Source organism: Flavobacterium sp. NRK F7 (genome assembly GCF_024054195.1).
Lineage (GTDB): Bacteria > Bacteroidota > Bacteroidia > Flavobacteriales > Flavobacteriaceae > Flavobacterium.
In genome coordinates this window covers 3,037,800-3,095,470 of record NZ_JAMXLB010000001.1, presented here as the reverse complement: position 1 = coordinate 3,095,470, position 57,671 = coordinate 3,037,800, and the positions used below count along the sequence as shown (strand labels likewise).

Annotated in this window: 54 protein-coding genes (2 of these 54 cut by a window edge); 28 read left to right on the top strand and 26 right to left on the bottom strand. The window is 31.5% G+C overall.

Going from position 1 to position 57,671, the window contains the following annotated elements; all coding sequences use genetic code 11:
* On the top strand, positions 1 to 297 hold the final stretch of the coding sequence (locus tag NHF47_RS13960; protein WP_252765513.1) for a hypothetical protein. It extends 885 nt beyond the left edge of the window; the window shows 297 of its 1,182 coding nt (coding positions 886-1,182); the start codon falls outside the window, past its left edge; the stop codon is at positions 295 to 297.
* Between the two features lie 54 nt (positions 298 to 351).
* Here the strand turns inward: NHF47_RS13960 and NHF47_RS13955 are convergent, their stop codons facing one another.
* Positions 352 to 891, bottom strand: a complete 540-nt coding sequence (locus tag NHF47_RS13955; protein WP_252765512.1) for a hypothetical protein — start codon at positions 889 to 891, stop codon at positions 352 to 354.
* A 169-nt stretch (positions 892 to 1,060) separates the two neighbouring features.
* Entirely contained in the window at positions 1,061 to 3,685 is a 2,625-nt protein-coding gene (locus NHF47_RS13950; protein ID WP_252765511.1) for a TonB-dependent receptor domain-containing protein, read from the bottom strand.
* Between the two features lie 165 nt (positions 3,686 to 3,850).
* Here NHF47_RS13950 and ychF point away from each other — a divergent pair, with 165 nt between their 5' ends.
* The 4 genes from ychF (at position 3,851) to NHF47_RS13930 (ending at position 7,146) form a co-directional block, all read left to right on the top strand.
* Positions 3,851 to 4,945 (top strand): redox-regulated ATPase YchF, encoded by a 1,095-nt coding sequence (gene ychF / locus NHF47_RS13945; RefSeq protein WP_140998738.1) that lies wholly within the window; start codon positions 3,851 to 3,853, stop codon positions 4,943 to 4,945.
* A 105-nt stretch (positions 4,946 to 5,050) separates the two neighbouring features.
* Positions 5,051 to 5,710 carry a response regulator transcription factor gene (locus NHF47_RS13940; protein ID WP_252765510.1) on the top strand — a complete coding sequence of 220 codons (660 nt, stop codon included), beginning with the start codon at positions 5,051 to 5,053 and terminating at the stop codon, positions 5,708 to 5,710.
* A gap of 68 nt (positions 5,711 to 5,778) precedes the next feature.
* The gene (locus NHF47_RS13935; RefSeq protein WP_252765509.1) at positions 5,779 to 6,258 is read left to right on the top strand and encodes a hypothetical protein; all 480 of its coding nucleotides are present in this window, start codon (positions 5,779 to 5,781) and stop codon (positions 6,256 to 6,258) included.
* A gap of 201 nt (positions 6,259 to 6,459) precedes the next feature.
* Positions 6,460 to 7,146 carry a TIGR02117 family protein gene (locus NHF47_RS13930; protein WP_252765508.1) on the top strand — a complete coding sequence of 229 codons (687 nt, stop codon included), beginning with the start codon at positions 6,460 to 6,462 and terminating at the stop codon, positions 7,144 to 7,146.
* A 16-nt stretch (positions 7,147 to 7,162) separates the two neighbouring features.
* Here the strand turns inward: NHF47_RS13930 and NHF47_RS13925 are convergent, their stop codons facing one another.
* Positions 7,163 to 7,732: a hypothetical protein gene (locus tag NHF47_RS13925; RefSeq protein ID WP_252765507.1), complete on the bottom strand. Its 570-nt coding sequence runs from the start codon at positions 7,730 to 7,732 to the stop codon at positions 7,163 to 7,165.
* Positions 7,733 to 7,898: 166 nt separating this feature from the next.
* Here NHF47_RS13925 and NHF47_RS13920 point away from each other — a divergent pair, with 166 nt between their 5' ends.
* The 4 genes from NHF47_RS13920 (at position 7,899) to NHF47_RS13905 (ending at position 14,311) form a co-directional block, all read left to right on the top strand.
* The gene (locus NHF47_RS13920) at positions 7,899 to 8,771 is read left to right on the top strand and encodes a winged helix-turn-helix domain-containing protein (protein WP_252765506.1); all 873 of its coding nucleotides are present in this window, start codon (positions 7,899 to 7,901) and stop codon (positions 8,769 to 8,771) included.
* 270 nt (positions 8,772 to 9,041) lie between these two features.
* The gene (locus tag NHF47_RS13915; protein WP_159777716.1) at positions 9,042 to 10,898 is read left to right on the top strand and encodes a DNA topoisomerase IV subunit B; all 1,857 of its coding nucleotides are present in this window, start codon (positions 9,042 to 9,044) and stop codon (positions 10,896 to 10,898) included.
* Positions 10,899 to 10,968: 70 nt separating this feature from the next.
* The gene (locus NHF47_RS13910) at positions 10,969 to 11,574 is read left to right on the top strand and encodes a hypothetical protein (protein WP_252765505.1); all 606 of its coding nucleotides are present in this window, start codon (positions 10,969 to 10,971) and stop codon (positions 11,572 to 11,574) included.
* A gap of 40 nt (positions 11,575 to 11,614) precedes the next feature.
* Positions 11,615 to 14,311, top strand: coding sequence for a DNA gyrase/topoisomerase IV subunit A (locus tag NHF47_RS13905; RefSeq protein ID WP_252765504.1), 2,697 nt, complete (start codon positions 11,615 to 11,617; stop codon positions 14,309 to 14,311).
* A 49-nt stretch (positions 14,312 to 14,360) separates the two neighbouring features.
* On the opposite strand, the gene NHF47_RS13900 is transcribed toward NHF47_RS13905, so the two are convergent.
* Positions 14,361 to 16,223, bottom strand: a complete 1,863-nt coding sequence (locus NHF47_RS13900; RefSeq protein ID WP_252765503.1) for a serine hydrolase — start codon at positions 16,221 to 16,223, stop codon at positions 14,361 to 14,363.
* Between the two features lie 214 nt (positions 16,224 to 16,437).
* Between NHF47_RS13900 and NHF47_RS13895 the strand changes: the two genes are divergently transcribed.
* From NHF47_RS13895 to NHF47_RS13855, 9 genes are all read left to right on the top strand, one after another.
* Complete coding sequence (locus NHF47_RS13895; RefSeq protein WP_252765502.1) at positions 16,438 to 16,800, top strand: hypothetical protein; 363 nt, start codon at positions 16,438 to 16,440, stop codon at positions 16,798 to 16,800.
* An 87-nt stretch (positions 16,801 to 16,887) separates the two neighbouring features.
* Complete coding sequence (locus tag NHF47_RS13890) at positions 16,888 to 17,721, top strand: DUF3347 domain-containing protein (protein WP_252765501.1); 834 nt, start codon at positions 16,888 to 16,890, stop codon at positions 17,719 to 17,721.
* Between the two features lie 94 nt (positions 17,722 to 17,815).
* Positions 17,816 to 18,295 carry a DUF305 domain-containing protein gene (locus NHF47_RS13885; RefSeq protein ID WP_252765500.1) on the top strand — a complete coding sequence of 160 codons (480 nt, stop codon included), beginning with the start codon at positions 17,816 to 17,818 and terminating at the stop codon, positions 18,293 to 18,295.
* A 3-nt stretch (positions 18,296 to 18,298) separates the two neighbouring features.
* Positions 18,299 to 18,862 carry an AraC family transcriptional regulator gene (locus NHF47_RS13880; RefSeq protein ID WP_252765499.1) on the top strand — a complete coding sequence of 188 codons (564 nt, stop codon included), beginning with the start codon at positions 18,299 to 18,301 and terminating at the stop codon, positions 18,860 to 18,862.
* 80 nt (positions 18,863 to 18,942) lie between these two features.
* Positions 18,943 to 21,459, top strand: a complete 2,517-nt coding sequence (locus NHF47_RS13875) for a heavy metal translocating P-type ATPase (RefSeq protein ID WP_252765498.1) — start codon at positions 18,943 to 18,945, stop codon at positions 21,457 to 21,459.
* A 4-nt stretch (positions 21,460 to 21,463) separates the two neighbouring features.
* Entirely contained in the window at positions 21,464 to 22,471 is a 1,008-nt protein-coding gene (locus NHF47_RS13870; RefSeq protein WP_252765497.1) for a DNA topoisomerase IB, read from the top strand.
* A gap of 24 nt (positions 22,472 to 22,495) precedes the next feature.
* Positions 22,496 to 24,757, top strand: coding sequence for a multicopper oxidase domain-containing protein (locus tag NHF47_RS13865; protein WP_252765496.1), 2,262 nt, complete (start codon positions 22,496 to 22,498; stop codon positions 24,755 to 24,757).
* 159 nt (positions 24,758 to 24,916) lie between these two features.
* Positions 24,917 to 26,362, top strand: a complete 1,446-nt coding sequence (locus NHF47_RS13860) for an alkaline phosphatase PhoX (RefSeq protein ID WP_252765495.1) — start codon at positions 24,917 to 24,919, stop codon at positions 26,360 to 26,362.
* Between the two features lie 64 nt (positions 26,363 to 26,426).
* Positions 26,427 to 28,157 carry a cytochrome-c peroxidase gene (locus NHF47_RS13855; protein WP_252765494.1) on the top strand — a complete coding sequence of 577 codons (1,731 nt, stop codon included), beginning with the start codon at positions 26,427 to 26,429 and terminating at the stop codon, positions 28,155 to 28,157.
* A 47-nt stretch (positions 28,158 to 28,204) separates the two neighbouring features.
* Here NHF47_RS13855 and NHF47_RS13850 read toward each other — a convergent pair whose 3' ends face one another.
* From NHF47_RS13850 to NHF47_RS13810, 9 genes are all read right to left on the bottom strand, one after another.
* Positions 28,205 to 29,059, bottom strand: a complete 855-nt coding sequence (locus NHF47_RS13850; RefSeq protein ID WP_252765493.1) for a TerC family protein — start codon at positions 29,057 to 29,059, stop codon at positions 28,205 to 28,207.
* A gap of 51 nt (positions 29,060 to 29,110) precedes the next feature.
* Entirely contained in the window at positions 29,111 to 29,494 is a 384-nt protein-coding gene (locus NHF47_RS13845; protein WP_252765492.1) for a DNA topoisomerase IV, read from the bottom strand.
* 28 nt (positions 29,495 to 29,522) lie between these two features.
* Positions 29,523 to 30,104 carry a DUF1572 family protein gene (locus NHF47_RS13840; protein WP_252765491.1) on the bottom strand — a complete coding sequence of 194 codons (582 nt, stop codon included), beginning with the start codon at positions 30,102 to 30,104 and terminating at the stop codon, positions 29,523 to 29,525.
* Positions 30,091 to 30,318 carry a DUF6095 family protein gene (locus NHF47_RS13835; RefSeq protein ID WP_252765490.1) on the bottom strand — a complete coding sequence of 76 codons (228 nt, stop codon included), beginning with the start codon at positions 30,316 to 30,318 and terminating at the stop codon, positions 30,091 to 30,093. The genes NHF47_RS13840 and NHF47_RS13835 overlap by 14 nt, the downstream gene beginning before the upstream one ends.
* Before the next feature lie 4 nt (positions 30,319 to 30,322).
* Positions 30,323 to 31,027 (bottom strand): hypothetical protein, encoded by a 705-nt coding sequence (locus NHF47_RS13830; RefSeq protein WP_252765489.1) that lies wholly within the window; start codon positions 31,025 to 31,027, stop codon positions 30,323 to 30,325.
* Between the two features lie 2 nt (positions 31,028 to 31,029).
* On the bottom strand, positions 31,030 to 31,494 hold the full coding sequence (locus NHF47_RS13825) for a hypothetical protein (protein WP_252765488.1): 465 nt from the start codon (positions 31,492 to 31,494) through the stop codon (positions 31,030 to 31,032).
* Positions 31,495 to 31,505: 11 nt separating this feature from the next.
* Positions 31,506 to 32,318, bottom strand: a complete 813-nt coding sequence (gene murQ, locus NHF47_RS13820; protein ID WP_252765487.1) for an N-acetylmuramic acid 6-phosphate etherase — start codon at positions 32,316 to 32,318, stop codon at positions 31,506 to 31,508.
* A gap of 75 nt (positions 32,319 to 32,393) precedes the next feature.
* Entirely contained in the window at positions 32,394 to 33,104 is a 711-nt protein-coding gene (locus NHF47_RS13815; protein WP_252765486.1) for a ZIP family metal transporter, read from the bottom strand.
* Complete coding sequence (locus NHF47_RS13810) at positions 33,104 to 33,847, bottom strand: cyclopropane-fatty-acyl-phospholipid synthase family protein (protein WP_252765485.1); 744 nt, start codon at positions 33,845 to 33,847, stop codon at positions 33,104 to 33,106. Before NHF47_RS13810 ends, NHF47_RS13815 begins: the two co-directional genes overlap by 1 nt.
* Before the next feature lie 174 nt (positions 33,848 to 34,021).
* On the opposite strand from NHF47_RS13810, the gene NHF47_RS13805 reads away from it, so the two are divergent.
* The 3 genes from NHF47_RS13805 to NHF47_RS13795 all read left to right on the top strand — a co-directional run bounded on the left by NHF47_RS13805 (position 34,022) and on the right by NHF47_RS13795 (position 36,130).
* Positions 34,022 to 35,173: a class I SAM-dependent RNA methyltransferase gene (locus NHF47_RS13805; RefSeq protein ID WP_374670179.1), complete on the top strand. Its 1,152-nt coding sequence runs from the start codon at positions 34,022 to 34,024 to the stop codon at positions 35,171 to 35,173.
* A gap of 11 nt (positions 35,174 to 35,184) precedes the next feature.
* Entirely contained in the window at positions 35,185 to 35,418 is a 234-nt protein-coding gene (locus NHF47_RS13800; RefSeq protein ID WP_252765483.1) for a hypothetical protein, read from the top strand.
* Positions 35,419 to 35,521: 103 nt separating this feature from the next.
* On the top strand, positions 35,522 to 36,130 hold the full coding sequence (locus NHF47_RS13795; RefSeq protein WP_252765482.1) for a hypothetical protein: 609 nt from the start codon (positions 35,522 to 35,524) through the stop codon (positions 36,128 to 36,130).
* A gap of 45 nt (positions 36,131 to 36,175) precedes the next feature.
* On the opposite strand, the gene NHF47_RS13790 is transcribed toward NHF47_RS13795, so the two are convergent.
* Entirely contained in the window at positions 36,176 to 36,457 is a 282-nt protein-coding gene (locus NHF47_RS13790) for an N-acetyltransferase (protein WP_252765481.1), read from the bottom strand.
* Positions 36,458 to 36,659: 202 nt separating this feature from the next.
* Between NHF47_RS13790 and NHF47_RS13785 the strand changes: the two genes are divergently transcribed.
* A complete protein-coding gene (locus tag NHF47_RS13785; RefSeq protein ID WP_252765480.1) occupies positions 36,660 to 37,331 on the top strand; it encodes an alpha/beta hydrolase in 672 nt (223 codons plus the stop codon).
* A 3-nt stretch (positions 37,332 to 37,334) separates the two neighbouring features.
* Positions 37,335 to 38,237: a lytic transglycosylase domain-containing protein gene (locus NHF47_RS13780; protein ID WP_252765479.1), complete on the top strand. Its 903-nt coding sequence runs from the start codon at positions 37,335 to 37,337 to the stop codon at positions 38,235 to 38,237.
* A gap of 55 nt (positions 38,238 to 38,292) precedes the next feature.
* Here the strand turns inward: NHF47_RS13780 and NHF47_RS13775 are convergent, their stop codons facing one another.
* Positions 38,293 to 38,808, bottom strand: coding sequence for a DUF2892 domain-containing protein (locus NHF47_RS13775; protein WP_140998703.1), 516 nt, complete (start codon positions 38,806 to 38,808; stop codon positions 38,293 to 38,295).
* A gap of 164 nt (positions 38,809 to 38,972) precedes the next feature.
* Between NHF47_RS13775 and rpmH the strand changes: the two genes are divergently transcribed.
* Both rpmH and carB read left to right on the top strand, forming a co-directional pair.
* Positions 38,973 to 39,134 carry a 50S ribosomal protein L34 gene (gene rpmH, locus NHF47_RS13770; protein WP_008464848.1) on the top strand — a complete coding sequence of 54 codons (162 nt, stop codon included), beginning with the start codon at positions 38,973 to 38,975 and terminating at the stop codon, positions 39,132 to 39,134.
* Between the two features lie 259 nt (positions 39,135 to 39,393).
* On the top strand, positions 39,394 to 42,246 hold the full coding sequence (gene carB / locus NHF47_RS13765; protein WP_252765478.1) for a carbamoyl-phosphate synthase large subunit: 2,853 nt from the start codon (positions 39,394 to 39,396) through the stop codon (positions 42,244 to 42,246).
* A 36-nt stretch (positions 42,247 to 42,282) separates the two neighbouring features.
* Here carB and NHF47_RS13760 read toward each other — a convergent pair whose 3' ends face one another.
* From NHF47_RS13760 to NHF47_RS13730, 7 genes are all read right to left on the bottom strand, one after another.
* Complete coding sequence (locus tag NHF47_RS13760; protein WP_252765477.1) at positions 42,283 to 42,966, bottom strand: hypothetical protein; 684 nt, start codon at positions 42,964 to 42,966, stop codon at positions 42,283 to 42,285.
* A 204-nt stretch (positions 42,967 to 43,170) separates the two neighbouring features.
* Positions 43,171 to 43,689 (bottom strand): hypothetical protein, encoded by a 519-nt coding sequence (locus NHF47_RS13755; protein WP_252765476.1) that lies wholly within the window; start codon positions 43,687 to 43,689, stop codon positions 43,171 to 43,173.
* Positions 43,690 to 43,892: 203 nt separating this feature from the next.
* Positions 43,893 to 44,291 (bottom strand): response regulator, encoded by a 399-nt coding sequence (locus NHF47_RS13750; protein ID WP_252765475.1) that lies wholly within the window; start codon positions 44,289 to 44,291, stop codon positions 43,893 to 43,895.
* Positions 44,288 to 45,775 (bottom strand): PAS domain-containing sensor histidine kinase, encoded by a 1,488-nt coding sequence (locus tag NHF47_RS13745; protein ID WP_252765474.1) that lies wholly within the window; start codon positions 45,773 to 45,775, stop codon positions 44,288 to 44,290. The genes NHF47_RS13750 and NHF47_RS13745 overlap by 4 nt, the downstream gene beginning before the upstream one ends.
* A 231-nt stretch (positions 45,776 to 46,006) precedes the next feature.
* On the bottom strand, positions 46,007 to 46,645 hold the full coding sequence (locus NHF47_RS13740) for a hypothetical protein (protein WP_252765473.1): 639 nt from the start codon (positions 46,643 to 46,645) through the stop codon (positions 46,007 to 46,009).
* A 435-nt stretch (positions 46,646 to 47,080) separates the two neighbouring features.
* Positions 47,081 to 48,187: an acyltransferase family protein gene (locus NHF47_RS13735; RefSeq protein ID WP_252765472.1), complete on the bottom strand. Its 1,107-nt coding sequence runs from the start codon at positions 48,185 to 48,187 to the stop codon at positions 47,081 to 47,083.
* Positions 48,188 to 48,318: 131 nt separating this feature from the next.
* Entirely contained in the window at positions 48,319 to 49,185 is an 867-nt protein-coding gene (locus NHF47_RS13730) for a LytTR family DNA-binding domain-containing protein (protein ID WP_252765471.1), read from the bottom strand.
* Positions 49,186 to 49,418: 233 nt separating this feature from the next.
* Between NHF47_RS13730 and NHF47_RS13725 the strand changes: the two genes are divergently transcribed.
* Entirely contained in the window at positions 49,419 to 52,415 is a 2,997-nt protein-coding gene (locus NHF47_RS13725) for a T9SS-dependent choice-of-anchor J family protein (RefSeq protein ID WP_252765470.1), read from the top strand.
* 52 nt (positions 52,416 to 52,467) lie between these two features.
* Here NHF47_RS13725 and NHF47_RS13720 read toward each other — a convergent pair whose 3' ends face one another.
* Positions 52,468 to 53,232 carry an NYN domain-containing protein gene (locus NHF47_RS13720; protein ID WP_252765469.1) on the bottom strand — a complete coding sequence of 255 codons (765 nt, stop codon included), beginning with the start codon at positions 53,230 to 53,232 and terminating at the stop codon, positions 52,468 to 52,470.
* Positions 53,233 to 53,330: 98 nt separating this feature from the next.
* Here NHF47_RS13720 and NHF47_RS13715 point away from each other — a divergent pair, with 98 nt between their 5' ends.
* Positions 53,331 to 54,290 carry an ion channel gene (locus tag NHF47_RS13715; RefSeq protein ID WP_252765468.1) on the top strand — a complete coding sequence of 320 codons (960 nt, stop codon included), beginning with the start codon at positions 53,331 to 53,333 and terminating at the stop codon, positions 54,288 to 54,290.
* Position 54,291: 1 nt separating this feature from the next.
* On the opposite strand, the gene NHF47_RS13710 is transcribed toward NHF47_RS13715, so the two are convergent.
* Together NHF47_RS13710 and NHF47_RS13705 are read right to left on the bottom strand one after the other, a co-directional pair.
* Positions 54,292 to 54,675 (bottom strand): VOC family protein, encoded by a 384-nt coding sequence (locus NHF47_RS13710; protein WP_252765467.1) that lies wholly within the window; start codon positions 54,673 to 54,675, stop codon positions 54,292 to 54,294.
* 53 nt (positions 54,676 to 54,728) lie between these two features.
* Positions 54,729 to 55,751 carry a M28 family metallopeptidase gene (locus NHF47_RS13705; protein WP_252765466.1) on the bottom strand — a complete coding sequence of 341 codons (1,023 nt, stop codon included), beginning with the start codon at positions 55,749 to 55,751 and terminating at the stop codon, positions 54,729 to 54,731.
* Between the two features lie 149 nt (positions 55,752 to 55,900).
* On the opposite strand from NHF47_RS13705, the gene NHF47_RS13700 reads away from it, so the two are divergent.
* Positions 55,901 to 56,653 carry a sulfite exporter TauE/SafE family protein gene (locus NHF47_RS13700; protein WP_252765465.1) on the top strand — a complete coding sequence of 251 codons (753 nt, stop codon included), beginning with the start codon at positions 55,901 to 55,903 and terminating at the stop codon, positions 56,651 to 56,653.
* A gap of 2 nt (positions 56,654 to 56,655) precedes the next feature.
* On the opposite strand, the gene ribB is transcribed toward NHF47_RS13700, so the two are convergent.
* Positions 56,656 to 57,671: the 3' portion of a 3,4-dihydroxy-2-butanone-4-phosphate synthase gene (gene ribB / locus NHF47_RS13695; RefSeq protein WP_252765464.1), read on the bottom strand. The gene runs 118 nt beyond the window's last position; the window shows 1,016 of its 1,134 coding nt (coding positions 119-1,134); the start codon falls outside the window, past its right edge — the gene reads right to left on this strand; the stop codon is at positions 56,656 to 56,658.

Below are 57,671 nucleotides of genomic sequence, written 5' to 3'. Positions count from 1 at the left end.
AGGGTAAAAGGAAATGAAGAGTATTATTTAGTATATGCTAAAGAAGAAATTGGTTTTTTAGCGAAACAAGATAAAGAAATGATAAAAACAGAAGTGAGAAATTATTTTGTAACCAATAAATTTACTAAACGATTGTTCACTTATGACGCAAAAGAAGTCTTTAAAGATAAAACCTTGTTAAACCGTTCTAATACTATTCTTACTGATTTTTGGAATATAGACTCTGGTTTGGTTTTAACGCAAGAAGAACAAGACTTTATTGATAGTTTAACTGGGGCATACGAAGAAACACAATAAAAAAAGCGAATCAAACGATTCGCTTTTTTTATTCTATGTATTATGGATTAAATTTTATCTTTGAACTACAAATTTTTCCATTGTAATTTTATCATTTTTGTAATCAAAAGTTTCTAAAATTAGATTACCATCTGCATCAAAATAACCAAAAGATACTTTGTCATCGCTTCTGTAAATATAATTGTTGTTAGAAGTTTTTCTTAAAACTCCAGCTTCAGTATTGGATGGGTTTAACATAGTATATCCATTACCTTTTTGAATAATTTGATATTTTTTTCCATTTTCACTATTGTAGTATGCAGAACGATCTACATCTACATATTTTGTTTCTCCGTCAACTTTTACTTTAGTAGTTTTGGTAACATCTACTTTGGCTTCCTCTTTCATTGGAATGTTAATTCCTTTTTGTTCTGACATTTCAAGTTCTACATTTTGAACTTCTTTTGTTTCAACAGTTTTTACAATTTTCTTTTCTCCTTTCGAATCTTTTACAGTCGTTACTACTGTTTCAGTTTCCTTTTGCACGTTTTTATTTTGAGCCGATATCGATAAAGTGGCTACTAAAAATACCGATGTTAAAAATAGATTTTTCATGATTTCATTTTTTAATGTTATGGTACAAAGCTACTATGAACTCATGCTATATGTGTTACATCATTTTTTGGGCTTTTTATATAATTATTAGATTGGTACTATCTTTCTTACCTGTAATAAAAAAGGTTACTTCATAGAAGTAACCTTTTAAATAGTTATGGGAAAGTTTTTAAAAATCGAAACCTAATCTTGCATAATAATAGGCGCCACTAAAACCCATTTGTACAGAATCCCAGTATCCTCCAGCTTCCGTGTCTCCAATTTCATCTTGCTTATCTGGATACACGTTTAATAAATTATTGCTACCAATAGATAGTTTTAGGTTTTTAGTAAATTGATATCCTAATGTAACATCTGTAACAATTTTTGCATCATATACATCATCTTCATTGGAGTAATCTACTAAAACTACTTTGCTAAAACGAGTAAAAGCGAGTCCGCTGTCAAACTTATTCTTTTTATACGTAAGATTTAATGCAAACTTGTTGGAAGGGGCAGAAGCTAGTAGAAATGCTTTTTCTCTCTTACCAAAAAAAGTTTCTTCATCTAAAGTGCCATTGTTTACACGATCAATTTTCATGTCATTTATATTACCCACTAAAGTTGCGGTATACAAAGCATTTCCAATGTTTTTTTTCCAAGCAATAACTAAATCCAAGCCCAATGTTTTTGTGTCTACTCCATTCGCAAAAAACTGTGCTTCAGAAACGCCAATATTTAAAGCTGAGGCATCAAAATAACCAGTTAAAATGATACGGTCTTTTACATCTATTAGGTAACCGTCAATAGTAGTGGTGAAATCGCCAAAATTTGCCGTTACTCCTAAAGAGCTATTTATGGCTTTCTCTTGGTTTAATTTTTCAATTCCAAAAGCTCTGGTAACCGGACTATTATTTGGGGATAACAATACTTCTGTCGCACCAGAGGAATTAAAATTGGTAAACCTTAAATTATAATAAATTTGAGCTAAAGAAGGGGCTCTAAATCCTGAACTTACAGAACCTCTTAGATTAATTTTATCGGTAAGTTTCAATCGAGAAGCTATTTTACCATTTATAGTGGACCCAAAATCACTATAGTTTTCAAAACGTAAGGCACCACTTACTAAAAATGACTGTGTTACATCTAGTTCCGAATCAACATATAAAGAAATGTTACTTCTGTCTTTAACTAATTCATTGGCTAAACTGTAGCCTGGAAAACCTTGTGAACCACCCGGTCTTGGATTTCCTGAAATAGGATCCACTGGAATAGTTTGGTTAGCAGGGTCTGTTACCACTTGTCCGTTCACATCATAAGTTGCATAAGAGCCTTCTTCTCCAGCAAAAATGCTAAATTGTTCTGTACGGTATTCCGCTCCAAAAGCGAAGTTTAATCCTTCTAAGATTGTTTCGTAATTTTTTGAAAAGTCAAAATTTAAAGTGTTTTGGCTTAAACTATGTCCTCCTGCATCGAACTCTGTAGGAGAAGCTTCTTCTAAAGAAGCATTTAAGGTTCCTTTTATAGTATAATGAAAAAGGTTTTTACCAAAAGTATTACTGATATCGATATTCCAGCCATTATTGGTTTTGGTCTTTATTCCTGCTGCAATTGAAGTATCAAAAATTACTGAAGTAATTCTTGGTGTAAATCCTCCAGGATAAATGTTTTCTACCACTCTTTCACCATCATTTCTAGTAAAAGCATAGGCGTCGGTATTTCTATAATTCCTACCTCCAAAGACATATAGTTCGGTGCGATCTGACAGTTGGGTAGCGATGTTTCCAAAAAAATTAAAACCATTAATTTCAGCTTCACCAAAACCTTTTCTAAAATCATATCCAGGGCGTAAGGTTTTATTTTTATCTAAATATTCTAAAGTAAAATTTGCAAAACCTTTTTCACCGAGTTTTACTCCATAATTAGTAGCTACTTTTAAAGATTCGCCATCTAATTTTTTGTCTTTTCCAAAAGAATTTCCGTTACCATTTTCATCCAAACGATATCCTTCGGTATTAGGTGTGCCAGGTAAAAAATCTCCTTTTGCATTGGTATTGTAAGCGCCATAGGTAATATTCCCAGAAACCCCTTCTGTATTGTCTTTTAATACAATATTAATTACTCCAGCAATGGCATCAGAGCCGTATTGCGCAGAAGCACCATCTCTCAGGATTTCGATTCGCTTAATTGCGTTTGCAGGTATGGCATTTAAATCAGTTCCAGTGTTTCCTCTTCCACGAGTTCCAAAGAGATTAATTAATGAGGATTGATGCCTTCTTTTTCCGTTGATTAATACTAACGTTTGATCAGGTCCTAATCCTCTTAAAGAAGCAGGGTCTACGTGATCAGCACCATCTGAACCCGATTGTTTGTTTGCATTAAAGGAAGGGGCTACATATTGTAGTAATTGGTTAATTTCAATTTTACCACTTTGGGTAGTTACGTCTTTTACATCAATAACATCGATAGCTACAGCCGATTCGGTGACGGTTCTTTTAGGGCTTCTTGAACCTACAATTTGAACTTCTTGTAATTGCTGTCCTTCCATTAAAATAACATCAATAATACTAGTTTCGGTAGTTTTTTCAGTTGTTTTAAATCCGATGTAGCTAAAAACTAATAATGCACCTTCGTTTACGGTAATGTTATATTTACCACTAAAATCAGTTACCACACCATTTGAAGTGTTTTTTTCAATAACGTTTACCCCAATAATAGGCTCACCAAATTCGTCAGTTACAGTTCCAGAGATTTCTTTCTGAGAAAAGAGCAATTGAAATCCTGTAAACATTAATAATAATGTTAGTTTTTTCATAAAAATCTGTTTATTTGTTTGTAAGTGTAAATATAGTTTAAAAAAAACGGAATTCTTTTTTGTAATTGAAATAATAAATTATTAAAATAAGCGCAACTTTGAGACTTTATAACTTTTAAAGTATATTTGCAAACTTTAAAATGAATTAGTTATAAAAAATATACTATGAAAGCAGGAATTGTAGGCTTACCTAACGTTGGAAAATCAACACTATTTAATTGTTTATCAAATGCTAAAGCACAAAGTGCTAACTTCCCATTTTGTACAATTGAACCTAACATTGGTGTTGTAAATGTGCCTGATCCAAGAATTGTTCGTTTGGAAGAATTGGTGAAACCAGAACGGGTGCAAATGGCAACTGTTGATATTGTAGATATTGCAGGATTAGTAAAAGGAGCAAGTAAAGGTGAAGGGTTAGGAAATCAATTTCTCGGAAATATTAGAGAATGTAATGCGATTATTCATGTATTGCGTTGTTTCGATAATGATAATATTGTACATGTTGATGGAAATGTAAATCCGATTCGTGATAAAGAAACAATAGACATTGAATTGCAATTGAAAGATCTTGAGACAGTTGAAAAAAGATTAGAAAAAACCAATCGTGCTGCTAAAACTGGAAATAAAGAAGCTCAGGCAGAAAAAGCCTTATTGGATCGTATCAGAGAAACCTTATTGCAAGGTAAATCGGCTCGTACCGTTGTGGCTCAAAATCAAGATGAAGCGGAATTAATGGAAGAATTTCAGTTGATTACTTTAAAGCCTGTTTTATATGTGTGTAATGTGGATGAAGCATCAGCCGTTTCAGGAAATAAATATGTTGAACAAGTAAAAGAGTTAGTAAAAGACGAAAATGCAGAGGTGATTGTTCTTTCTGTAGGTGCAGAAGCCGATATTACTGAATTAGAAAGTTATGAAGAACGTCAAATGTTTTTACAAGACATGGGATTATCTGAACCAGGTTCTGCAGTTTTAATTCGTGCCGCTTATAAATTGTTAAACTTACAAACCTATTTTACGGCTGGAGTGAAAGAAGTAAGAGCTTGGACTATAAAAATTGGAGATACAGCTCCTAAAGCAGCAGGAGTTATTCATACCGATTTTGAAAAAGGATTTATTAGAGCAGAGGTTATTTCTTTTGAAGATTATTCCAATTATGGTTCAGAAGCGAAAGTAAAAGAAGCAGGAAAATTAAGAGTGGAAGGAAAGGAATATATTGTAAAAGATGGAGATGTAATGCATTTTAGATTTAATGTATAATGTCTAAATTTATTTAGATTTTAAAATAATTTAAGAAATTATATAGGTAAAACCGTTGTAGTGATACAGCGGTTTTTTATATTTGTTAAAATTATCTTAAAAACTATGAATGCTATTCAGAGACAATTAATAATAGATATTCATAAAGTGGCTGATGCTATTCCAGGTGTTGTCATTATCAATGATGTGGCTACTAGAAAGGTCGTTTATATGTCTCAAAAGGGCTTAGATAATTTTGAGATTACTCTAGAAGAACTTGAAAAATTAGGGAGTACCTATTATTATAAATATTTTAACGAAGAGGAAGCAGGTAGAAATTATTTGGATTATTTACAATTTATAGCCAAAAATGATATTTCCCAAACCCTTACTTATTTTCAACAAGTACGAAAAAATAACAACGAACCTTGGGTTTGGTATTTATCGGTTAATAAAATAATACTTCAAGAAAACGGATTACCGTCTTTAGTTTTGACATTGGCACAACCCGTTAGTGAATTAACCAGTGTAGTGAATCGTTTGGATAAATTGATGGAAGAACATTTATTTTTGAAAGAGAGCCTTCATAAATTTTCTTTAATTAGCGAAAGAGAAAAACAAGTTTTAAAACTTTTAGCATTAGGGAAAACCAATGATGAAATTGCTAAAACCTTATTTATTTCTATAAATACTGCAAAAACCCATCGAAAAAAAATAAAGGAAAAATTAAAAGCAGAAACTACTATAGAACTTCATAAATATGCTAGTGCTTTTCGTTTAATATGAAAATCATCACTTGTGGGTATTGTTTTTAAAAATATTGAAACTTACATTTAATTATAAAATGATTCAATATGAGAAAAAAATTACTTATTACCACTTTATTTCTTAGTTTTCAAATGCAATTTCAAGCACAAGAAGCTTTTAATGGAAAACTAAAAATAGCTACAGGAATAATTAGTGAAATTACGTATTATAATGTAGCAGAATTGATGAAAGATTTTAATTATGAGTTTGCTGGAAATTTTGAGAGCGTCTACAATAAAAACTTCGTAAAGCCCGATAATTCAGTTGAAAAAGCAGACTTTATGCGATTTTATTTTTGTGAAGAAACAGAAATGCTTAAAATGATTTATGTTCAATTTGATAGGGAACATTTCTTGGAAGCTGTAGATCAACTCACAAAAAATGGCTATCAAAGCAAGAAATTTCAGTTTATGAAATTTACGAACCCTTTACGTTGGGCTAAAGATACTAACTCATCTCCATTTCGTTTCATTACTGTCGACAGTAGCAACGCAATTTGTGTACTTTACTTTGGAATTAAGAGTTAGAGAGGAAAATTTTAATAAAAGTGTCATTTCATTGTTTTTTTTAAAATCTTAGTATGAAAGCTAATCTTTTATTATTCGAAGGATATATTTATAGGTTAACAATTAAAATAAATTATCTATTAAAACACACTTCACTTAAAATATTATTTTTAAAGTATAGTGTGTTTTTTTAGTTTAGTTTTGTGAAAAAATATTCGAATAATGAATGTAATCAAAAAAGCGATACGCTCCATTTTAAAAATTATCCTTGGTTTAGCAGTTTTTCTATTGTTGTATGCATTGATTATTTTTATTACTTCAATTATTCCTGTGAATAAGAATAAATCTCTAAAAACTCATAATAACATTCCTGTTTATATACTTTCTAATGGAGTACATACAGATATTGTTCTACCTTTAAATAATAGTATTAAAAACTGGTCCACCTCCATTTCCTATTTGGATACCAAAGCGCAAGATAGTACGAGAAACTTAATTGCTTTTGGATGGGGAGATAAAGGGTTTTATTTAGACACGCCCACTTGGGCCGATTTAAAAACGTCAACAGCTATAAAAGCAGTGACAGGAATGAGTTCTTCTGCAATGCATATCACGTTCTATAAAGAATTAGAAGAGAATGAAAATTGTAAAAAAATAGTTATTACAGATGAAGATTACAAACTATTAATTGGATACATAGAAGATAGTTTTGCTGTAAATGGAGATCAAAAAATACAACGTATTGGAACGCATTCGTATGGAAAATATGATGTTTTTTATGAAGCGAAAGGCAGTTACAGTTTGTTTTACACTTGCAATACTTGGGCGAACCAAGCCTTAAAGTCGGGTAATCAAAAGGCAGCGCTTTGGACAGTTTTAGATAAAGGCATTTTTTATCATTATGAATAAAATTTTGTACTTTTATTTAACATTTATCGATTTCAAACTTTACAATACCTTTTTCTGATTTAATCATAACTGGAATTTTTTCTAAAGAGCATCGAGGTTCAATAGTAAACTGAATATATCCTCTTACCATAAAATCTTTTGAAGTCTTTATTTCTAACTGTTGTTTGTAATACGTATTTACACGAATCCAATCGGGTATGCTATTACTATTTGATTCTGAATCAACTTGTTTAACGTGAAGTGGTGTTTCAATAAGATTGCTTTTTAATGAAAAGAAAGGAGTATCATCAATAAAGAAAGTAAATTTACCCTTGAAATCTTTGTTACTATTGGAAGAAGCGTAATACGCATTGTTGTAGAGTAGCATTTGAATTTCTAAATTATAACTATCCTTACTTGTTTGATAAATGGCTAATTTTACTTCATATGGATTGGGTGCTTGATTTGGACCAAAATTAAATATTGAATCTTTTTGAGATTTTATTTCTTTACTAGGAACTGTTGCTAAAGTAACTTCTTTTTTGGTTTGATCTATTTTACAGCTAAACAATAATAATAAACAGCAGCAAGATAATAATGGTTTCATTTTTTATTTTTTTAAGAGTGATTAAAAATAAATCAACCTAAAGTTATACTAGATTGATTGACACTGTAAAACTAGAATTCTATGGAACCAAAAATGTCAAAAAAGTGTCAAAAAAGTGTCAATAGCTGTAAAATTTCATAAAATTATATGTTATTTGCATCCCATTATGAATAATGATACCTCTTATTTCTATAAAATTTTAATCGTAATAGGATTCCTTCTAAGTTTTGTTTCTTGTACAAAGGAATCTAAAGAAGATACTTCTGCTTTGGTAAAAGTGGCTTTACGCGATGTGGGTCATCACTTATTATTAAGTAATCAAGATACAATATCTGTAATAAAACCAGTAGTTGCTTTAGATAGTTTTGAATACCAATTGTCGTTTGAAGAACAAGTAACGATACAACCTGATAGTTTGGTAACCTTCATTAAAAATAGTTTTTTAAAAGCCAATTTACCACAAAATTATTTAGTTGAAGTAATTCAATGTAAAGATAGAGCAGTAGCTTATAGTTACCAAATGAAGCATAATATAGAGAAAAGCATTATTCCATGCGGTGGAAGACAATTAAAAACAGGTTGTTATCATGTAAATGTTCGATTTACAAAAAAAAATGATAAAAAAAGTAATTCTGATTTTTGTATTTGGCTTCTATATGGTTTCTTTTTCGGAGTTTTTGGAGTTGTGGTACTTTTTTATTTCAAGCTCAAACCTAAAGTTGTTCCTGTTGATGATGTTGAAAACTATACAGCTATTGGACAATATAAATTTTACCCAGAGCAAAACAAATTAATTAGAGATACTCTTACCGTAAATCTTTCTAAAAAAGAATGCGAGTTGTTGCTTTTATTTACCTCACAACCTAATGAAATTATCAAAAGAGAAGAATTAACTAAAAAAGTGTGGGAAGACCACGGTGTATTTGTTGGTAGAAGTTTGGACACCTATATTTCTAAACTACGAATTAAATTAAAAGAGGATACTTCTATTAAATTAATTAATATTCATGGCGTAGGATATAAGTTGGAGATAGATTAGATAAAAATGCATTTAAAAAGAAATAAATGGATTTTTTAATTACTTATTAATTCTATTTTAAATTACTTTAAACTTATAAAAACATTTGGAACGTTTATCTTTTGTCAAATTTCTACTTTTATAATTCAAAGGGACAGCTTACAATACTCTAAGTCATAACTGAAAATAGAAAACACACAATTTCTTAACCCTTTTGTCAATAACTTATAAAATACAGACTTTCATTTTTTAAAGAGAAATAGTATATTGCACAAAATCCAAAATCTGTTTATGCTAGAGCAAAATCAATATACCGAAGACAATATTCGTTCACTCGACTGGAAAGAGCACATCCGTATGCGTCCTGGTATGTACATTGGAAAGTTGGGAGACGGTTCTTCTCCAGACGACGGAATTTATATCTTACTCAAAGAAGTTATCGACAACTGTATCGATGAATTTGTTATGGGTGCTGGGAAAACCATTGAGGTAACCATAAAAGATAAATTAGTGACCGTGCGTGATTATGGTCGCGGTATTCCTCTAGGAAAAGTGGTAGACGTAGTTTCTAAAATGAATACTGGTGGTAAATACGATTCCAAAGCCTTTAAAAAATCGGTAGGTTTAAATGGTGTGGGTACCAAAGCGGTAAATGCCTTGTCCAACTACTTTAGAGTGGAATCGGTACGTGATAATCAACAAAAAGCAGCAGAATTTTCCGCGGGTAATTTAACAACGGAAGAAGAAGTAGTTGAAACGACAAAACGCAAGGGAACTAAAGTTTCATTTGTTGCTGATGAGACTATTTTTAAGAATTATAAGTATCGTAATGAATACATCATTAAAATGCTTAAAAATTATTGTTATTTAAATCGTGGTTTAACGATTTATTACAATGGGGAGAAATTTGTATCGGAGCATGGATTAAAAGATTTGCTAGACGAAAACATTGCTGAAGAAGATATGGTGTATCCAATTATTCATCTGGAAGGCAATGATATTGAAATCGCCTTAACGCATAGTAAATCGCAATATTCAGAAGAATATCATTCGTTTGTAAACGGACAAAATACCACTCAAGGAGGAACGCATTTAGGTGCTTTTCGGGAAGCCATTGTAAAAACAATTAAAGAATTTTACAATAAAAATTTTGAAGCTTCCGATATCCGTAAATCCATTGTTTCTGCCATTTCTGTAAAAGTAGAAGAACCGGTTTTCGAATCCCAAACCAAAACCAAACTAGGTTCTACCGATGTGGGACCAAAAGGACCTACAGTGCGTACGTTTGTCAATGATTTTGTAAAAACGAAACTAGATAATTTCTTACATAAAAATCCGGAAACGGCAGACGCTTTGTTGCGTAAGATTTTACAAGCAGAACGCGAAAGAAAAGAACTTTCGGGTATTCGTAAGTTGGCTAAAGACAGAGCTAAAAAAGCCAGTTTACATAATAAAAAACTACGTGATTGTCGCGTGCATTTAACCGATGCTAAAAATCCAAGAAGTTTAGAAAGTACGCTTTTTATTACGGAGGGAGATTCGGCTTCTGGATCGATTACGAAATCGAGAGATGTAAATACACAAGCGGTTTTTAGTTTGCGCGGAAAACCTTTGAATTCGTATGGAATGACCAAAAAAATTGTGTACGAAAACGAAGAATTCAATTTGTTGCAAGCTGCTTTAAACATTGAAGAAGATATGGGTGATTTGCGTTATAATAATATTGTTATTGCAACCGATGCCGATGTCGATGGAATGCACATTCGCTTGTTATTAATCACCTTCTTTTTACAATTCTTTCCCGAATTAATAAAAGACGGTCATTTGTATATTTTGCAAACGCCATTATTCCGTGTGCGAAACAAAAAAGAGACCATTTATTGTTATACAGATGAAGAAAGGGTTAATGCGATTGAAAAATTAAAACCAAAACCAGAAATTACTCGATTCAAAGGATTGGGAGAAATTTCACCCGACGAGTTCAAACATTTTATTGGAGACGATATTCGTTTAGACCCTGTTATGCTGGATAAAGCTACTTCCATTGAAACTTTACTAGAGTTTTATATGGGGAAAAACACACCAGACCGACAAGATTTTATTATCAATAATTTGAAAGTGGAATTGGATGTAATTGAAAAGGAATAGTTCGCAGCTTACAGTTTAAAAGTGCAGTTTATTGTCAACTTTTAGCTGTTAATCTTTAACCAAAATATAAATGAAAACCAGTAGTTTCTTTTTTTTAATTCTAATTAGCAATATAATGTTGTTTGCTTGCGAATCGAAAAGAAAAAAAGAAAGTAATGTGGGAATAATTAAAAAATATGATTTTTCTAATTCATTAGATTTTAAATATGAAACTATTAATGAAGTAATATTGTACTCTTTTCTAAATAAAAGTTCCATTAAAACGCTACCTTATAGAAAAGATGTAAATTATAATTCAGATGTTCAATTGTCTAATGATTTCATTAAAGAAAGAATACTTCTTGATGAAAAGCAAAAGCAAGAATTATTTCATTTAATAACGAAAGATTCTTGTCCAAAGGAACAACATTTAGCAGATTGTTATAATCCTAGACATGAAGTTGTATTTAAAAATAAAAGCAATGAAATAATGGGTTCTATTGAAATATGCTTTGAATGTAACGATTTTCGACATTCTAAAAGTTTAGGAGAAGCAACATATTACTGTCATGATGCCATGCGATTATTTTTTTGGAAAGCAGGAATACGATATTTTATAAATGATGACCATAAAGGTAAAATGACAGAAGATGAATTTAATGAAATAGAAAAGAAATATAAATTATTGGCTAAATAGTACAATAAACTAAAAAAATACTGATACAAATTCAGCATAAATGAAAGACGAAGAAGAAAACGTAAACCCAGACGAACAAAACGAATTAGGAAACGAATCTCAAGAAACGGAAGGCTTTGATGACATCAAAACATCTGGGCATCATTTCTATGAAAACAACGAAAATCCAGAAGATACCATTACAAAAGTAACGGGTATGTACAAGGATTGGTTTTTAGATTACGCTTCGTATGTAATTTTAGAACGTGCTGTTCCAGCTATTGAAGACGGTTTCAAGCCTGTACAACGCAGGATTATGCATTCTATGAAAGAGTTAGACGATGGTCGTTACAATAAAGTAGCGAACATTGTTGGACATACCATGCAGTATCATCCACACGGTGATGCGAGTATTGGTGATGCCATGGTGCAAATTGGTCAGAAAGACTTGTTAATTGATATGCAAGGAAACTGGGGAAACATTCTTACAGGTGATAGTGCTGCGGCTTCTCGTTATATTGAAGCGCGAATTTCTAAGTTAGGTCACGATATTTTATATTCTCCAAAAATCACTGAATGGGGACTTTCCTATGACGGTCGTAGAGCAGAACCCATTAATTTACCAGTAAAATTCCCTTTGCTTTTAGCACAAGGAGCAGAAGGTATTGCAGTAGGTTTGTCAACCAAAGTATTACCGCACAATTTCAATGAACTTATCGATGCTTCGATTAAAATATTAAAAGGAAAACCGTTTACTATTTATCCTGATTTTCCTACAGCTGGTATTGCTGATGTTTCTAATTATAACGATGGAATGCGTGGTGGTCGTGTAAGAGTTCGTGCCAAAATCAGTCAGTTAGACAAAACCACTTTAGTCATTTCTCAAATTCCTTTTTCTACGAATACATCAACCTTAATTGATAGTATTTTGAAAGCCAATGAAAAAGGGAAAATTAAGATTAAAAAAATTGAAGACAATACAGCTGCTGAAGTAGAAATTTTAATTCATCTTCCAGCAGGTGTTTCTCCAGATAAAACCATTGATGCGTTATATGCATTTACTGCTTGCGAAACTTCTGTAGCACCTTTAGGTTGTGTAATTGAAAATAATAAACCGTTGTTTATTGGGGTTTCAGATATGCTGAAAATATCCACGCAAAGAACGGTGGAGTTATTGAAAAGAGAGTTGGAAATCCAATTGGACGAATTGGAAAACAAGTGGCATTTTTCAACTTTGGAGAAGATTTTCATTCGTGAAGAAATGTACATCGATTTTAAATTGTATGGTGATAGAGAATCTTTATATGAATACTTGTACAAGCGTTTCGAACCGTTTAAAAAAGATTTTGTGCGTGATATTCATGATGAGGATTTACAAAAATTAACCCAAATTCCAATGATACGTATTACACGTTTCGATTCTGATAAAGCTGAAGAGGCTATCGCCAAATTAGAAGCAGAAATGGAACAGGTAAAACACGATTTGGAACATATTATTGATTTTACGATTGCATTCTTTACCAAATTAAAAGACAAATATGGTAAAGGTCGTGAAAGACAAACCGAATTAAGAAGTTTTGATACCATTGAAGCGACCAAAGTAGTCTTAAGAAACACCAAATTATTTGTCAATAGAGAAGAAGGATTCCTTGGGACAGGATTGAAAAAAGACGAATATGTTGCGGATTGTTCTGATATCGACGATGTGATTGTTTTCCTTCGAGATGGTCGCATGGTAATTACTAAAGTGGATGATAAGAAATTCATTGGTAAAGACATCATCCATATTGCCGTTTTTGATAAAAATGACAAACGAACCATTTATAATGTAATTTATAGAGATGGAAAGAATGGAGCTACTTTTATAAAACGATTTAATGTTTCTGGAGTAACTCGTGATAAAGAATACCACATTACACAAGAAAAACCAGGTTCTCAAATTTTATATTTCTCCCACAATCCAAATGGGGAAGCAGAAGTGGTAACCATACTTTTACGTCAGGTGGGAAGCATCAAAAAACTGAAATGGGATTTAGACTTTTCTGAAATTTTAATCAAAGGAAGAGGTTCTAAAGGAAATACGGTTTCTAAGTATCCAATCAAAAAAATCGAATTAAAAGAAAAAGGAATTTCAACCCTTCGTCCTAGAAAGATTTGGTTTGACGATACCGTGCAACGTTTGAATGTAGATGGAAGAGGCGAATTATTAGGCGAATTTAAACCGAATGATCGTTTGTTAATCATCAATCAATCTGGTAAAGTAAAAACGATTATTCCAGAGTTGTCGACTCATTTTGAGGAAGATATGATCGTTTTAGAAAAATGGAAACCAAGTAAACCTATTTCTGCAATTTATTATGATGGCGAAAAAGAACGCTATTATGTAAAACGATTTGTAATTGAAAACGAAAATAAAGAAGAAATTTTTATCACAGAGCACGATAAATCGCAATTAGAAATTGTTTCTACCGATTGGAGACCCATGGCAGAAATTATTTTTGCCAAAGTAAAAGGCGTACAAAAAGAGACCATTCAGGTAAATTTAGAAGAATTTATTGCTGTAAAAGGCATTAAAGCGTTGGGGAATCAATTAACCACAGACAAAATTAAGCAAATTAATTTGCTTGAATCTTTACCGTTTGAAGAACCGGTTGAACCCGAACCAGAAAAGATGGAAGTAAATGATGAAGAATCGGTTTCTGAAGATGTTAAAACCGATTTGGAAGATGACGGGCAAATTACTTTAAGTTTAGACTAATAAAAAAAGCTGTATTTCTCAATACAGCTTTTTATTTTTCATGTTTATTTTAGAATAGATCATAATTCGGATAGGCAGATACGCTTTTCACGGCCGTAGACAATTCATTAAGCATTTTACTTAAACTAGAATCATTTGAAGGTGCGTTATTCACAATAATAGCAATACTGTAGCCACCACCAATTTCCGCCAACCACGATCTTGAACCACCATGAGCTCCGTTATGATTTTGTCGGTCTCCAGAAACACTCCAACCGCAAGCATAACCTGGTGATAAAGTTGTATCTTGAGTTAAAATAGCATGTGTACTGGCTTTAATAATATCTGGAGGAGTTGCGCTACCATCTACTTTGCCTAAATATTTTACTAAATCGATTGGTCTTGCTACCCAACCGCCAAAACCAGCCCATAATTGCATGTTTTGTTTGGTTTCAGGTGTATAATGTGCTTCATTCGATTTTACACTTCCATTGGCTAAACCAACATACATTCCCGAACCTACACCAGAAGGATTCAATACATTATTACGAATAAACGTTTCATAGGATTGTCCACTTATTTGTTGAATAACACAGGCTAAGATAAAATAACCAGTATTCGAATACGAATATTTTGTATTAGGATCAAATTTTAATAAATCAGAGGACTTTAATAACATTTTCATGGTATCATCATAGGTTTTGTCTTTGTTCCAAAATTCAGCTTCTCCATTGCATGTACGTAAACCTGAAGTATGATGTAATAATTGGGAAACCGTAATTTGATTTAATTTAGGTTTGTCTGCAGGAGTTGGATATTTTGAGCCAAGAATACTATTAGGACCAAATACTTTTTGGTTCATACTAATTTTATTTTGCTCTAATAATTTCATTATTCCAGCAGCAGTAACTCCTTTTGAAATACTCATAATTCGCATCGAATGATTGGGAGATAGGTATTCATTTTTAGATTTATCAGCATAACCATAGGCTTTTGCAAAAACAAGTTTTCCATTTTTAGTAACCGCAAAGGATAAGCCATCTACGCCTTGTGTTTTCATGTAATTATTTGCTGCGTTATCTAGGATGGTTAAATCGGAAGATTTCATAGCGGTATTTGTCCAAAAGGCATTGTATTTATCACTACTACCTGAAGCAAATGCATTTACAAATTCAGGAACATATCCTTGGTAATACATATTGTCAAATGTATGTTGGTAATTCATTCTACTTAAACCATGTCTAGCTGCCCAAGCGGGTGTAGCCGATTTTTCCCAAACTGCAGCATATAAATCAGTATTTCCCTTTTGGTAACCGCTTACTGATTTTAAATGGTAGCCTTTATTCGTACAATCATCAAATGCTTTTTGATAATCTGCTGCTGAAAGATTATGTCTTGCAATAATAGCTCCTGATTTTTTTTCCCAAAAGGCTAAAAAATATTCTTTTCCATTTACCACATAACCACACACTTGTTGCAATTGGTAACCCAATTTACCATAATCATCGAAAGCTTTTTGATAATCACTAGCAGTCATGTTATGTCTTGCTTTCCAAGCACCACCAGCTCTTTTATCCCAAATAGCAGCAAATTTAGCTTGATTGCCTACTGCATAACCCGATAAACATACTGGTCGATACCCTTTACTTACCTTGTCGTCAAATTCTTTTTGATAATCCGCAGCAGACATGCCATGTCGAGCAGCCCAAGCTGGACCAGCCACTTTTTTCCAAATAGCAGCATACAATTCTTTTCCATTACTTGTGTATCCTGAAAGAGAAGTTACACGATATCCTTTCGCATTTAGATTGTTAAATTCAGTTTGATACTGAGCCGGTGTCATAGCATGTCTTGCTACAAATTGAGCTGACATTGTTGTGGTAATAAATAATAGTACTGCAACTAAAATTTCTTTTTTAAATAATTGTTTCATTTTTCTGTGTTTATTTACCTGTTGGGGTAATTGATTTTTGTTCGACAAATGTATGTTCAATCCACGCATAGCGAAAGAGCAAGAATACTGTTTCTTTAGGGTGAATTTCCCTTTTTATTTTGCTGTGTTTTTACGGTTAGTTTAAAATTTTATATTTTGATTAACACGAACTTATTCTTTCAATATCATTTTTTTTGTAAATTTGAATCTACTTATGAAACAGTCTTTTTACATTCTAATAGTACTATGTATTGGATTCTTATGTAATCCAAATAGAAACTATGCTTGTTCAAAAACTGTGGCTAGTGAAAAAACATGTTGTACTACAACAAAAAGTAAAACAGAAACAAAACAATCTGCTTGTTCTGATCATCAAAAACAAAAAAAATCCTGCTCTGGAAATTGTGACAATACGAATTGTAACGTGACTACAGTTTTTTCAAGTGTTTTACCAAATAATGATCTACTAAAAGTAAGCGGTTTCCTTTTTTTAGAAAGAAAGACCAATTTTAGTTACTTAGAAAAATGTTCAGGCATTCCTTATTTTTCAGTTTGGTCTCCTCCTAAAATAGGTTGATTTATAATTATGTCTAGCCATAATTGTGGCTTTTTTACGCTTTTTTTTAAAAGCAATCTATATTATTTATAAATTAACTTTATCAAAATGAAAACTATTAAAAATAGAATAATGATACTATTACTATTAGTATCGTTCGCATCTTGTAACGCACAAATTAAAAATGAAACTTCAATTACAGAAAGAATTTTAGGTAATTGCGGTATGTGTAAAAAGACCATTGAAAAAGCAGGAAGTATTAAGAACGAAGCAGAAGTAAATTGGAACAAAGAAACTAAGTTAGCAACTATTACTTTTGATGCTAAAAAAACAACTAAAGATGCTGTTTTAAAACGAATTGCTTTAGCAGGTTATGATAACAATTCTTATTTAGCTCCAAAAGAAGCATATAATAATTTACCGCAATGTTGTCAATATGAAAGAAGAAATGAGCAGGAAAATGTTGTGATGCCATCTAATACGAAGCATAAAGAAAATTCTGAAGTGGCTCAAACAAATTTAGAAAATGTATTTGAAACGTATTTTGAATTAAAAGATGCTTTGGTAGATTCCAATTCTAAATCAGCATCTAAATCAGCATCTGATTTAGTAATTCGTATGGAAAAAGTAGATATGCATTCTTTAGGTGCAGAAACACATAGGGTTTGGATGGAAAAAAGGATGCACTTAAAAGAAAATGCTTCCACTATAGCAAGTTCAAATGAACTAGAAGAGCAACGAACAAACTTCAAAGCGTTATCTGAAAATATCTATGTTTTGATGAAAGCTTCTAAATTGAACAATGCAATTTACTATCAGCATTGTCCTATGGCTAATGATGGAAAAGGTGCTAATTGGCTAAGTAAAGAAAAAGAAATTAAAAATCCATATTATGGAAGTATGATGTTATCTTGTGGTAAAATAATTGAAACTATAGAATAATTTAGAATGGGATTGTTGTGCGAATTGTATAACAATCTCATTAAATTTTAAAATTGAAAAATAGTAGCTTCTTTTTACATTTATATAAAAAAATATGGAACAAAATATAATACATCAAAATAAACACTCTTATTTGAAATTTGCTGTAATTATGGCAGTATCATTTGTAATTATGTATTTGGTTATGTTTTTAAATGTTGCCAAATTCGATCATATTTTTAATAGTTTAACACGAGTTTACATGACTACATTGATGATTGCCTCAATGGCTATTTCAATGTTATTATTTATGTGGAAAATGTATCCGAACAAAAAAGTAAATTATGGAATCATTGGTTTTTCAACAATTGTCTTTTTTGGAACCTTATATTTATTGCGAACCCAAACTCCTATCTCAGATATTCAATACATGAAAGCCATGATTCCGCACCATTCCTCAGCAATTTTGACCAGCAGTAATGTCAAATTTGAAGACCCAGAAGTAAATAAGCTAGCAGAAGATATCATTGCTGCTCAAGAACATGAAATTGCTCTGATGAAACAAATGATGGAACGTTTAGAAAATGAAAAATAATACATGAAGCATCTTCATATTAAAAATATGGTTTGTAACCGCTGCATTATGGTGGTTACTTCTGAGTTAGAAAAACTAGAACATGCCCTAATCTCAGTTGAATTAGGGAAAGTAATTTTCAAAAATGATTTGTCACAAAATGATAAGTTAACAATTAGTGAAAAATTGCAAGCATATGGTTTTGAAATTTTAGATGACGCAAATAGTAAAACAATTGAAAAAATTAAAACCTTACTTATTGATTTAGTACAAAATCAAAACAATTCATTGAAACTTACTTTATCTGATTATTTAGCGCAACAATTGCATCAAGATTACAGTAAGTTGAGTAATTTATTTTCCAATGTGGAAGGTGTAAGTATTGAAAAATATTATATCCTTCTAAAAATCGAAAAAGTAAAAGAATTGATTGTTTATGATGAGTGGACACTTTCTGAAATAGCAGACGTTTTAAATTATAGTAGTGTAGCTCATTTGAGTAACCAATTTAAAAAAGTAACGGGCTTTTCACCTAGTTATTTTAAAAAAATGAAAGAGAAAAAAAGAAAGAAATTAGACCAATTATAAATTTTGCAAAATCTATCCATAATTGTGTAAGTAATTGGTTTTTAAGATTTCGAAATTTGTACTATTAAAAACGTAAAATTATGACTCACAAATATAGTATTGAAGGAATGACGTGTTCAGGCTGTGAAGCTACAGTGAAATCCAATTTACTTAAAGTAAAAAATATTACAGATGTTATTGTTTCAAAAGAAAACAAAGAAGCAATAATTACTATGTCTGAACATGTTGAATTGCCAACTTTGCAAGATGCTTTAGGAGGAAAGGAAAGCAAATATCAAATTTCTATTGGTGAAAAATCTCATCAAGAAAGAGTACACAAAGAATGTTGCACTACAAATGAGAATAAACAACATTCGAATAATTACCATCATCAAGCAGGAAAGTATTATTGTCCTATGCATTGTGAAGGTGATAAAGTATACGATAAACCAGGAGATTGTCCCGTTTGTGGAATGGATTTAGTACAACAACCTAAATTAACTACTTCCAAAAAATATACTTGTCCTATGCATCCAGAAGTGATTGAAGACAAACCTGGTAGTTGTCCTAAATGTGGAATGGATTTAGTACCTATAGAATCTACTGGTTCCGAAGAGGAAAATACGTACCATAAATTGTGGCATAAAATGAAAATAGCACTACTATTTAGTATTCCTGTTTTTATTATTTCCATGTCCGATATGATTCCTAATAATCCATTGTATGAACTAATGGATTTAAAAACTTGGAACTGGGTTCAATTTTTTCTAACGCTACCGGTTGTGTTTTATGCTTGTTGGATGTTTTTTGAAAGAGCTTGGAAGTCAATAGTCAATTGGAACCTGAACATGTTCACTTTAATTGGTATTGGAACAGGGGTTGCCTTTCTCTTTAGTTTATTAGGATTACTTTTTCCTTCTTTTTTTCCAAACCAATTTAAAACAGCTGACGGAAGTGTTCATTTGTATTTTGAAGCCACCGCTGTGGTTTTAACATTGGTGTTATTGGGACAACTTCTTGAAGCAAAAGCGCACACTAAAACGAATGGAGCCATTAAAGAATTATTAAAATTAGCACCTACAAATGCAACTATTGTTGTTAATGGAGAAGAAAAACAAATTTCCATTCATGATATACAAATTGGCGATACAATTCGAGTGAAACCAGGTGAGAAAATACCGGTAGATGGTAAAATCACAGAAGGGAAAAGTACGATTGATGAATCTATGATTTCGGGAGAACCTATTCCTGTGGATAAGCAAGAAAATGATGAGGTGAAGTCAGGAACTATTAATGGAAAACAGTCATTTCTAATGGTTGCTGAAAAAATTGGTTCAGAAACATTACTATCTCAAATCGTTCAAATGGTTTCTGATGCTAGTCGATCCAGAGCTCCTATACAAAATTTAGTGGATAAAATTTCGAGATATTTTGTACCAATTGTTGTTCTTATTTCAGTTATAACTTTTTTCATATGGTGGCTTTTTGGTCCCGAACCTAAATTAGTCTATGGCCTTGTGAACGCAATAGCAGTTTTAATTATTGCTTGTCCGTGTGCTTTAGGATTAGCAACTCCAATGTCGGTTATGGTTGGAGTAGGGAAAGGAGCCAAATTAGGGGTATTGATTAAAAACGCTGAAGCCATAGAAAAAATGGATAAGATAGATGTTTTAATTACAGATAAAACGGGAACCTTAACTGAAGGGAAGCCATCGGTTGAAAAGATAGTCGTTAAAGGAGCAGATGAAAATAAAACTCTAGCAAAAATAGCTTCTATAAATCAAAATAGTGAACACCCATTGGCAAATGCAATAGTTACGTTTGCAAAAAACAAGAATGTTGATTTCTTTAAAGTAAATGATTTTGATGCTGTTACTGGAATGGGAGTAGTGGGTGAAATTAATGATGAAAGAATTCTATTGGGGAACCAAAAATTATTGGAACAAGAAAAAATTGCTTTAGAGCAAACTTTACAAAATGAAGTTACAGCTGAACAAGAAAAAGGTAAAACAGTTTCGTATATCGTTATCGAAGGGAAATTAGTAGGTTATATTACTATTTCTGACGCTATTAAAAAAACTAGTTTAGAAGCTATTCAAAAATTAAAAGAACAAGGTGTTTCCGTAGTAATGCTCACTGGAGACAACGAAAAAACCGCTAAAGCAGTGGCAGAAGAATTAAAGGTCTCAGATTTTAAAGCCAGTTGTTTGCCAGAAGATAAATTGAATTACATAAAAAAACTCCAAGAACAAGGAAAAATAGTAGCCATGGCTGGTGATGGAATTAATGATGCACCAGCACTAGCGCAAGCCGATATTGGAATTGCAATGGGAACTGGTACAGACGTGGCTATTGAAAGTGCCAAAATTACTTTAGTAAAAGGAGATTTAAAAGGAATTGTAAAAGCGAAAGAATTAAGCCATGCCGTAATGAAAAATATAAAGCAAAATCTATTTTTTGCCTTTATTTATAATTCTATTGGAATTCCCGTTGCAGCCGGATTGTTATTTCCTTTTTTTGGAATGTTGTTATCTCCTATGATTGCTGCCTTAGCCATGAGTTTTAGTTCCGTTTCAGTAATTGCTAATGCCCTTCGATTGAGAACAGTTAAAATCTGAAACAATGAAAAAGTTGAAATCAAAATTAGAAATTAAACATGTTGACGATGAAGCAATGTCAATTCACAAACGCAAATATGGCAAAGGGTTTCAATATTTCGATGAGAATGGAAAAAAAATTACCAATCAAAAATTATTGAATCGATTTCGTAAATTAATTATTCCACCAATGTGGACCGATGTGTATATCTGTAAATGGGATGATGGTCATATTCAGGCTATTGGTAGAGATGCCAAAGGAAGAAAACAATACATTTATCATTCTGCTTTTGAAAAGCAAAAACAAGAAGAGAAATTTGCTAAAATGAAAGATTTTGGGACCGCTTTAGAAAGTTTTAGAAAAAAAGTCATAGCAGATGTACAAACTAAGAAATGGGATAAAGATAAAATCATTGCGTTATTAATTTTAATCTTAGATGAAACTGGAATTCGAATAGGCAACAAACAATATGCTTCTCAAAATGGAACCTTTGGTTTAACTACCTTGAGAAGAAAACACATGCATCTTGAGGAAGACCAAATTGTTTTTGAATACAAAGGGAAGAGTAATAAAATAAGACATGTTGAAATTGATGACGACATTTTAACAAAATTGATTAAAAAATCTTCTGAATTACCGGGTTATGAAATTTTTAGATATAAAGATGAATCGGGTTACTTTCATGCCGTTGATAGTGATGATGTCAATTCTTACATTCATACATACATGGGAGAGTTTTTTTCTAGCAAAGATTTTAGAACTTGGGTAGCCACAAGACTGGCTGTAGAATTGTACCCTTATGCTTTAGAAGCGATTGCATCAAGTACCAAAAAGAAATTCAGTAATACTTTGATTCGAATGGTAGCTGATGAGTTAGGAAATACACCCACCGTTTGTAAATCCTATTATGTACATCCTTCTATTTTACAAAAAATTGAAGCACGCACATTACCTAATAAATGCTATGAAGATTCTGGAGCTTTAAGTTGGAAATTAACGGCTTCAGAAAAAGAATTATTAAAGCACATTTAAACTGTATGTAAAAAAACTATTCTAATGAAAAACAAAATTAAAAAAATACTATATATACTAATTATACTTTTAATCACTGGAAATAGTATTGCACAGAAAACTGTTCGATACGATTTACATGTTCGAGATACGATAGTTACTTTTTCAGGAAAAGAAAGAAGAGCCATTGCTGTTAACGGTCAAATTCCAATGCCTACCCTAACTTTTACCGAGGGAGATTTAGCAGAAATACATGTGTATAATCACTTAAAGGAAGGAACTTCATTACATTGGCACGGACTGTATTTACCAAACCCTGAAGATGGAGTGCCTTATTTAACTCAAATGCCTATTGCTCCTGAAACGGAGCATGTATATCGTTTCCCAATTGTACAGTCGGGAACCCATTGGTACCATAGTCATAGTGGTATGCAGGAACAAATTGGAATGTATGGTTCTTTAATTTTAAAGAAAAAAACAGAGAATCCCAATTTTAGAAAAGGCATTGACGATATTCCACAAGTACCAATAATTTTAAGTGAATGGACCGATTATAATCCGAATAATGTGCATCGTATGTTGCACAATGCTTCCGATTGGTTTGCTATTAAAAAAGGAACAACTCAAAGTTATGCTGAAGCCATTCGAGAAGGTCATTTTAAAACGAAATTGAATAACGAGTGGAAAAGAATGTTAGCAATGGATGTAAGTGATGTTTATTATGATGCTTTTTTGTTAAATGGGAATAAAGAAAGTCAATTGCCACAATTTAAAAAAGGAGATAAAGTGCGGTTGCGAATTGCAAATGGAGGTGCTTCATCCTATTTTTGGTTACAGTATGCAGGTGGTAAAATGACTGTAGTGGCTAATGATGGAAATGATGTGGAGCCTGTTGAGGTAGATCGGTTGATTATTGGAGTTTCGGAAACCTACGATGTAATTGTAACGATTCCAAATGAAAATATTTCATACGAATTTTTAGCTACACCAGAAGATAGAACCAATGCTACCTCTATATTTATTGGTGAAGGAGTAAAACAATTGGCTAATCCAATGCCTAAATTGAAATATTTTGAAGGTATGAAAATGATGAACAACATGATGCATATGGATGGTACTATGGATGATATGGGTATGCAAATGAGTTTTCAAAAAATGGACATGAATACGGTAATGTATCCTGAAATTACAGGAAATTCTATGAGGAATAAATTGGGTAAACAAGAAAAAATGAATGCTAATGGAATGGAGATGAGCCATAGTAATCATAATATGCCTTCTAAAGAATCCAATAGGGTAACCTTAAATTATGCGATGTTGAAATCACCTACAAAAACCACATTGTCAAAAGAAGCACCTGTTCGTGAATTGCGTTTTGAATTAACAGGAAACATGAACCGTTACGTTTGGAGTATGGATAATAAAGTACTGGCAGAAACAGATAAAATTTTAATAAGAAAAGGTGAAGTACTTCGGATTACCTTATATAATAATTCTATGATGCGCCATCCCATGCATCTACACGGACACGATTTTAGAATTTTAAACGGGCAAGGAGATTATGCGCCACTTAAGAATGTTTTAGATATTATGCCCATGGAAACAGATGTCATCGAATTTGAAGCAAATGCTGATGGGGATTGGTTTTTCCATTGCCATATTTTGTATCACATGATGGCTGGGATGAATCGCGTTTTTAGTTATGAAAATTCTAAGTCTAATCCTTATCTGACGAATAAAGAAAAAGCATATAAAAAATTGCAAGCAGAAAGTAATCGTTTTCATTTTATGGCTGAAAATGACTTTGCCACCAATGGAAATGATGGTCAAATGATGTTACAAAATACACGCTGGAGTGTAGCGACTGAATGGCGTTTGGGATATAATGATCATCATGGTTATGAATCGGAAACACATATAGGAAGATATATTGGAAGAAATCAATGGTTTATGCCTTTTATAGGTTTCGATGCCCGATATCGTAAATTGAATCATGGTGAAATTGAGAAAAATTTATTTGGTCAAACAAGTACTAAAGACAAACGATTACAAGCCAGTATTGGTTTTGCTTATACGTTACCCATGCTAATCACTTTTCAATCGGAACTGTATCATGATGGAAATGTAAGACTGCAACTTATGCGTGAAGATATTCCTATCTCAAAACGCTTGAGAATGGCTTTTATGGTAAATACAGATAAAGAGTATATGGCAGGTTTCAAATACATTGCTGGTAAAAATATTGGAATAACAACACATTATGACAGCGATATGGGAATTGGTTTTGGAGTGAATTTGAATTATTAAAAGAGAATAAATTCACATTGCGTTAATGAAAAATTAAGATAGTAACCTTTTTGTAAAGTTTTCATAAACTTCACCTATAAGTATAGTAATACTTGATTTACTTTTTGTTTACAATCATGGGGTAATTTTGGTCAACAAATAAACAACCCTTTTATTATTATGAAAACAAATTTTAAATCCATTTTTTTACTTGCTTTATCTATTACAGTAGTCTCTTGTAATGATGATGATACGAAAGAAGTAGAAACACAAGAATCAGTTACTTTAAAAAACCATTCACAAACACCAGCTTATTTAGCCAAAAAAGCGGGTTTTGAAAACCTTGAAGTTTATTCCTTATTAAGTTCAGAGGATCAATTATCTGAATCACCGAACTTTGTATACGGTTCTATGGCTGACGGAATGGGATTAATGAAATTAAGTGATGGAACCTATTCTTTAATTAACAATATTGAAGCTGATTATTCCATTGCAAGAATTTCATTTGACAAAACGTTCAAACCAGTAAAAGGAGAATATATTTTAAATGCAGCTGCAACTGCTAGAACTGCTCAATGTTCTGGATCTTTAATTATGCCAGAAGAACATGGTTTTGGTCCTTTGTATTTATCTGGAGGAGAATGGGGTGGTGCTTCTAAAGGAGTTTTTGCAACGGATCCTTTTAAAAAAGCAGAAGATGCTGAATTAGCTACGTTACTTCCAGCATTAGGGCAATGGTCTACAGAAAATGCAGTAGTTATTGGTAAAGATGCGTATCCTTCTAAAACAGTAGCTTTTATTGGTGATGATACAGGAGACAACACAACGCCTTCTGGCCAGTTTGCGATGTATATTGGTAACAGAGGTGATTTAGCAAGTGGAAAGTTATATGGTTTAAAAGTAACTCAAGCAGGGATTGATTATGAAATGGATATGCAAGAAGGCGTGACGTATCCTGTTGTTTTTGAAGAGTATACGGAAAGAACATTAAACGAATTAGAACAAGAATCTAGAGATAAAGGAATTATGGGATTCTCTAGAGTAGAAGATATTGATTACAGAAAAGGTTCTGGAAGTGCTAACAGGGAAATCTATTTTGCAGTTACAGGTAGAAAAAGTACAGCTTTAACAGGAAAAGGTACTTTTTATGGTAGAATTTATAAAGTAGTTTTAGATGCTAATGATCCTAAAGTGGCAACTATTACTTGTGTTTTAGACGGTGATAATTTAACAGGTGTTGCCAAACAATTCCATAGTCCAGATAATATTGTAGTAACTAAAGATTACGCTTATATTATGGAAGATCCAAATGGGTATCCTGATACAGCAGATAAAACACATTTTCCTTATTTATACCAATACAATTTAAATACAAAAGCGTTAAAAGTAGTGTTAGAATGTGACCAAAATGCCGCTGCTACTGCAGGAATGGGATCTGTATCAAATATTTGGGAATTAACAGGTATGATAGATGTATCAGATGTGATTGGAGTGGAAGGAAGTTTCTTAATTTGTACGCAAAACCATGGTTGGACTAACAGCGCGTTTACGGATGCTGAAGCAATTTCAAATCCAGATAGTTCAGAAGGGAGTCAATTATTTTTGATCAAAGGTCTAGAGCGTTAATATGATTAAAATATTGAAAGAAAATACTTTAAAGGCTATATTTTTATATAGCCTTTTGGTCTTTATGAATAGTAGTTGTAAAGAAAAAGAGGGGTATGAAACAATTGCTCCTTTACAACAATTAGAGTTACAATTTAAAAATGATTTATGGAACGCGGCTTTAGCTTTAGATTCCTTAAATGCTTCAGGAAATATAAACGATAAACGCAATTTCTATTTAAAAGCACGAATGTTTTTTAAAAAGGCGGAACCCGTTTTAGCCTTTATCGATGCAGATAATTATACTTTTTTAAACCAACCTAATCTTTTAAAAGTAGAAGAAGAAGATTTTACGGATGTTAAAATAAAAGAACCGAATGGTTTTCAGGTAATTGAAGAATTGTTGTATGAAGATAAAGTGGATTTAGAAACTCTAAACAGACAAGTTGTTAGCGCAAGTACGAAATTTAAATTCTTGCATAAGAATCTTACCTTACAGTTTTTAAAAGAACATCATATTTTATGGATTATCAGAGATGCTCTAAACAGAGTGGCTTTAACTGGAATTACAGGTTTTGATTCGCCTGTTCTATCCAATTCACTAGAAGAAAGTAAAACCGTTTACACTTCTTTAAAAGAAATACTGTCTATTTACGAAAGTCAATTTCAAAATAAAGATTTGCATCATAATTGGATGAACGAAATTGAGAGTAGTCTTGCTTTTTTATCTAAGAAAGATTTTAATACGTTTGATAGATATACTTTTATTAAGCAACACACGCATAAAGCTATGGGAATTTGGAACCAAACCGTAACGGATTGGAACGTTACTTTTCCATTCAAACAACCGATTAATTATGAAGTAACGAATTTATTTGAAAAGAATACTTTTAATATCAATCATTTTACCGATCAAAAGGAAAATCCTCTAGCTGAAGAAAAAGTACAATTAGGAAAAATGCTTTTTGAAGATAAAACTTTATCCCATAACAAAACTATTAGTTGTGCAAGTTGTCATAAACAAGAATTGTATTTTACGGATGGGTTAACAAAATCACCAGGAACCACTCGCAATTCACCAACCTTGTTTTATGCAGCTTTGCAAAAAGGTTTTTTTCATGATAAAAGAACGGGTAGTTTAGAAGGACAAATTGTTGATGTAGTGAATAACCCAAATGAGTTTCATTTGTCATTAAACGATTTAGAGAAAAGAGTTTTAGAAAATGAAGATTATGTAGCTACTTTTAAAAAAGTATATGCAAAAGAGATTGATAATCATTTAATTCGTAACGCCATAGCTTCTTACATTATGTCGCTTAGTCCCTTTCAATCTAAGTTTGATTTGAATATGCAAAGCAAAGAAAATACCCTTACAAAAAAAGAAATTAATGGTTTTAATCTGTTTATGGGAAAAGCGAAATGTGCAACCTGTCATTTTGCACCTTTATTCAATGGTTTGGTGCCAGTTGCCTTTAAAGAATCGGAATTGGAACTCATTGGTGTACCCAAAACAAAGGATACTTTAATGGCTGTTATGGATGACGATTTAGGACGGTATACTGTTTATAAAACAGATCAAAGAAAATTTTTTTTCAAAACGCCTACTATACGGAATATTGAAAAAACAGCTCCTTACATGCATAATGGGGTGTATACTACTTTGGAAGAAATTGTAGATTTTTATAACAAAGGTGGAGGCGTTGGTTTAGGAATGACTTTGGAAAACCAAACCTTGCCTTTCGATAAACTCAACTTAACAGATCAAGAGAAAGATGATTTGGTTTTATTTATGAAAACACTTACTGATAAGCTTTAAATATAAAAAAAAACTCCCAAATTAGGGAGTTTTTTTATGGTGTTGAATTAATCTAAAAAATCGTCATTCGTTAATTTCTCATCCATTATTTTACTATTCTTCAATTGAACTGGTTTTCTGTTTTTCTTCATTTTTAAATTTAAAAACTCTACAAATAAAGAGAAGAAAATAGCAAAATATAAATAGCCTTTTGGAATACTATGTACTTCAATATCGTTACCAAATTTAAAGTTTGCTAAGTGCGATCCTTCTGCTAAAAGCATTACTCCAATAAGAATTAAAAATGATAATCCTAATATTTGAATAGTAGGATGTTCATTAACAAATTTACTTACAGGTCCAGCAAAAGCTAACATTACAACAATAGAAAGAATAATGGCCATAATCATGATTTCTAAGGAACCCGCGTAACCAAAACCAGCTGGTGGTTCCGCAGAACTGACTAATCCAATAGCAGTTAAAATACTATCAAAAGAGAATACGATATTCAATAATGCGATTTGAATAATGGCACCCGATAAACCACTACTTGCTTTTCCAGCGGTGCTTTCTTCTTCGCCTTCTAATTTATGATGAATTTCAGATACGGATTTGTACAATAAAAACAAACCTCCTCCAAAAATAATCAAACTCTGACCCGAAATACCTCCTGAGAAAAAACCGAAATCAAAATCATAGAAAGATTCTTTTAATCCCATGACCCATGTAATTCCAAAGAGTAGGATTATTCTAAAAAGCATGGCTAATAATAGTCCTATTCTTCTCGCTTTAGGTTGGTCTTCTGCTTTTAATTTACCAGAAACAATGGATAAAAAAACAATGTTGTCGATTCCTAAAATAATCTCTAAAAAAGTTAAGGTTAACAGGGCAATCCATGCATCTGGATTTGATAAAATCTCCATAGTGAGTTAATTTATTTGTTGCGAATTGAAATTAAAGTTGTTAAACGTAAATTATTCCTTTTTTGTTACAGAACCGCGTTGTTTTTTTGTTTGTCCAACGATATTATATTCAAAAGTATATCCTTTTGCATTGGTAGTCAGTATCTTTATCTGTACTGCATTTTTTTCGCTCATCGATTTGGGATTGATTTTTTGCAGGATAAATTCGCAATCGTTTACCCATCGAACAGAAGAGGTATCTTTATGACCTCTAAACGTTTCAATTTGTATTGAATCGTTACGTTCAAAATAGGAAGTTTCTAGCTTGCCATCAATTTCACGAGTAAATTCAAAATTTCCTGATTTATACGCTTTACAATTGCGTTCTTGTTCATAACAAGAAACTAAAAATAAGGGTGCTAAAAAAAGGATAAGGTTGTGTTTTTTGATGCACATTTGTAATTTATTATTAATTTTTAAAAGGTTATTGCAGTTTCTTAAGTTCGTCATCTGTAAAATGCTTCAATTCTCTTTCTTTAGAAAATTTGTCAGCATTGTATTCGTTGGATTTGTTTTTAGGAATCGATAAACTGTTCCATTCCGTTTGCTTTAACATTTTGGCATAAAAAACAATCTGGCCCACATGATAAGGGTAATGAGCTAATTGCCTGTTAATAGCATCTAAAGCTGTCTGACCTTCATTTCGAATGTAAATAATTTTAGATAAATCTTCAGGTTGCAAACTGTGAATTGCATTAAAAAAGCATTGCCAACCTTCTTCCCAAAGTTGAAGTAAACTCTTTTTATCTTGGTTTTCAAAAAGGGCATCAAATTCTTCATCTCTTTTTCGCCATTCTTTTTCGCCATCGGTTGTTAAAAAATCAGTCCAACGCGACAACATGTTGCCATGCATGTGTTTGATGATAGTAGCAATGGAGTTAGTATCATAATTTGGAGTAATAAATAACTGTGAAGTTTCTAACTGATCGATTGCTTTTTCGGCAATGGTTTTGTAGTACAGCATTTGTTTTTTAACGCTTTCTAAATAGATGTTACTTGTTTCCATCGAATAAACTTTTCATGATAATATTAATTCCTTTAAACCCAAGATAAATAGCAATAGCACTAATGAGAATTCCAATTGCTAAAACATAAGGATAATACGGACTTTCCTCGTTTTTAAACGAACTATTAATAACAATTGGTCCTATAAATAAAAGGGGTAAAGTACCAGATAAGTACTTAATTCCTTTTGCAAGTAATTTTCTATCTGTTGCCATAATATTATTCTATTGGTGGTGGAGGTGGAGGTTCTAGAATCCTGTAGCCAACACCTAAATAAATACTAGATTTTTCTCTTTTTATACTTTTGATTTCGCTTTTTGTGAGTTCGCAAATGGGTTTGCCAAATTTTTTTTGTGCGATTTCTTCATAATACAATTGATACCCTTTTTGAATGCCGATAAAAGCCTGTTCTATAGCTTCTTTATTTGTTGTTAAATCCCAATTTAGAAGGCAATTTTCTGCATAGTTATAATCGGTATCTGGTTTTTTTAAAAATTCATGAATATAATTTGGTATTGAATCATTTGCAATAGGTCTTTCATTAACTAAAACCTGATTATCTCGATTGATTAAAACACGAGTAAATAATCGTCCACCACATACTATTGGACAACTCTTACAATGATTAAAAAGTGTTACATTCACCGTTTCATTGGTACTTAATTTTAAATGAAACTCGTGGGTTTTACAACAGGTTTCTCGATTCAGTTTTATCGTTATTTCTTCTAAAATATCTTTTTGGTACTGGTTATAATCAATAGATATTGTGGGTAACGAATCAGGAATACCTAACAGGTATTTTTCATTGGAACAATATTGAAACGTTTTATTAGAAAACAAAAAATAACCACTTACTAAAAAGATAGTAATTAAGGAAGCAAAAAGAACCCCTTTGCTGTTATAATATTTTTTTCTTTTCCTCAAATTTAAAAAGTGATATTCAATCCAATACCATTTGAATTGGTAATTACTTTCATGTCAAATTGATAGCCTAAACTATTTGAATTATCTTTTACACTTTCATTATAAAGTTCAATACTTTTAGCTCGCATTCTGGTTCTACCCGAAAGGACTGGAATAGAAACGCCTATTAATCCTGCACCCACATAGGTAAAACCTGAAGGGTAATCTACATCAGAAACCAAACCTTTTACCACATCTCCAATTATTAATCCAATTCCGCCACCTAATAATAAGCCACCAACAGATTCTTTGGTTCTAGATTTTTTATATAATTGTAAAGCTTCAGGGTTAGCTGCTAAGGTTTTTGTGATTTCGTGTTTATAGACTAAATCATCATTCACATAATATTTGTTATCTCTCACTTCAATTTGTTGAGAAAAAATTAAGCTAATAGTAAAGAAACAAAAAAGAGAAAGTATTTTTTTCATAGTTTTAAAAGTTAAGGTTTATAGTTGGTTACAGCATTTCTTACACTGCCATATTTTAATAATAATTTTTTAGCGAATTCATATTCAATGGCTAATTCTTCCATAATCATTTTGGTACCGCGATCAACTAATTTATCATTACTCAATTGCATATCAACCATTTTGTTACCTTTCACTTTTCCTAATTGAATCATAGTGGCAGTTGAAATCATATTTAAGACTAATTTTTGAGCCGTTCCTGCTTTCATACGACTACTACCAGTAACAAATTCTGGCCCTACAACTACTTCAATAGGAAATCGAGCAGTTAAGGCTAACGGACTTCCAGAATTACAAGTAATACAACCCGTGCTAATGCCACTTTCATTACATTTTTCGAGTCCTTTAATTACATAAGGAGTCGTTCCTGAAGCAGCAATGCCGATTACCACATCATTGGTGTTAATTTGCCATTCTTGTAAATCGACCCAAGCTTGAGTGGTACTGTCTTCTGCATTTTCAACCGCTTTTCTAATAGCAGCATCACCACCAGCAATAATACCAATAACTAAATCAAAAGGAACTCCAAAAGTAGGCGGGCATTCGGAAGCATCTACAATTCCTAAACGCCCAGATGTACCAGCACCAATGTAAAAAAGTCGACCTCCAAGCTTCATTTTAGTAACAATTTCGGTTACTAAAGCCTCTATTTGAGGAAGTGCTTTTGCAACAGCGAATGGAACCGTTTGATCTTCTTTATTGATATTGGTCAACAAATCATGAACCGACATTTGCTCTAAATGTTGATATTTAGAGGCTTGTTCTGTAGTTTTAGTAAAGTGCATTTTATAGTAATGATATTACTGCTAAAATACAAAGATTTTTTGGGTATTTAGAATTTTAGATTTAGAATTTAAAAGCTAAATAAAATAAGCTAAAACAATCCCTAAAACAATTACCGTAAGTTTGGCTAAATTAAATTTATGACCTTCGCTTGTTTCAAATATAATAGTTGAAGAAATATGGAATAAAATTCCAATCACGATGCCAGAAATTTGAGTATAAAATTCACTCAAAAAGGTTAAATGAGCCGATAAATAGGTTCCTAAAGGTGTCATTGTTGCAAAAACCAACATAAAGAAGAAAATGGCTTTTCGATTCAAATGGGCATTCACAAAAAAAGTTGTCAAAATAATAGCAATTGGAAAATGGTGAATGGCAATTCCATAGGCTAAATGATTGTGTGCACTAATCGGCATTCCTTCTAATAACGCGTGTAAACATAAACTAAAAAACAAAAGCCAAGGAATTTGATGTAGTGTTTGATGTCCGTGTACATGACCATGTTCCGCACCTTTAGAGAAATATTCTAAAATAATTTGGAAAACAATACCAATCATGATAAAAATACCAATAGCACTATTGTGATTATGATGATGATCTTCAGTATGATGTAAACCAGCTTCGTATACTTCGGGTAACAAATGCATTACAGTTAAAGATAATAAGAAGGCACCACTAAACGCAAGTACTAATTTTAAATTCTTTTTACTTTTTGGACGAAAGTAAAGCGCTATAAAATATCCTATCAATACAGATAGCAACGGTAAAAAATAGACACTATAATCCATTATTTAAAAATCATGATTAAACGTTCTGAATCGTTTTTGTAAAACTTTTGAAGTTTGTAATTTCCAAAAATATCCAGTAAATATACACCAGCTTCTTCCATCATTTGTTCAAAATCAGCTAATCGAAGCGCTTGAACCTTTTCAGTGAAATGATATTTTTCTCCTTCGTGAGTAAATGCAATTTCTTTGAAAATATGATTTTCCTTCACATAACGCTTAATGTGAAAATCGATAGCTTCAACTGTCTTCACCTCTTCTGGTACTAAGTTAGCAATTACATAGTCAACATTCATAAAATCGATACAAGCAAATCCGGTTTCGTTTAAGCTATTATGAATCGCTTTTATAGTAGTAAGATTGTCTTCGTCCTTTTCAAAATAGCCAAAACTGGTGAAAAGATTAAAAATAGCATCATATTTTTCTTCACAAATGTCACGCATATCATGTACTTTGAAATGCAATTTTTCGTTTTCAAATTGAGACGCCTCAGCAATACTATTCTCAGATAAATCGGCTCCAGTAACATCATAACCAAGCGAATTTAAATAAATGGAATGACGGCCTTTTCCACAAGCTAAATCTAATATTTTAGCTTCTTCAGGAAGATTCAAATACCCCGTTAAGTTATCCATGAAATATTGCGCTTCCTGATAATCTCTATCTTTATATAAAATATGGTAAAAGGGGGTGTCAAACCATGAAGCATACCATTTTTGGTTAATTGAGTTCTTGTTTTCTGTCATTATTCTTTTGCACACTAATTAATCTTGCAAACCTACATAAAATTTGCTTTCATATAAAATTATTATATAAAGAATTTAGCTTCGTTTGTCCTAAATGAAACAAATAAAAGATTTAGAATAAATTTAATGTATTTTTGCAATTGAAATTGATGTTTGAACATGGAAAATTTTAAAATGGTTGCCAAAACCTTATTTGGATTTGAAGAAGTATTAGCCAAAGAATTATTGCAACTGGGCGCACAAAAAATTGAGCAAGGAACCAGAATGGTTAGTTTTATAGGTGATAAAGGGTTTATGTACAAAGCCAATTTAGCTTTAAGAACCGCTCTGAAAATACTAAAACCAATCAAAACGTTTAAAGCCTATAATGATAAGAGTTTGTATGATGGAATTCAAAAAATTGATTGGTCAGAATACCTTACCGAATACAAAACATTTGTTGTAGAAACCACTTTACATTCGGAACATTTTAATCACAGTCAGTTTGTAGCCTTAAAAACAAAAGACGCTATAGTTGATCAATTTAGAGAAGCAACTGGTAAACGTCCGGATATTGATAAAGACTTTCCTGATTTGCGTATTCATATTCATATTGACAGAGATATGGTTACTGTTTCTTTAGATACTTCTGGAGAATCGTTGCATAAAAGAGGTTATAAAACAGCTACGAATATAGCACCCATTAATGAAGTTTTAGCGGCAGGAATGTTGTTGTTGTCGGGTTGGGAAGGGAACAGTCATTTTTTAGATCCCATGTGTGGTAGTGGAACCATTTTAGCTGAAGCTGCGATGATTGCGTGTAATATTCCAGCCAATATTAACCGAAAAGAGTTTGCTTTCGAGAAATGGCAAGATTGGGATAGCGAATTATTTGATAAAGTATTGGAATCGTTATTGAAAAAAACACGTGAATTTCATTATACCATAACCGGTTATGACAAAGCACCTAGCGCTGTTGCGAAAGCTAAAGATAATATTAGGAATGCCAATTTAGACGAATATATTTCCATTCGTCAAGCTAATTTTTTCGATACAGAAAAAATGACAGAAGGGCCTTTGCATATTGTGTTTAACCCTCCTTACGGAGAACGTTTGGATATTGAAATGGAACGTTTTTACAGAGAACTTGGTGATACGATGAAACAAAAATATCCCAATACAAATGCTTGGTTTATTACAGCCAATTTAGAAGCTTTGAAGTTTGTGGGTCTAAAGCCAAGTCGAAAAATCAAATTATTTAACGGAAAATTAGAAGCTCGATTCGTAAAATACGAAATGTATGCAGGAAGTAAAAGAGCTAAATTTCAAACCGATACTAATTACTAAAAAAAGAAATCATGAGTAAAAAAACAAAAGCATTTTTATACAATCTTTTAGGTTTTACCTGTTTTTATATTCCGGCTTATTTATTAATTATGCACTTTACTGACCTAATTGGTTTTTGGATAGCGGGACCTTCTTTTATTGTTTCGTTATTTCTTTCGCCTAAATTTCAATACATGCAAACTCATGAAGATGAAAAAATATTTATGAAATGGATATTTGTAAAAGGAATTCGTGAAGTGAAGTAATACCAATAGATTGTTAAATAAAACAAAAAATCACCTAAAATGGTGATTTTTTTTATTTTCAAGACTCTACATTTGCAGCCAAATAATAAACAAATATAATAAAATGATTACAAAAAAAATGAAAGCCTTTTTAGTTTGCTTTTCGATGTTAGTAGTAACAAGTTGTTCGGTAGAAGATGGTAAAGATGGCGTTGGATTTGAAGAATTAGTCAAATTTGGTGACGTAAAACTTACTTTAACAGGTGTAAGACCAGATGATGTGTCGTTTTCTAAAACAACAGCTTTTAAATTTACTTCAGTTGAAGGAAGCGATTATAGTAGTAGTAATTCTGTGCAACCGAACGGAAGTGATTTAACTTTCAATATTCTAAGATATTTAAGTTCGCCTGATGATGTATTTCAAGAATCTACAGTATCTTTTAGTTTGAATGTAACTGATGCAGGATTGGCTACAGAAGCATTAGAATTAAATTCATTTCGAATTGAAAATTTTGCTGTAGTAGGTGATGATTTAAAATATTTTGTGCTTTCAGATAGTTATGATACTACAAGTCCAAATACAAATATTCAAATTTCAAATTATAGTTTTAACGATGCTACGAATGAATTAAAATTTTCTTTCTCATTTGATGTATCCGCTTTAGACAACGATTCAGATCATGATTTGAATGTAAAAGGAGAAGTGAAGGTTATTGTATTAGAAGAAATCTAAAAACTCATGACTTATAAAATAAAAAGACCTCAATTGAGGTCTTTTTTATATTTTAATACCAGGAGGCAACATGTCTTGGTATTTTCGATTCTTTCTAAAAAATTTGATGAGTTTGAGATGCGTTGGAACAACTTTTAATTTTCGGTCTTCTGCTATAGATAGTACATTTTTAATGAATTCTTCGTGTAATTCTTCATCCGAATTTTCGTTTTCGCAAAATTTTGTCAAAAAAATCTTTCGTTCTTGTAACGAATATTCGATAGATACTAATCCATCATCAGTAATAGTTTCAAATTGTCTTAACAACTCATTGTCTTTAATTTCCATTGGTTAATGCTTTAAAATTAAAATTTAACAATCTGTAAAGATTTATCCAATTGCTAAAATTATACAATGCAAAGTTAACGATTTGATAATCAAATTCAAATAATTTTAACTTTTAAGATTTTCTGTACAGATATGTTAAATAACACCTATTTTACAATAGATTTAGTACATTTATGTTTTCTTAAAGATAATTACGCTTTACATGTCAAAAATACCTGTTTACTTTATGCCTGGTTTGGCTGCAAGTTCTATTATATTTGAAAATATTAAGTTACCTGAAGATGCCTTCGAAATGCATTTTTTAGAATGGTTTGTACCAAAGCCAAAAGAGTCTCTAGAAGCATATGCATTGCGAATGACAAAGGAAATTAAGCATAAAGAACCGGTTTTAATTGGGGTTTCTTTTGGGGGGATTTTGGTACAAGAAATGAGCAAGCATATTGAAACTAGAAAAACAATTATCATTTCTAGTGTAAAGACCAATAAAGAAATGCCAAGTCGAATGAAAATTGCGAAAAAAACTTTGGCCTATAAATTGATACCTACTAGTTTGTTATCGAATGTGGAATTGTTAGTTAAATATGCCTTTGGAGATAACATTATTGCAAGCCGACTCAAATTATATGAAAAATATTTAAGTGTTCGTGATAAAAAATATTTGGATTGGGCCATAGAAAACGTAATTTTATGGTCTAGAGACAAAGCAGATGAAAAAGTAATCCATATTCATGGTGATTCTGATTCCGTTTTTCCTATCCAAAATATAAAAAATGCAATAATTGTAAAAGGAGGAACGCACATTATGATTATTAATAAATACAAATGGTTAAATGAAAATTTGCCTAAAATTATAAACCCAATTGAAAAAACATAAATTATGAAGAAGGATGTAGTAAAAAGAATTGTTTTAATTTGTGCTGTAATTACAGTAAGCGGATTATTTATTTATGCTACGAAAAGTAATGTTGTACAAATTGCCCATGTAGATTACCCAACACAAATGAATTTTGCTCAGGAAGTAGTACCCACTTACATGGCAGATGTTCAAGAGCGGTTGGATCGAGAAATGGTAACCAATATTAATTACCATACCAATACCACTTTAGTTATTAAGAGAGCCAATAAGGTTTTTCCAATTATAGAACCTATTTTAGCTAAAAATGGTATTCCAGATGATTTCAAATATTTAGCAGTTATAGAAAGTAGTTTGGTAAATGCTGTTTCTCCAGCAGGTGCAAGAGGGGTTTGGCAATTTATGCCCACAACGGCTAAAGAAAAAGGAATGGAAGTAAATGATTTTGTTGATGAGCGTTATGATTTGGAAAAATCTACACAAGCTGCTTGCGATTACTTGAAAGAAGCGTATTTAAAATTTGGTAGAAATTGGACGTTAGCTGCTGCTTCTTATAATGGAGGTATGGCTGGTGTGCAAAAACAGTTGGAATCTCAAAAAGTAACGAGTTATTATGATGTTTTACTGACCGAAGAAACAGCACGTTATGTGTATCGTATTCTAGCTTTAAAAGAAATTATGAAAAATCCACAAAAGTATGGTTTTGAAATTCCAACACATGCTTTGTATTCTGAAATACCCGTTAAAAAAATTGAAATTGATTCAACAGTAACTGATTTGGCTGATTTTGCTTTAGCTCAAGGAATAAACTACAAAATTTTGAAAATTCACAATCCTTGGTTGAGAGATAAATCCTTGCCTAATAAAGCGCGAAAAAAATATACAATAGCAATTCCTACGGAAGGATATAGTAAAATAGAAAACTAATAATAAAAAAGCACTCTAAACGAGTGCTTTTTTAATGTATCGAAAGAAGAAATTGTTAGATTTTCTTCATTTGCTCTTTCATCATTTTAATTTGGTCTTTTAGCATGCCGTGTTTGTCTAGCTTTTTGGCTTCCGTTAACAAGTTATTAGCTTCCATTTTACGTCTTTTAGTCATGGCAATACCCGCTAATTGTAATTTTGCTAAAGCTAAATCTTGATCCATAGATAAACCTAATTCTACCGCTTTTTTGAAAAATTTCTCTGCTTGTGTTAAATTAGTTTGTGAAACCATTATTCCATTTAAGTAGTTGTAATATCCTTGTTGTTTTCTTACTAAAGCACTTTCTGGATTCTTAATTTTATCTAACCATTTTTTAGCGCCATCCATATCTTGCTTTCTCAATTTTAGGAAAGCCAATAAAATCATCTCATTTTTGAAATATAAAAAGATAAAAATTGTAGATAACAATAATAAGAAGATTCCATTTCCGATATTACCTTCAGTAAATTGATAGACTGCAAACGCAATGATTAAACCTGCTAAAACTAATTTAATATTTTTGTTGAACATAATTATTTTTTTAAGTGTTGCAAAGGTAATAAAATCAATTAAAAATATTTTTAAAAAAGTACTTGCTATTGAAAAAAGACTTTGTATATTTGCACTCGGTTTTACAAAAAGGGAACCAAGAGTTAAAAATTCGATTTTATTTATAGATTTTAAAAATACAAGCAATGAGTAAGAGAACATTTCAACCATCAAAAAGAAAAAGAAGAAACAAGCACGGTTTCATGGATAGAATGGCTTCTGCAAACGGAAGAAAAGTGCTTGCTCGTAGAAGAGCTAAAGGAAGACACAAATTGACTGTTTCTAGCGAACCTAGACATAAAAAATAATGTTCTTTTACCAAGCAACAATATCAGGTGTTACTATTTTTTAGTAACACCTTTTTTTTAATCTTTTCGTGAGAAAAGTAGCAACGTTTTGAAAAATAAGGTTATTATAATCTGATTATTAAGGTAATCATAGAAAAAATAAAAATATATGAGATAATCTTTTTAATTTTGATACCATTCAAATGATTGCCTTACATCAAGACTTTTTTAAAAACGACAACAACAATAAATAATATAACTACACAACAATAACTACACAATGCCAAAAGACAATTCTATTAAATCGGTTTTAATTATAGGTTCAGGTCCTATCGTAATTGGTCAAGCGTGTGAGTTCGATTATGCAGGTTCGCAATCAGCTCGCTCTTTAAAAGAAGAAGGTTTAGAAGTTATTCTGATCAACTCTAATCCGGCAACAATCATGACAGATCCAACAATGGCAGATCATGTTTATTTAAAACCATTAACTACAAAATCTATTATTGAAATTCTTAAAGCACATCCACAAATTGATGCGGTTTTGCCAACTATGGGTGGTCAAACTGCGTTAAATTTATGTATAGAAGCTGATGAAAAAGGAATTTGGAAAGATTTTAATGTTAAGATGATAGGTGTCGACGTTAATGCGATTAATATTACCGAAGACAGGGAACAATTCAAACAATTGTTGCAAGAATTAGGAGTAGGCGCAGCACCTGCTAAAATTGCAAATTCCTTTTTAAAAGGAAAAGAGATTGCACAAGAATTTGGTTTCCCTTTAGTAATTCGTCCTTCTTTTACATTGGGAGGAACAGGAGCTGCTTTTGTGCATACAAAAGAAGAATTTGACGAAAAACTAACCTATGGTTTGGAAATGTCTCCAATTCACGAAGTGTTAATCGATAAAGCACTTCTAGGATGGAAAGAATATGAATTAGAATTACTACGTGATAAAAACGATAACGTAGTTATTATATGTACTATTGAAAATATGGATCCAATGGGAATTCATACGGGAGATAGTATCACCGTTGCACCAGCAATGACTTTATCAGACAGAACGTATCAGAAAATGCGTGATATGGCTATTTTAATGATGCGTGCTATCGGAAATTTTGCAGGTGGTTGTAATGTTCAGTTTGCAGTTTCTCCTGATGAAAAAGAAGACATTGTAGCAATTGAAATTAATCCGCGTGTCTCTCGTTCTTCGGCTTTAGCTTCTAAAGCAACAGGTTATCCAATTGCTAAAATTGCAACAAAATTAGCTTTGGGATACAACCTTGATGAATTGCATAACCAAATTACCAAATCAACTTCAGCTTTATTTGAACCTACGTTGGATTATGTAATTGTAAAAATACCTCGTTGGAATTTCGATAAATTTGAAGGTTCAGATCGAACGTTAGGTTTACAAATGAAATCGGTAGGAGAAGTAATGGGAATTGGCCGTTCGTTTCAAGAAGCCTTGCATAAAGCGACACAATCTTTGGAAATTAAAAGAAATGGATTAGGAGCTGATGGTAAAGGCTATAAAAATTACGAACAAATCATAGAGAAACTAACGTATGCGAGTTGGGATCGTGTGTTTGTGATTTATGATGCCATTGCTATGGGAATTCCGTTAAGCAGAATTCATGAAATCACGAAGATTGATATGTGGTTCTTGAAACAATATGAAGAACTATTCCACTTAGAAAAAGAAATTGCTAATTATAAAGTAGATACACTTCCAAGAGAATTGTTGTTAGAGGCGAAACAAAAAGGATACGGTGACCGACAAATTGCGCACATGATGGGTTGTTTGGAAAGCCAAGTCTATAAATTACGTCAGGATCAAAAAATAAATCGCGTTTATAAATTAGTAGATACTTGTGCGGCTGAGTTTAAGGCTTTAACTCCGTATTATTACTCTACTTTTGAAGCTGAAATTGAAAAGGCAGATGGAACGCGTTATGTGCATAACGAAAGTATTGTAACTGCTAAGAAAAAAGTAATTGTTTTAGGTTCGGGACCTAATCGAATTGGACAAGGAATCGAATTCGATTATTCTTGTGTTCACGGTGTTTTAGCTGCTAAAGAATGTGGTTATGAAACCATTATGATTAACTGTAATCCGGAAACCGTTTCGACTGATTTTGATACGGCAGATAAATTGTATTTTGAACCTGTGTTTTGGGAACATATTTATGATATCATTCAGCATGAGAAACCAGAAGGTGTTATTGTGCAATTGGGAGGTCAAACCGCTTTAAAATTAGCAGAAAAATTATCAAAACACGGTGTAAAAATCATTGGAACTTCATTTGAAGCTTTAGATTTAGCAGAAGATAGAGGTCGTTTTTCTAATTTATTGACCGAATTACAAATTCCTTTCCCAAAATTTGGTATTGCAGAAAGTGCAGAAGAAGCGTCTCAATTGGCTGATTCACTAGATTTTCCATTGCTCGTACGTCCTTCTTATGTATTAGGAGGTCAAGGAATGAAAATTGTAATTAACAAACAAGAATTAGAAGAACACGTTATTGATTTATTGAAATCGATTCCAGGAAATAAATTATTGTTGGATCATTATTTGGATGGAGCTATCGAAGCTGAAGCAGATGCCATTTGTGATGGTGAAAATGTGTACATCATAGGAATTATGGAGCACATTGAACCATGTGGCGTGCATTCAGGAGATAGTAATGCTACTTTACCACCTTTTAACTTAGGGGAATTTGTGATGCAACAAATAAAAGACCATACCAAGAAAATTGCGATTGCATTGAAAACGGTTGGTTTAATTAACATACAATTTGCGATTAAAGACGATACGGTATATATCATTGAAGCCAATCCGAGAGCTTCTCGTACAGTACCTTTTATAGCGAAAGCCTATCAAGAACCTTATGTAAATTATGCGACTAAAGTGATGTTAGGTCATAATAAAGTAACCGATTTTACTTTCAATCCGCAATTGAAAGGCTATGCAATTAAGCAACCGGTTTTCTCTTTTAGTAAGTTTAAAAATGTAAACAAAGCCTTAGGACCAGAAATGAAATCTACGGGTGAAAGCATCTTGTTTATTGATGATTTAAAAGACGATCAATTCTATGAGTTGTATTCGAGAAGAAAAATGTATTTAAGTAAATAAGAAAAAATCCCAACGGAAACGTTGGGATTTTTTGTTTTAATATTTAAAGCCATAATAATTATTTTCTATAATTTGATCAAGTTCATTCATAAGATTTTCATCATTATAAATATATCTATTAAATCTTATTCCGTCTACGTGAATAGATACATAGTTTTTTGAAGTTCTAACAGAAGTGTATTGAATTGTGAAAATTGCATAAATGTTTTTTAATTCACCAAATTGAACATAGTTAATTTCTAACCCTATCGGAAAATCATTTCTCATTCCAACACTTAAAGTTGAGTCTGAATATTTTGTATTTTCTAAAATAAATTTTGTTGCATAAGATTTAAATGCAGATAAATTTAAATTGAATTTAGGCTGGTCAATTTTCCATTTAGTTAATTTGTCATAAAAAAGTTTTTTTGAAAAGTATGCAGTAGCTTGTTCCAATTTTACATCAGGAGAAAAAGGCTTTAAATTTGCAAAAGACAAAGAATCATTAACTTCAAATTCCCAAATTGGTAATTGTTTTTGTATCTCTTGTTTTTTGATTATGTTTAATTCTTCATATGCAATCTTTAATTGTTCGTTAGAAATATTAATACTTTGATAAGTAGAAAAAATTAAATATAACCCTAACATAAATCCTATTGATTGTAGCAAAGGTTGGTATGTATCACATATTGAATTAATTCTGTTTATAATTTTTTTAAAATGTGATACTACTTTACTCATTTGTTGATTTTTTGCAATTAGAATAAAGTTAGTCAAAGTTATTTAATATGCAAATATTCAACAAACTAATGCTTGATTAAAGGGAGTATTCGGATTGAAACTAAAAATTATTTTAGATTGAGACTATTATTCAATTAGTATTGTTTTGAAAATTCTGCAATTTAGAGTATCTGTTGAGCAAACTCCCATTTGATCTGAACAAATTCAGTTTTTTTCTAAATGTTCGTCAATATATAAATTAGGAGGACATAGATTTAATGTACCTGCACAACTAACATAATAAGAATCGAAATTGGTGTCATTGCTAAAAAATAAATCGTTTTCTTTTTTTATTAAATGTCTTACAGTGACTACATTTTTTTTTGAATCGGTTAATTTTAGAAAATAATATTCTTGCTTTAGACGCTCTAACGTAATTCCTTTACAAATTTCAATTTTATTAAAGAAAACCTGTGAATTTTCTGAAAATATTTTCTTGGCTATAGTATCTTTATATTGAATGGTGTCAATCACAAAAAGGTAATCACTATTGATTCTTGTGGCTATTTTTGTTTTTTTAGTACTATAAATAGGATGTTTCTTAGCCTTACAGAATGCTAGTGTTGTACAAATTAATAATAATAAAATAAACTTACTTTTTTTCATTTTACAATTGAACAGTTGTTGTCTTTGTACAAGTACTGCTACAACTTGAACAAGTCCAATATGTGGTTTGTCCTGCATCTATAAACGTTTTTTAAACCAGTGCACAGCTAGAATTGGAACTACAACTAGGCTTGTACAGGTTATAGTTTCTCTTTATCTGATATTAATTAATTCTGTTTAACTATTGATTGCTTCTTTATGTTCTTCATGATACCTATTGTCACTTGAAAAAGTGATGAGTATTATAAAAGTAAAAAATATTATAATTTGTTTTACAGTTTTTATAAATTCTTTATCAGATCAATTAATTTGGTTTTAGCAATGGGTTTAATGATATAATCGGTTACTTCATTAATCGCTTTGGCACGTGTAATATCATCTTGAGAAATAGAAGAAGAGCAAATATAAATCGATATTTTTTTACCAATGTAAGGATTTAGTTTGGTGTATTCTTCTAAAAATTGCCAACCATTCATGATGGGCATACTTAAATCTAAAAAAATAATTTCAGGTAATTCCACGATATTATCTTTGTTCTCTTTTAAGAAGTTTAAGGCGTCCATACCATTATTAAACACACGAATTAAGTCAACCAAATGGGTTTGTTCAATGGTTTTTTTGGTTAAGAAAACAAATACATCATCGTCATCTACTAGTGTCAGGTTTTTGATATGCTTCATGATTGTAGTTTTTTAAATTCTATAAAAAATGTTGTCCCTTTTTCAGGTTCGCTTTCTGCCCAAATTTTACCATTCATGGCTTCTACTTGTGTTTTTGTCATAAATAAGCCAAATCCTTTTGCATCTGGATGTTTGTGAAAGGTTTTTCGAATTTTAAAAATTTGGTCTTTATGCATGATCAAATCAATACCTAAACCATTGTCAGCAACTGATAATATTACGGAGTCTTGTTCGGTTCTTTGAGTTTTGATATGTATGACAGGATTTCTGTGTGGCGATTTGTATTTCAGCGCATTGCTAATCAAATTGGATAGAATGCTATCGATGTATTTTGGTGGAAAATAAATGGAATTGGCTTCTGACAAATCAATATGAATTTGAGCGTCATATTCTTCAATTTGGGTTTCAAATCCGCGTAATATTTTCGCCAAACAATCTTCTAGAATTATAGTGTCCACATCTACTTCCGTATCTTGTTTCACCTGAATGGATTCCACTAATTCATTAAAAACATCCATTAAATGATTTACAACAGGTTTTATTTTTGCTAATGCTTCACTTTTTTCTTCTTCATCTTTACTTTGTTCTACAAAATCAACTAACATGGCAATATTGATTAAAGGTGCTCTGAGATTGTGCGATACAATATTACAGAAATCGACAAGTTGGGTATTTTTGAGTTCTAAAATTTGAGCATGTTCAATCGCTTTAATATTGTTGACTTTAATTTGTTCTTCGCCTTCTTTTCGTTCGGTAATATCGGAGCGAATAGCCACATACTGATAGGGTTTTCCATCTTGATTCAAAAAAGGAACGATGGTAGTGTCTACCCAATAGGTAGAACCGTCTTTAGCTTTGTTTTTAAGCTCTCCTTTCCAAACGTTACCATGGGCTATGGTTTTCCAAAGTTCTTTAATGAATTCTTGCGAATGATAACCCGAATTAATAATCCGATGGTCTTGGCCAATGAGTTCTTCGGTAGAATATTTAGAAATTTTGCAGAAGTTATCGTTAACGTGTGTAATAATTCCTTTTTGATCGGTAATAGCAACAATAGCCGATTCATCTAAGGCATATTTATAATCTGAAATTTCTTTGAGTATTTTTTTTAATTCTTCTTCTCCCTCTTTTCGTTCGGTTATATCAGAGCGGATGGCCACATATTGATAGGGTTTTCCTTCTTGATTTAAAAAAGGAACAATGGTGGTGTCTACCCAATAGGTGGAACCGTCTTTAGTTTTGTTTTTAAGCTCTCCTTTCCAAACGTTACCATGGGCTATGGTTTTCCAAAGTTCTTTAATGAATTCTTTCGAATGATAACCCGAATTAATAATCCGATGGTCTTGGCCAATGAGTTCTTCGGTAGAATATTTAGAAATTTTGCAGAAGTTATCGTTAACGTGTGTAATAATTCCTTTTTGGTCGGTAATAGCAATAATTGACGATTCATCGAGAGCATACTTATAGTCTGCTATTTTCTCCATGGGCAATTATGTTAGTATTATGTGTAGATAGGTGAAATGAGCTTGTTTTTTTAGCCTTCTTAGTTCTTAATTATAGTGAAAACTAGTTTAGGCTATTCAGTAAATTTATTACAAAAGATTTCAACTGCAAAATTTCTCAGTCTTTTTTCGACGAAAATTCTTAAGTTTTTTGCGTCCATAAAAAAAGCCTCAAAAAAATGAGGCTTTTAATTTTTAACTAATTCAAATGTATTATTGGAAATATGGATCATCTAATTCATAATTAAAAGTACCATTAGTAAGTGTAAATGGCCCTTCTATTATGTTATTATTTGTTATTAAATAATATGTAATATTGAAATTTCCTTTAATTCTTTTAGCTGCAATATCAAAATCAGTTACTCTAATACTACCTTGTTCAACTGATATTGTTTTGTTTCCTCTTCCTAAATCATAAAAACCGATGCTACTGTTGCTTCCGTTCATGATGGTTGCATTTTCGCTAACTAAGTCATAAGTACCAGCTGACCATTGGCTTTGAGGTATTCTTAAGTTAATGATTAATGATTCGTTACTAGCAACAGCATTCATAGTTGTATTAGAACCTTGAATCAATAAGTATTTATAATTTATACCTTCTGTTGTGTAGGTTTCGATTTTAACTTGATTCGTACTTGCATCGACATAATCCATTGGTTTAAGATTGTTAAACTGAACACCATTGATGTTTGCAGTCATGAAATTAGGAATAATTTCAGTAGTCAAATACTGTACGTTTTCTGAATTTGTAATAGTTTCATTTTGTGAAACATTTTCATTAGTAGAAAGAGGTTCAACCGTACAAGAAACTAATGTGATAAATGAAGCTAGAATTAGGGATAAATTTCGCATAAAATATGTTCTAAAATTTTCGGCAAAATTAGTTGTATTTATGATACGTGCAACAACTGAAAAGTTAAATAAATGTTAAAAAATTGTAATCAAAAATTGTAAAAATATCAATTTTGATTTTAAACTTAAATTTACTTTTGAAGGCTTTTAAGTGTTTGATTTACAGTGTTTTTTAAAATGTTTTAAAGTTAGTATTCGAAAATTAAAATTACATTATATGCAATAATTGTTTATTTAAATTGCATATAATGTAATTTTGTTGCAAATTTGCTACATTAAAAAAAACGCAGATTGATTGAAAAATTGAGCTGAAATTGATGTTTTTTTTAAGCTAAAAAAACATCCTTTTTAGGAGCTATTTTGCAAGAAAAAAGGATTGAATTTTTCTTTAAAAAAATGTTTTTGCAAAATTTTTATGTAAGAATATTCGTATTTTTACTTAACCCCCATCATTATTTTTAGTAATTTCATTTTTCGAATTATAAAATGATATAACAAAAAGCAAATTAAAAATGTAGTGAGTGTGATAAATAAAAACTTAGTTACAAATGACCAATCTTTATCTTTACAATAATAGGCAACAATAATGATAATGGTTTGATGTAATATATAAAATGGATAGACAGCTGTATTGCAATAACTAATAAGTTTACTCTTCTTATTTAAAAATTGTGCCGACATTCCAAAAAAGCATAATAACCAAGTCCACATATTGATTTGATTTACTGTTGCTTCAATAAAATGACGTTGCCAACCATCAGCATAACTAATAATAAATAAAAATAGTGGAAAAGTAATGCATCCAATTTTAAAATAAGTTTTATAATATGAACTTACGGTATTAAAAAATAGTTCTTGTTGTAAGATAAAAATAAAACCATAAAGGAAAAGAACAAGATTGTAAAAGAAATTGAACCAATCATCAAATAAACCGTGAGTTATTGGAAAGAAAGGATCTAAAAAACATTCCATTAAGAATAATGGTATTAATAATAGAAAAACACCATATTTTGAAGGTATTCTTTTGGAGGTCAATTGTAATAATCTGCAATTTGGTTTTCTTTTTAAATAATGAAATATTGGTAATAAAAGTAATGAGTAGGTTAGTATGTAAGGTAAAAACCATAAATGATGCCAACTCAAGTTTCCCTTAGGGTAGGTTCCTTTGAAGGATTCAGTTGGCCAAAATTCAAAATAGGAAGCTGAAAATTCAAAATTGGATAGGCGTTCTATATATATTTGTGGAGGAACAATAATACATATTCCAAAAAGTAAGGGAAGTAATAAACGAACGAAACGTTCTTTAGTGAATTGAATACTTGTTCTCTTTCTTAAAGATAAGGCAGCTCCCATTCCAGATATTATAAACAGTAAGGGCATTCTCCATCTATTTAAAAATAACATGGGATACATAATCCACTCATAAATTATATTGTTTTTAAGGTGCCAATCCCATGGAACAAAAAACATTCCTATATGATAAAAAATAAGTAGCGCAAAAGCTAAAACTCGTAACCAATCTAAATCGTAACGTCTTTCCATTTTTTTGTTTTTTTTGCAAATTTTAGCTTAAAAAACAAAGGGTCAAAAGATTTGGTATCAATGTCAAGTTTTTGTGATGGAATGCAAAAAGTGGTATGAAATACTTGCCCTTTTGGTACAAAGCAAAAGTACTATTGATTTATTTTGTCATTGAATAAAGCTAAATAGTTCCTAGAAACTGGAACTTGTTCGTCACAATTTTTTAATTTTATTTTATAACCTTGTGCATTTCCTTTTACATTTTCTATATAAGTTATATTAAGTAAATAGGAACGATGTGTTTTGCAGATTTCTGAGAAATTGGTCAACTCTTTTTCAAATTCTTTCAATTTCATTCTTTTTATTGAGGCTTTCGATTTGGCACCCTCCTTTGTCCAAATCTCAATATAATTACCTTCCGCTTTAGCAAAAATAAAGGATGAGACTGCTAATTTAAAAGTTTCCGATTTAAGTTCGGTTTCAATTTCAATTTCGTTTTTTAAAATAATTTTTGGATGTTCTTTTAATTTTAAATTCAATTCTGAGGCACGTTCACTATTTTTGATATATTGAATATTTAAATTAGCAGAAATAACACTAAAAGCTAATAAAAAACCACTGACAAGAGTATTGAATACTTCTTCAAATAAATAGTTGATTGAATGATTAAAAGGATTGTTGTACAAGATGTCTCGTAGTGAATAATTGCCAATACCTGTAAGTAATAATAGTATAAAAATAAAAAGAAGTTCTTTCTTTACAGTCCAATTTTCAGTAGTCTTAGAGTATTGATTGCTTATTTGTGCTAATAAATATAGAATTACTAAGGGAACAATAGTGTGAATAAAGGCAACAATCCAAACTTTTAATTTTAATTCATCATAATTAATTTCAAACGGTTCTATTACGTAATTAAAAAAAAATCCTAAAGCAAAAATTAGTAAGCTAATTTGAACTAATTTTTTGCCTTTATAGTAATAAAGATAAGGTTGTTCTAAATATTTTATAAAGTCATTCAAGTGAAGTAGTTTGAAAATAGGTAGTGCTAATTTATTGTTTAGCTTTTATTAAAGCAAATGGAGTATAAAATTATTTTGTTTTTAAAGATTGAGTATTATTTATTTTTTTTCGCTTTTATTGGTTTTATTTTCATTTTTTATTTTCATTTTTTGATTTTTTCTAAATAAAATTCTAAAAAAAATATATTTTTATTTTTTTTATATATTTACTAGACAAATGAGTAACTACAAATATGATGAAAAAAAATTATTCTAGTTTTTGGGGTGTTTGGTGTAAAACCCTATTACTGCTAAGTTTATCTTTTCCTTTTTTAGTCTTTTCAGGTTCTAAACCTAAAAAGCCAAAAAGTAAAAATGCTATCCAAAATGTAATTTATGATCCTGCCAGCTACATGGCTTTAACCGTAAATGGATTTAATGAGGACGTTATTGCAAATGGGGTTGGAAGTTTGAATACAACAACTACCAATGACGTGGATGGTGTTAATTTTTGCTATTTGGCTCAAGGAACACAAATTACATCAGGTTCAACTCCAACTATTTATGGATTGCCAACAGATGGTGTTTTAGCTGTAAATAATAGCGATTTGTTCTTCAATTTGGCTCCTTATGATTCAAATAATTCACTTCGAATTCAAGATAACGGAGTTTCTGGTTTATCGACGATTACCTTTACCGAATTAGAGTCTTTTGAAAACTTGTATTTAGCAGTAACCTCAGGAAGTGGTGCTTCTAGTGTTATTATTACTGTTAATTTTACAGATGCTTCTTCTCAAGTTTTTACTAGTGTAACTATTCCTGATTGGTTTAATTCTAATGCTTTACCTACTATAATTTCTGGGATAGGTAGAGGGAGTAGGTTAGATAATGGTTTGGAAAACCCAACAAATAACCCAAGAATTTATCAACTGGATTTAGCTATTGATCTAGCTAATCAAAGCAAAATTGTTTCTGGTATAACCGTTGAAAAGAGTAGTGGTGGTGTCTTTAACCTTTTTGCGGTAAGTGGAAAATTAGTGCCTGAATGTTCTGGACCATCAAATATCAACGCTACAACAGTTACTGCTTTTGATGCGGCTATTTCTTGGACAGGAGCCAACGTTGGTGATGCTTTTGAGGTTGCAATAGTAAATACTGGTGATCCAATACCTGCTTCTGGAGACGCAAGTACAACAAATACATATAATTTTTCAAATTTAAATCCTGAAACAACATATGATGTTTATGTAAGAACGGCTTGCTCTGGAGGTGGCTATAGTTTTTGGGCAGGTCCTTATACTTTTACTACTGCAGTAGCTTGTGAAGCACCTACAAATCTTGGAGTTGCTGGAATTACAACCAGTGAGGCTGTATTCAGTTGGGATGCTGGAACAGCAACAGAATGGGAATATGTAGTGTTAGCTTCTGGAAGTCCTGAACCAACTATGGGAAATACGATAACAATGGCTACAACAGGTAGCCTATCTGGTTTAATGTCAAATACATCCTACGATTTTTATGTAAGAGCTAATTGTGGAGCAAATGGCTACAGTGCATGGACATTGTATACTTTTGTAACTGCTTGTTCTGTGGTAACTAGTTTGAATGAAGATTTTGAAAGTACTGCAACAGGAGCAATTCCTAATTGTTGGTCTTTAATTAATGGCGGTGACGCAAATACTTGGGCAGTACAAAGTAATTTTCCAGCTTATCCACATTCTGGAACTAAATTTGCTAGAATAACTTATAGTGGAACAGCACACAACGACCTTTTAATTACACCACCTTTTACAGTAACTGCTAATGTAAGTGATATAATTAGTTTTTGGTCTCGAAATTACAGTGCGACTTATATTGATCGATTTAATGTTTTGGTCTCTACAACAGGAAATCAATTATCCGATTTTACAGATGTATTAGCTTCAAATGTGGGGCCTTCAACTACATATACAGAATATACATACGATCTTTCTGCATACGTTGGTCAAACCATATATGTTGCTATTCAAGCTATTTCTACAGATCAATATTATTTATTTATTGATGATTTAAAGACTTTAGGAACACCTATATGTGACGCGCCAACAAATCTTTCAGCTTCAAATATCACCTATACCTCTGCTGTGTTATCATGGGATGCTGGTGCTGGATCAGAATGGGAAATAGCTGTTCAGGAATATGGGAATGGAGAACCTGTATCTGGCGAAGTAGTTTCAAGTGTAACGTATAATGCTACTTATCCATCAGGAACTGTATCGGAGTTTTATGTGCGTACAGTTTGTGATAATAATACTGGATTTAGTCCTTGGGCAGGTCCTTTTGTTTTTGGTGGATATACTGAATTGGAAATTTTCACAGGTTTAAATGAAGATGTTATTGCTAACGGTATAGGTCCTTCTGCTTCTTCTACTACAAATAGTATCGATGGTGGTAATTTTGTTCTATTATCGAGAGATTTTAAATTGAATGCTCCTGATTCAGATTTGACTTTTGGATTACCGACAAATGGTATAATTAATAGTGCTAGTGTACCTGGACTTGTATTTAAAATAAATCCATTAAATAATCCTTACGAAGGGAATAATGTTTTACGAATAGATACTAATGGGGCTGCTAATGGTGGTACTTTAGGTTTTGATACTATTTCTAATGCAGAAATACTGTACTTTCTAGTGACATCTGGAGGTGGTTCTAGTACTGTTTCTGGAACAATTCATTTTGACGATGGTTCTAATCAAATTATTCCAGCTACGTTAATTCCTGATTGGTACAATCAAACTAGTTTGCCCATTGCGGTATCTGGTATTGGAAGAGTAAACACGAATACAGATGCTATAGAGAATCCTGCTGGAAATCCACGAATTTATGAGCTAGCTATAAATATTGATCCAGCGAACCAAGAAAAAACATTTACTTATGTAGATTTTCAAAAAGACTCTGGTACAGGAATAGTAAATATTTTTGCTGCAAGTATCAAGTATCCTTCTATAAATCTTGCTAATCCGGATTTTTTGGACACCAATACAATTAAGTTCTTTCCAAATCCAGTAAATTCACTTTTAAATTTAGAATTAACTTCGGAAGCAAGTAAATTACAAGTAATTAATTTATTAGGTCAGGTTTTAATCGAAAAAGAAGAAAACTTGAAAAAGGAAATGACAGTCGATATGTCTCATTTGCAATCTGGTGCTTATATTATAAATGTAACCATTGAAGGTAAGATACAAAGTGTGAAAGTAATTAAAAAATAAAGAATTTTATAAACTAAAAAGCCTTTAAATTATTTTAAAGGCTTTTTTAGTATCATTTTTTTCTGATGTAAATGTGTTTAACATTAGGATTATTTGTTTCTCGTACATCAATCTCAAATTTTTGCATGCTTTTAATTAATGGTAAAAGTTTACTAAAACCATAATTTCTCGGGTCGAAATCTGTTTTCTTTTTTAAAATCAAATTACCTAAGTCTCCTAAAAATGCCCAACCATTTTCATCTTCTAAATCATCTATACTAGTTGAGAACAACTGTATTATTTTGGGATCAATTTTGCTAAGCGGTGTTTTTTTCTTGGTAGAAGTGTTTTTGGTTGTTTTCTTAGATGAAGTTTCAATTGGATTATCGGAATCGTCTTTTTTCAAAATCTCAATGTAAATGAATTTATCACAAGCTGTGATAAAAGGTTTTAGAGTTTTCTTTTCCCCAATACCTATTACGGTCATTCCAGCTTCACGTAATCGGGTGGCCAATCTTGTAAAATCGGAATCACTAGAAACAATACAAAAACCATCTACTTTTCCAGTATACAAAATATCCATAGCGTCAATAATCAAAGCACTATCACTAGAGTTTTTGCCAACAGTATAACTGTATTGTTGAACTGGGGTTATAGCGTTTTCTAATAAGACATTTTTCCAGCCTGAAACAGTTGGTTTTGTCCAATCTGCATAAATTCTTTTAAAGGTTGGTGTTCCATATTTAGCAATTTCTTCAAACATTTCTTTTACATTCGCATAGGGAACATTATCCGCATCAATTAAAACAGCTAATTTTAAGTCTTTTTTTATTTCCATCTTTTCACTTTTGTTTGTCATAGTAAATGTACTACAAATGATTGAGTAAGCATAATAAATATTACCTTTGAAAAGCATAAAGACTTATTGTAAAAAATATGGCGTTATTTAAATCTATCAATAATAAAGCAAAAACGATTGATTCTTCAGGTTTTGGAACAAGTGCATCCAATTATGGAGGACGATTTGTAAATAAGAATGGTGATGCAAATGTTAGAAAAAAGGGGATTGGTTTTTTAGAACGAACCAGTTGGCATCATTTTATGCTTACTATTCCTAGATGGCAATTTTTTGGTATCATTATCTTGTTTTATTTTCTAGCGAACTTATTTTTTGCTACAATCTATTATTATATAGGTGTGGAACATTTAAATGGAATTATAGCTTCTAATAACACAGAAAAATTTGGTCAAGCCTTTTTTTTTAGTGTACAAACTTTTACAACGGTTGGTTATGGACATATTAACCCAACAGGGTTTTGGGCAAGTTTTGTTTCTTCAGTAGAAGCATTAACTGGTCTACTTACTTTTGCTATTGCTACAGGTTTATTTTTTGGAAGATTTAGTAAACCCGAAGCCTATATTAAGTTTTCTGAAAATGCAATTATTGCTCCTTACGAGAACGGTACCGCATTAATGTTTCGAATGACTCCTTTTAAAAATGTTAATTTAACAGACGCAGAAGCTAGAGTAACACTAGGATTGAGTATAGAAGAAAATGGAAAGATGGTCAATAAATTTTATCAATTGCCCTTAGAATTGGATAAAGTAAATGCATTAACGCTAAGTTGGACTTTGGTACACCCCATTACTGAGAAAAGTCCGTTATACAATTTCACAGCACAAGATTATGGTTCTATAGATGGAGAGATATTGGTTTTTATTAAAGTTTTTGATGATATTTATAGTACGCATTTAGTTAAACGAACTTCCTATATTTTTAAAGAAGTAGTATATGGAGCGAAATTTAATATTATGTATAATCAAAATGAGGACGATAGTGTTACTATTTTAGATTTGCAAAAGCTAAATTCATTTGAAAAAGTAACTTTGCCATAAATTATTTTTCGTAAAACTCAATAGGTAATCCATCTGGATCTTGAGTGAAAGTAAATCTTTTTTGTGTAATTTCATCTATTCGAATGGGTTCCACCGTTAGCTTGAATTTTTCTAAATGCTTAATGATGGTTTCTAATTTATCTACTTCAAAAGCCAAATGTCGTAAACCCGTTGCTTCTGGACGAGAAGGACGTTCAGGAGGATTTGGGAATGAAAATAATTCTATGGAGTATATATCATCAATAGCTAGATCTAATTTATAAGAGTGTCTTTCTGCCCGATAAGTTTCATTAATGACAGTAAGTCCTAAAATATCGACATAAAATTTTTTTGATATTTCATAATTTTTGCAAATGATAGCAATATGATGTATTTTATTTAGCATAATGTAAAAAATAAATCCTCATTGCGTTAATGAGGATTTATAGGTTTTTATAATTATTTCCCGTCTTTGTCTACAACAATTCTTTCTTCTCTGTTTGCAAGTTCCCAAGCTAAAGTAAAAGCTAATTGTGCTCTTTTTGCTAAAGCATCATATTCAATCTTATCAGGTGTATCTGAAGCCATATGATAATCTTTATGCACTCCATTAAAAAAGAAAATAGCTGGAACACCTTTTTTAGCAAAATTATAATGATCAGAGCGATAATAAATTCTTTCAGGATCATTACGATCATTGTATTTGTAATCTAATTCTAAATGGGTGTATTTTTTATTTGCAGCTTCATTAATAGTATGTAGTTCAGAACTCAAACGATCTGAACCTATTACATAGACGTAATTATTAGTATCTGGATGTAGAGTATCTCTTCTGCCAATCATATCTATATTAATGTCGGCAATAGTATTTTGTAATGGAAATAATGGGTTTTCTGAATAATATCTTGAACCATGAAGTCCATGTTCTTCACCTGTTACATGAAGAAATAGTATGGAACGTTTTGGACCATAACCGTCTTTTTTAGCTTTTGCGAATGCTTGTGCAATTTCTAAAAGAGCTACCGTTCCTGAACCATCATCATCAGCACCATTGTAAACTTCACCATTTTTTGTACCTACATGATCATAATGAGCAGATACGACAAGTATTTCATTTGGTTTTTCAGAACCTTCAATAAAAGCCCAAATATTTTCAGAATCATTTAATTTGGGAGCAAATCCTTTCGCCATGAATTCAGAAGGTACTTTTTGATACCAACCCTCAGCTTTTGCTGGAAAAGAAATACCACTTTTTTGATATTGTTCAATTAAATATTTTCCTGCTTTTTTTTGACCTTCTGTTCCAGTATCTCTACCTTCCATTTCGTCAGAAGCTACAATGTGTAAATGGGTACTTAATTCAGGTGCAGTAATTGTATTCATGTATTTAGTTACGTCTGCTTCTGTTTGTGCTTTAGGTACAGCATTACAACTTATTAAAAGTAAGGTTAGTAATCCACCAGAAATTATATTTTTCTTCATTTGATAAGGTTGGGTTTTAAATAAGTAAGTAAAAATAGCCTTTTTATAAGAAATTTGTAAAGGCAATTAACATTTTTTTATAATTATGTGTTTTCTATTATAAGGACTAGCGTTTTTATTTCGATACCTTTGCATCCAATTTATAGCTTATGGATTTTGAATACGAATACCTTTTGTTAATTCCTGTAGGTTTCATAGCTGGTTTTTTAAATACAATTGCAGGTGGAGGTACTTTATTAACATTACCAACCTTAATTTTTATGGGATTGCCAGCTCCTTTAGCCAATGGAACGAATAGAATAGCAATTTTAATTCAAACCTTCACCGCTGTGAGAGGTTTTAAAAGTAAAGGTATTAGTACTTATCCTTTTAGTTTGTATTTGGGATTATCTGCTTTACTAGGATCTTTTATTGGAGCTAAACTAGCAATAGGAATTGAAGGGGATTTATTTAATAAAATTTTGGCAGTTATCATGATAATGGTGTTATTGACTATCATTTTTAATCCCAAAAAAAATTATACCGAAGTAATAGAAAAAACAACAGGTAAGACCTTATACATATCGTTAATTATTTTCTTTTTTTTAGGTATTTATGGTGGGTTTATTAATGCAGGAATTGGTTTTTTAATGTTATTAATTCTTCCCTATGTCAATGGGTTATCCTTATTAAAATCAAATGCTACTAAAGTTTTTGTTGTTTGCGTTTATACTCTAGGAGCCGTATTGGTATTTGCCTTAGAGAAACAAATTAATTATATGTTAGCTTTTATATTAACTATTGGTAATGCTTCTGGAGCTTGGTTTGGAAGTCGTTGGTCTGTAAAAAAAGAGGACAAAGTAATTCGTTTGTTTTTGATAATTACAGTGTCCTCTTTAGCTATTAAATTGTGGTTTTTCTAATTTTAGTAAGTTACATATTCTGTAATTTCTAAGCCATAACCAATCATACCTACACGCTTTGTTGGCTCAGAATTGTTTGATAATAATTTTATACGTGAAATATCAATATCATGTAAAATTTGAGCTCCTATACCAAAATCTTTGGCATCCATTTTTACTTGAGGAGCTTTAATAATACCTTCTTCCTGTAAATTTTTTAATTCGGTTAAACGAGATAAAAGTTCCAAAGATTTTACTTCTTGATTGATAAAAATAATAGCTCCTTTCCCAACTTCGTCTATCTTTTTGAACATAACATCTAATTTTTTATCAGCATCATTCGTTAAGGTTCCTAAGATATCATTATTAACTTGAGTTGAATTAATACGCGTTAGAATCGCTTCTCCATTACTCCATGTACCTTTGGTTAAAGCAATATGAACTTGTTTATTAGTGGTTTGTAAATACGCTCTCAATCGGTAGGTTCCAAAACGAGTTTCAATTTCAAAATCTTCTTTCTTTTGAATCAAGCTATCATGTTGCATACGATACGCAACTAAATCTTCAATAGAAACTAATTTTAAATCAAATTTTTTAGCCACTTCTACCAGTTGTGGTAATCGTGCCATGGTACCATCTTCATTCATGATTTCCACAATTACTCCAGCAGGTTTAAATCCAGCTAATCGTGCAAAATCTATAGCAGCTTCTGTATGTCCTGTTCTTCTTAGTACACCTCCTTGTTTCGCAATTAAAGGGAAAATATGTCCAGGTCTTGCTAAATCAAACGGTTTTGTATTTGGATCTAGTAAAGAAAGTACAGTTTTAGCTCTATCTGCTGCAGAGATACCAGTAGTTACTCCATTACCTTTAAGATCAACGGAAACGGTAAAGGCTGTTTCCATATGATCAGTATTGTTTCGTACCATTGCATGTAAATCAAGCTCTTTACATCTACTTTCTGTAAGAGGTGTACAAATTAGACCTCTTCCATGAGTAGCCATGAAATTGATCATTTCTGGAGTACATTTTTCAGCTG

Bases quoted from the DNA above. Each gene is read 5' to 3' on its own strand.
- NHF47_RS13775 (WP_140998703.1), bottom strand. From the start codon at position 38,808: ATGTTCAACAAAAATATTAAATTAGTTTTAGCAGGTTTAATCATTGCG.
- NHF47_RS13955 (WP_252765512.1), bottom strand. From the start codon at position 891: ATGAAAAATCTATTTTTAACATCGGTATTTTTAGTAGCCACTTTATCG.
- NHF47_RS13720 (WP_252765469.1), bottom strand. From the start codon at position 53,232: ATGGAAATAAAAAAAGACTTAAAATTAGCTGTTTTAATTGATGCGGAT.
- NHF47_RS13915 (WP_159777716.1), top strand. From the start codon at position 9,042: ATGCTAGAGCAAAATCAATATACCGAAGACAATATTCGTTCACTCGAC.
- NHF47_RS13940 (WP_252765510.1), top strand. From the start codon at position 5,051: ATGAATGCTATTCAGAGACAATTAATAATAGATATTCATAAAGTGGCT.
- NHF47_RS13890 (WP_252765501.1), top strand. From the start codon at position 16,888: ATGAAAACTATTAAAAATAGAATAATGATACTATTACTATTAGTATCG.
- NHF47_RS13875 (WP_252765498.1), top strand. From the start codon at position 18,943: ATGACTCACAAATATAGTATTGAAGGAATGACGTGTTCAGGCTGTGAA.
- NHF47_RS13700 (WP_252765465.1), top strand. From the start codon at position 55,901: ATGGATTTTGAATACGAATACCTTTTGTTAATTCCTGTAGGTTTCATA.
- murQ (WP_252765487.1), bottom strand. From the start codon at position 32,318: ATGCACTTTACTAAAACTACAGAACAAGCCTCTAAATATCAACATTTA.
- NHF47_RS13735 (WP_252765472.1), bottom strand. From the start codon at position 48,187: ATGGAAAGACGTTACGATTTAGATTGGTTACGAGTTTTAGCTTTTGCG.
- NHF47_RS13705 (WP_252765466.1), bottom strand. From the start codon at position 55,751: ATGAAGAAAAATATAATTTCTGGTGGATTACTAACCTTACTTTTAATA.
- NHF47_RS13750 (WP_252765475.1), bottom strand. From the start codon at position 44,291: ATGAAGCATATCAAAAACCTGACACTAGTAGATGACGATGATGTATTT.
- NHF47_RS13800 (WP_252765483.1), top strand. From the start codon at position 35,185: ATGAGTAAAAAAACAAAAGCATTTTTATACAATCTTTTAGGTTTTACC.
- carB (WP_252765478.1), top strand. From the start codon at position 39,394: ATGCCAAAAGACAATTCTATTAAATCGGTTTTAATTATAGGTTCAGGT.
- NHF47_RS13865 (WP_252765496.1), top strand. From the start codon at position 22,496: ATGAAAAACAAAATTAAAAAAATACTATATATACTAATTATACTTTTA.
- ychF (WP_140998738.1), top strand. From the start codon at position 3,851: ATGAAAGCAGGAATTGTAGGCTTACCTAACGTTGGAAAATCAACACTA.
- NHF47_RS13910 (WP_252765505.1), top strand. From the start codon at position 10,969: ATGAAAACCAGTAGTTTCTTTTTTTTAATTCTAATTAGCAATATAATG.
- NHF47_RS13925 (WP_252765507.1), bottom strand. From the start codon at position 7,732: ATGAAACCATTATTATCTTGCTGCTGTTTATTATTATTGTTTAGCTGT.
- NHF47_RS13840 (WP_252765491.1), bottom strand. From the start codon at position 30,104: ATGGAAACAAGTAACATCTATTTAGAAAGCGTTAAAAAACAAATGCTG.
- NHF47_RS13745 (WP_252765474.1), bottom strand. From the start codon at position 45,775: ATGGAGAAAATAGCAGACTATAAGTATGCTCTCGATGAATCGTCAATT.
- NHF47_RS13845 (WP_252765492.1), bottom strand. From the start codon at position 29,494: ATGTGCATCAAAAAACACAACCTTATCCTTTTTTTAGCACCCTTATTT.
- NHF47_RS13920 (WP_252765506.1), top strand. From the start codon at position 7,899: ATGAATAATGATACCTCTTATTTCTATAAAATTTTAATCGTAATAGGA.
- NHF47_RS13760 (WP_252765477.1), bottom strand. From the start codon at position 42,966: ATGAGTAAAGTAGTATCACATTTTAAAAAAATTATAAACAGAATTAAT.
- NHF47_RS13780 (WP_252765479.1), top strand. From the start codon at position 37,335: ATGAAGAAGGATGTAGTAAAAAGAATTGTTTTAATTTGTGCTGTAATT.
- NHF47_RS13815 (WP_252765486.1), bottom strand. From the start codon at position 33,104: ATGGATTATAGTGTCTATTTTTTACCGTTGCTATCTGTATTGATAGGA.
- NHF47_RS13790 (WP_252765481.1), bottom strand. From the start codon at position 36,457: ATGGAAATTAAAGACAATGAGTTGTTAAGACAATTTGAAACTATTACT.
- NHF47_RS13805 (WP_374670179.1), top strand. From the start codon at position 34,022: ATGGTTGCCAAAACCTTATTTGGATTTGAAGAAGTATTAGCCAAAGAA.
- NHF47_RS13740 (WP_252765473.1), bottom strand. From the start codon at position 46,645: ATGCGAAATTTATCCCTAATTCTAGCTTCATTTATCACATTAGTTTCT.
- NHF47_RS13905 (WP_252765504.1), top strand. From the start codon at position 11,615: ATGAAAGACGAAGAAGAAAACGTAAACCCAGACGAACAAAACGAATTA.
- NHF47_RS13870 (WP_252765497.1), top strand. From the start codon at position 21,464: ATGAAAAAGTTGAAATCAAAATTAGAAATTAAACATGTTGACGATGAA.
- NHF47_RS13850 (WP_252765493.1), bottom strand. From the start codon at position 29,059: ATGGAGATTTTATCAAATCCAGATGCATGGATTGCCCTGTTAACCTTA.
- rpmH (WP_008464848.1), top strand. From the start codon at position 38,973: ATGAGTAAGAGAACATTTCAACCATCAAAAAGAAAAAGAAGAAACAAG.
- NHF47_RS13725 (WP_252765470.1), top strand. From the start codon at position 49,419: ATGATGAAAAAAAATTATTCTAGTTTTTGGGGTGTTTGGTGTAAAACC.
- NHF47_RS13930 (WP_252765508.1), top strand. From the start codon at position 6,460: ATGAATGTAATCAAAAAAGCGATACGCTCCATTTTAAAAATTATCCTT.
- NHF47_RS13795 (WP_252765482.1), top strand. From the start codon at position 35,522: ATGATTACAAAAAAAATGAAAGCCTTTTTAGTTTGCTTTTCGATGTTA.
- NHF47_RS13710 (WP_252765467.1), bottom strand. From the start codon at position 54,675: ATGCTAAATAAAATACATCATATTGCTATCATTTGCAAAAATTATGAA.
- NHF47_RS13860 (WP_252765495.1), top strand. From the start codon at position 24,917: ATGAAAACAAATTTTAAATCCATTTTTTTACTTGCTTTATCTATTACA.
- NHF47_RS13715 (WP_252765468.1), top strand. From the start codon at position 53,331: ATGGCGTTATTTAAATCTATCAATAATAAAGCAAAAACGATTGATTCT.
- NHF47_RS13825 (WP_252765488.1), bottom strand. From the start codon at position 31,494: ATGAAAAAAATACTTTCTCTTTTTTGTTTCTTTACTATTAGCTTAATT.
- NHF47_RS13810 (WP_252765485.1), bottom strand. From the start codon at position 33,847: ATGACAGAAAACAAGAACTCAATTAACCAAAAATGGTATGCTTCATGG.
- NHF47_RS13785 (WP_252765480.1), top strand. From the start codon at position 36,660: ATGTCAAAAATACCTGTTTACTTTATGCCTGGTTTGGCTGCAAGTTCT.
- NHF47_RS13755 (WP_252765476.1), bottom strand. From the start codon at position 43,689: ATGCAGGACAAACCACATATTGGACTTGTTCAAGTTGTAGCAGTACTT.
- NHF47_RS13880 (WP_252765499.1), top strand. From the start codon at position 18,299: ATGAAGCATCTTCATATTAAAAATATGGTTTGTAACCGCTGCATTATG.
- NHF47_RS13950 (WP_252765511.1), bottom strand. From the start codon at position 3,685: ATGAAAAAACTAACATTATTATTAATGTTTACAGGATTTCAATTGCTC.
- NHF47_RS13855 (WP_252765494.1), top strand. From the start codon at position 26,427: ATGAATAGTAGTTGTAAAGAAAAAGAGGGGTATGAAACAATTGCTCCT.
- NHF47_RS13900 (WP_252765503.1), bottom strand. From the start codon at position 16,223: ATGAAACAATTATTTAAAAAAGAAATTTTAGTTGCAGTACTATTATTT.
- NHF47_RS13935 (WP_252765509.1), top strand. From the start codon at position 5,779: ATGAGAAAAAAATTACTTATTACCACTTTATTTCTTAGTTTTCAAATG.
- NHF47_RS13895 (WP_252765502.1), top strand. From the start codon at position 16,438: ATGAAACAGTCTTTTTACATTCTAATAGTACTATGTATTGGATTCTTA.
- NHF47_RS13885 (WP_252765500.1), top strand. From the start codon at position 17,816: ATGGAACAAAATATAATACATCAAAATAAACACTCTTATTTGAAATTT.
- NHF47_RS13835 (WP_252765490.1), bottom strand. From the start codon at position 30,318: ATGGCAACAGATAGAAAATTACTTGCAAAAGGAATTAAGTACTTATCT.